Annotated in this window: 56 protein-coding genes (1 of these 56 only partly in view); 18 read left to right on the top strand and 38 right to left on the bottom strand. The window is 70.6% G+C overall.

Translation table 11 applies throughout. The annotated features are described in order from the left end of the window. Positions 1–345, bottom strand: partial view of a hypothetical protein gene (locus ACIBI9_RS57575; RefSeq protein WP_397235905.1) — the 5' portion only. The gene continues 264 nt to the left of window position 1, outside the view; only the first 345 of its 609 coding nucleotides appear in the window; its start codon is at positions 343–345; its stop codon lies off the left edge, out of view. A 205-nt stretch (positions 346–550) separates the two neighbouring features. Here ACIBI9_RS57575 and ACIBI9_RS57570 point away from each other — a divergent pair, with 205 nt between their 5' ends. After that, positions 551–2,884 carry an ATP-binding protein gene (locus ACIBI9_RS57570; protein WP_397235904.1) on the top strand — a complete coding sequence of 778 codons (2,334 nt, stop codon included), beginning with the start codon at positions 551–553 and terminating at the stop codon, positions 2,882–2,884. A gap of 231 nt (positions 2,885–3,115) precedes the next feature. On the opposite strand, the gene ACIBI9_RS57565 is transcribed toward ACIBI9_RS57570, so the two are convergent. Continuing rightward, complete coding sequence (locus tag ACIBI9_RS57565; RefSeq protein ID WP_397235903.1) at positions 3,116–3,625, bottom strand: hypothetical protein; 510 nt, start codon at positions 3,623–3,625, stop codon at positions 3,116–3,118. Between the two features lie 216 nt (positions 3,626–3,841). Here ACIBI9_RS57565 and ACIBI9_RS57560 point away from each other — a divergent pair, with 216 nt between their 5' ends. The 3 genes from ACIBI9_RS57560 (at position 3,842) to ACIBI9_RS57550 (ending at position 6,905) form a co-directional block, all read left to right on the top strand. Further along, complete coding sequence (locus ACIBI9_RS57560; RefSeq protein ID WP_397235902.1) at positions 3,842–4,462, top strand: TetR/AcrR family transcriptional regulator; 621 nt, start codon at positions 3,842–3,844, stop codon at positions 4,460–4,462. A gap of 304 nt (positions 4,463–4,766) precedes the next feature. Next, on the top strand, positions 4,767–5,531 hold the full coding sequence (locus ACIBI9_RS57555; RefSeq protein ID WP_397235901.1) for a PIG-L family deacetylase: 765 nt from the start codon (positions 4,767–4,769) through the stop codon (positions 5,529–5,531). Between the two features lie 285 nt (positions 5,532–5,816). After that, a complete protein-coding gene (locus tag ACIBI9_RS57550; RefSeq protein WP_397235900.1) occupies positions 5,817–6,905 on the top strand; it encodes an alpha/beta fold hydrolase in 1,089 nt (362 codons plus the stop codon). Positions 6,906–7,265: 360 nt separating this feature from the next. On the opposite strand, the gene ACIBI9_RS57545 is transcribed toward ACIBI9_RS57550, so the two are convergent. Both ACIBI9_RS57545 and ACIBI9_RS57540 read right to left on the bottom strand, forming a co-directional pair. Then, the gene (locus ACIBI9_RS57545) at positions 7,266–7,703 is read right to left on the bottom strand and encodes a hypothetical protein (RefSeq protein ID WP_397235899.1); all 438 of its coding nucleotides are present in this window, start codon (positions 7,701–7,703) and stop codon (positions 7,266–7,268) included. Positions 7,704–7,780: 77 nt separating this feature from the next. Beyond that, the gene (locus ACIBI9_RS57540; RefSeq protein WP_397235898.1) at positions 7,781–7,924 is read right to left on the bottom strand and encodes a hypothetical protein; all 144 of its coding nucleotides are present in this window, start codon (positions 7,922–7,924) and stop codon (positions 7,781–7,783) included. Between the two features lie 257 nt (positions 7,925–8,181). On the opposite strand from ACIBI9_RS57540, the gene ACIBI9_RS57535 reads away from it, so the two are divergent. Next, complete coding sequence (locus tag ACIBI9_RS57535) at positions 8,182–8,550, top strand: hypothetical protein (protein ID WP_397235897.1); 369 nt, start codon at positions 8,182–8,184, stop codon at positions 8,548–8,550. Between the two features lie 242 nt (positions 8,551–8,792). Here the strand turns inward: ACIBI9_RS57535 and ACIBI9_RS57530 are convergent, their stop codons facing one another. Continuing rightward, positions 8,793–9,518: an alpha/beta fold hydrolase gene (locus tag ACIBI9_RS57530; RefSeq protein WP_397235896.1), complete on the bottom strand. Its 726-nt coding sequence runs from the start codon at positions 9,516–9,518 to the stop codon at positions 8,793–8,795. A 236-nt stretch (positions 9,519–9,754) separates the two neighbouring features. Continuing rightward, positions 9,755–10,804, bottom strand: coding sequence for a P1 family peptidase (locus ACIBI9_RS57525; protein ID WP_397235895.1), 1,050 nt, complete (start codon positions 10,802–10,804; stop codon positions 9,755–9,757). A 25-nt stretch (positions 10,805–10,829) separates the two neighbouring features. Between ACIBI9_RS57525 and ACIBI9_RS57520 the strand changes: the two genes are divergently transcribed. The 4 genes from ACIBI9_RS57520 (at position 10,830) to ACIBI9_RS57505 (ending at position 15,344) form a co-directional block, all read left to right on the top strand. Next, entirely contained in the window at positions 10,830–11,555 is a 726-nt protein-coding gene (locus ACIBI9_RS57520) for an MBL fold metallo-hydrolase (RefSeq protein WP_397235894.1), read from the top strand. A gap of 181 nt (positions 11,556–11,736) precedes the next feature. Further along, positions 11,737–12,906, top strand: coding sequence for an MFS transporter (locus ACIBI9_RS57515; RefSeq protein ID WP_397235893.1), 1,170 nt, complete (start codon positions 11,737–11,739; stop codon positions 12,904–12,906). A 208-nt stretch (positions 12,907–13,114) separates the two neighbouring features. Continuing rightward, a complete protein-coding gene (locus tag ACIBI9_RS57510; RefSeq protein WP_397235892.1) occupies positions 13,115–13,477 on the top strand; it encodes a hypothetical protein in 363 nt (120 codons plus the stop codon). A gap of 154 nt (positions 13,478–13,631) precedes the next feature. Continuing rightward, complete coding sequence (locus tag ACIBI9_RS57505) at positions 13,632–15,344, top strand: SpoIIE family protein phosphatase (RefSeq protein ID WP_397235891.1); 1,713 nt, start codon at positions 13,632–13,634, stop codon at positions 15,342–15,344. 236 nt (positions 15,345–15,580) lie between these two features. Here the strand turns inward: ACIBI9_RS57505 and ACIBI9_RS57500 are convergent, their stop codons facing one another. Further along, positions 15,581–15,952: a VOC family protein gene (locus ACIBI9_RS57500; protein ID WP_397235985.1), complete on the bottom strand. Its 372-nt coding sequence runs from the start codon at positions 15,950–15,952 to the stop codon at positions 15,581–15,583. Positions 15,953–16,287: 335 nt separating this feature from the next. Here ACIBI9_RS57500 and ACIBI9_RS57495 point away from each other — a divergent pair, with 335 nt between their 5' ends. Next, complete coding sequence (locus ACIBI9_RS57495; protein WP_397235890.1) at positions 16,288–16,995, top strand: SDR family NAD(P)-dependent oxidoreductase; 708 nt, start codon at positions 16,288–16,290, stop codon at positions 16,993–16,995. A 444-nt stretch (positions 16,996–17,439) separates the two neighbouring features. Here ACIBI9_RS57495 and ACIBI9_RS57490 read toward each other — a convergent pair whose 3' ends face one another. After that, positions 17,440–17,772, bottom strand: a complete 333-nt coding sequence (locus ACIBI9_RS57490) for a YnfA family protein (protein ID WP_397235889.1) — start codon at positions 17,770–17,772, stop codon at positions 17,440–17,442. A gap of 252 nt (positions 17,773–18,024) precedes the next feature. Between ACIBI9_RS57490 and ACIBI9_RS57485 the strand changes: the two genes are divergently transcribed. Next, positions 18,025–18,681, top strand: coding sequence for a DUF402 domain-containing protein (locus ACIBI9_RS57485; protein WP_397235888.1), 657 nt, complete (start codon positions 18,025–18,027; stop codon positions 18,679–18,681). Between the two features lie 519 nt (positions 18,682–19,200). Here the strand turns inward: ACIBI9_RS57485 and ACIBI9_RS57480 are convergent. Then, positions 19,201–21,924: a DUF6493 family protein gene (locus tag ACIBI9_RS57480; protein ID WP_397235887.1), complete on the bottom strand. Its 2,724-nt coding sequence runs from the start codon at positions 21,922–21,924 to the stop codon at positions 19,201–19,203. A 631-nt stretch (positions 21,925–22,555) separates the two neighbouring features. After that, on the bottom strand, positions 22,556–23,215 hold the full coding sequence (locus ACIBI9_RS57475) for a helix-turn-helix domain-containing protein (RefSeq protein ID WP_397235886.1): 660 nt from the start codon (positions 23,213–23,215) through the stop codon (positions 22,556–22,558). A gap of 198 nt (positions 23,216–23,413) precedes the next feature. On the opposite strand from ACIBI9_RS57475, the gene ACIBI9_RS57470 reads away from it, so the two are divergent. Next, on the top strand, positions 23,414–24,598 hold the full coding sequence (locus ACIBI9_RS57470) for a serine hydrolase domain-containing protein (protein WP_397235885.1): 1,185 nt from the start codon (positions 23,414–23,416) through the stop codon (positions 24,596–24,598). 177 nt (positions 24,599–24,775) lie between these two features. On the opposite strand, the gene ACIBI9_RS57465 is transcribed toward ACIBI9_RS57470, so the two are convergent. The 12 genes from ACIBI9_RS57465 to ACIBI9_RS57410 all read right to left on the bottom strand — a co-directional run bounded on the left by ACIBI9_RS57465 (position 24,776) and on the right by ACIBI9_RS57410 (position 34,591). Then, positions 24,776–25,585, bottom strand: coding sequence for a MerR family transcriptional regulator (locus ACIBI9_RS57465; RefSeq protein WP_397235983.1), 810 nt, complete (start codon positions 25,583–25,585; stop codon positions 24,776–24,778). Positions 25,586–25,597: 12 nt separating this feature from the next. Beyond that, a complete protein-coding gene (locus ACIBI9_RS57460; RefSeq protein ID WP_397235884.1) occupies positions 25,598–25,843 on the bottom strand; it encodes a hypothetical protein in 246 nt (81 codons plus the stop codon). Between the two features lie 364 nt (positions 25,844–26,207). Beyond that, positions 26,208–26,459 carry a helix-turn-helix domain-containing protein gene (locus tag ACIBI9_RS57455; protein WP_397235883.1) on the bottom strand — a complete coding sequence of 84 codons (252 nt, stop codon included), beginning with the start codon at positions 26,457–26,459 and terminating at the stop codon, positions 26,208–26,210. 66 nt (positions 26,460–26,525) lie between these two features. Then, positions 26,526–27,530, bottom strand: a complete 1,005-nt coding sequence (locus tag ACIBI9_RS57450) for a tyrosine-type recombinase/integrase (RefSeq protein WP_397235882.1) — start codon at positions 27,528–27,530, stop codon at positions 26,526–26,528. Positions 27,531–27,655: 125 nt separating this feature from the next. Continuing rightward, positions 27,656–29,185, bottom strand: coding sequence for a UDP-N-acetylglucosamine 1-carboxyvinyltransferase (locus ACIBI9_RS57445; protein WP_185075398.1), 1,530 nt, complete (start codon positions 29,183–29,185; stop codon positions 27,656–27,658). Between the two features lie 16 nt (positions 29,186–29,201). Continuing rightward, positions 29,202–30,905, bottom strand: a complete 1,704-nt coding sequence (locus ACIBI9_RS57440; RefSeq protein ID WP_397235881.1) for an enoyl-CoA hydratase-related protein — start codon at positions 30,903–30,905, stop codon at positions 29,202–29,204. A gap of 497 nt (positions 30,906–31,402) precedes the next feature. Further along, on the bottom strand, positions 31,403–31,657 hold the full coding sequence (locus ACIBI9_RS57435) for a hypothetical protein (RefSeq protein ID WP_397235880.1): 255 nt from the start codon (positions 31,655–31,657) through the stop codon (positions 31,403–31,405). Positions 31,658–32,324: 667 nt separating this feature from the next. After that, positions 32,325–32,699, bottom strand: a complete 375-nt coding sequence (locus tag ACIBI9_RS57430; protein ID WP_397235879.1) for a nuclear transport factor 2 family protein — start codon at positions 32,697–32,699, stop codon at positions 32,325–32,327. Between the two features lie 104 nt (positions 32,700–32,803). Next, entirely contained in the window at positions 32,804–33,100 is a 297-nt protein-coding gene (locus ACIBI9_RS57425; RefSeq protein WP_397235878.1) for a DUF952 domain-containing protein, read from the bottom strand. Further along, positions 33,088–33,642: a GNAT family N-acetyltransferase gene (locus tag ACIBI9_RS57420; protein ID WP_397235877.1), complete on the bottom strand. Its 555-nt coding sequence runs from the start codon at positions 33,640–33,642 to the stop codon at positions 33,088–33,090. The genes ACIBI9_RS57425 and ACIBI9_RS57420 overlap by 13 nt, the downstream gene beginning before the upstream one ends. A gap of 20 nt (positions 33,643–33,662) precedes the next feature. Continuing rightward, on the bottom strand, positions 33,663–34,271 hold the full coding sequence (locus tag ACIBI9_RS57415; RefSeq protein ID WP_397235876.1) for a TetR/AcrR family transcriptional regulator: 609 nt from the start codon (positions 34,269–34,271) through the stop codon (positions 33,663–33,665). Next, positions 34,268–34,591, bottom strand: a complete 324-nt coding sequence (locus ACIBI9_RS57410; RefSeq protein WP_397235875.1) for a DMT family transporter — start codon at positions 34,589–34,591, stop codon at positions 34,268–34,270. Before ACIBI9_RS57410 ends, ACIBI9_RS57415 begins: the two co-directional genes overlap by 4 nt. Before the next feature lie 106 nt (positions 34,592–34,697). On the opposite strand from ACIBI9_RS57410, the gene ACIBI9_RS57405 reads away from it, so the two are divergent. Both ACIBI9_RS57405 and ACIBI9_RS57400 read left to right on the top strand, forming a co-directional pair. After that, positions 34,698–35,675: a radical SAM protein gene (locus ACIBI9_RS57405; RefSeq protein WP_397235874.1), complete on the top strand. Its 978-nt coding sequence runs from the start codon at positions 34,698–34,700 to the stop codon at positions 35,673–35,675. A gap of 29 nt (positions 35,676–35,704) precedes the next feature. After that, the gene (locus tag ACIBI9_RS57400; RefSeq protein WP_397235873.1) at positions 35,705–36,082 is read left to right on the top strand and encodes a hypothetical protein; all 378 of its coding nucleotides are present in this window, start codon (positions 35,705–35,707) and stop codon (positions 36,080–36,082) included. Between the two features lie 7 nt (positions 36,083–36,089). Here ACIBI9_RS57400 and ACIBI9_RS57395 read toward each other — a convergent pair whose 3' ends face one another. The 3 genes from ACIBI9_RS57395 to ACIBI9_RS57385 form a co-directional block, all read right to left on the bottom strand. Beyond that, entirely contained in the window at positions 36,090–36,611 is a 522-nt protein-coding gene (locus ACIBI9_RS57395; protein ID WP_397235872.1) for a GNAT family N-acetyltransferase, read from the bottom strand. A gap of 1 nt (position 36,612) precedes the next feature. Then, a complete protein-coding gene (locus ACIBI9_RS57390; protein ID WP_397235871.1) occupies positions 36,613–37,821 on the bottom strand; it encodes an Ig-like domain-containing protein in 1,209 nt (402 codons plus the stop codon). A gap of 121 nt (positions 37,822–37,942) precedes the next feature. Next, on the bottom strand, positions 37,943–40,147 hold the full coding sequence (locus ACIBI9_RS57385) for an ATP-dependent RecD-like DNA helicase (protein ID WP_397235869.1): 2,205 nt from the start codon (positions 40,145–40,147) through the stop codon (positions 37,943–37,945). Positions 40,148–40,667: 520 nt separating this feature from the next. Between ACIBI9_RS57385 and ACIBI9_RS57380 the strand changes: the two genes are divergently transcribed. Beyond that, entirely contained in the window at positions 40,668–42,110 is a 1,443-nt protein-coding gene (locus tag ACIBI9_RS57380) for an MFS transporter (protein ID WP_397235868.1), read from the top strand. Continuing rightward, complete coding sequence (locus ACIBI9_RS57375; protein ID WP_397235867.1) at positions 42,079–42,537, top strand: cupin; 459 nt, start codon at positions 42,079–42,081, stop codon at positions 42,535–42,537. The genes ACIBI9_RS57380 and ACIBI9_RS57375 overlap by 32 nt, the downstream gene beginning before the upstream one ends. Here the strand turns inward: ACIBI9_RS57375 and ACIBI9_RS57370 are convergent. The 3 genes from ACIBI9_RS57370 to ACIBI9_RS57360 all read right to left on the bottom strand — a co-directional run bounded on the left by ACIBI9_RS57370 (position 42,534) and on the right by ACIBI9_RS57360 (position 44,640). Further along, the gene (locus ACIBI9_RS57370; RefSeq protein WP_397235866.1) at positions 42,534–43,304 is read right to left on the bottom strand and encodes a hypothetical protein; all 771 of its coding nucleotides are present in this window, start codon (positions 43,302–43,304) and stop codon (positions 42,534–42,536) included. The genes ACIBI9_RS57375 and ACIBI9_RS57370 overlap by 4 nt on opposite strands. 17 nt (positions 43,305–43,321) lie before the next feature. Continuing rightward, positions 43,322–43,870, bottom strand: coding sequence for a YciI family protein (locus ACIBI9_RS57365; RefSeq protein WP_397235865.1), 549 nt, complete (start codon positions 43,868–43,870; stop codon positions 43,322–43,324). Between the two features lie 161 nt (positions 43,871–44,031). Next, entirely contained in the window at positions 44,032–44,640 is a 609-nt protein-coding gene (locus tag ACIBI9_RS57360) for a TetR/AcrR family transcriptional regulator (protein WP_397235864.1), read from the bottom strand. 119 nt (positions 44,641–44,759) lie between these two features. Between ACIBI9_RS57360 and ACIBI9_RS57355 the strand changes: the two genes are divergently transcribed. Both ACIBI9_RS57355 and ACIBI9_RS57350 read left to right on the top strand, forming a co-directional pair. Further along, positions 44,760–45,662 (top strand): NmrA/HSCARG family protein, encoded by a 903-nt coding sequence (locus ACIBI9_RS57355; protein ID WP_397235863.1) that lies wholly within the window; start codon positions 44,760–44,762, stop codon positions 45,660–45,662. Then, the gene (locus ACIBI9_RS57350) at positions 45,659–46,525 is read left to right on the top strand and encodes a TIGR03620 family F420-dependent LLM class oxidoreductase (protein WP_397235862.1); all 867 of its coding nucleotides are present in this window, start codon (positions 45,659–45,661) and stop codon (positions 46,523–46,525) included. Before ACIBI9_RS57355 ends, ACIBI9_RS57350 begins: the two co-directional genes overlap by 4 nt. Here the strand turns inward: ACIBI9_RS57350 and ACIBI9_RS57345 are convergent. From ACIBI9_RS57345 to ACIBI9_RS57300, 10 genes are all read right to left on the bottom strand, one after another. Next, positions 46,514–47,983, bottom strand: coding sequence for an MFS transporter (locus ACIBI9_RS57345; RefSeq protein WP_397235861.1), 1,470 nt, complete (start codon positions 47,981–47,983; stop codon positions 46,514–46,516). The two genes, ACIBI9_RS57350 and ACIBI9_RS57345, sit on opposite strands and share 12 nt — an antisense overlap. A 119-nt stretch (positions 47,984–48,102) precedes the next feature. Continuing rightward, positions 48,103–49,089, bottom strand: a complete 987-nt coding sequence (locus ACIBI9_RS57340) for an NAD-dependent epimerase/dehydratase family protein (RefSeq protein ID WP_397235860.1) — start codon at positions 49,087–49,089, stop codon at positions 48,103–48,105. Between the two features lie 122 nt (positions 49,090–49,211). Beyond that, positions 49,212–49,748 carry a GNAT family N-acetyltransferase gene (locus tag ACIBI9_RS57335; protein WP_397235859.1) on the bottom strand — a complete coding sequence of 179 codons (537 nt, stop codon included), beginning with the start codon at positions 49,746–49,748 and terminating at the stop codon, positions 49,212–49,214. A 116-nt stretch (positions 49,749–49,864) separates the two neighbouring features. Then, complete coding sequence (rsgA, locus tag ACIBI9_RS57330) at positions 49,865–50,947, bottom strand: ribosome small subunit-dependent GTPase A (protein ID WP_397235858.1); 1,083 nt, start codon at positions 50,945–50,947, stop codon at positions 49,865–49,867. Positions 50,948–51,340: 393 nt separating this feature from the next. Continuing rightward, positions 51,341–51,853 (bottom strand): LysR substrate-binding domain-containing protein, encoded by a 513-nt coding sequence (locus tag ACIBI9_RS57325; RefSeq protein ID WP_397235981.1) that lies wholly within the window; start codon positions 51,851–51,853, stop codon positions 51,341–51,343. A 51-nt stretch (positions 51,854–51,904) separates the two neighbouring features. Further along, positions 51,905–52,390 (bottom strand): Ohr family peroxiredoxin, encoded by a 486-nt coding sequence (locus ACIBI9_RS57320; protein ID WP_397235857.1) that lies wholly within the window; start codon positions 52,388–52,390, stop codon positions 51,905–51,907. A gap of 50 nt (positions 52,391–52,440) precedes the next feature. After that, positions 52,441–53,193 (bottom strand): nuclear transport factor 2 family protein, encoded by a 753-nt coding sequence (locus tag ACIBI9_RS57315; protein WP_397235856.1) that lies wholly within the window; start codon positions 53,191–53,193, stop codon positions 52,441–52,443. Positions 53,194–53,363: 170 nt separating this feature from the next. Next, on the bottom strand, positions 53,364–54,260 hold the full coding sequence (locus ACIBI9_RS57310; protein WP_397235855.1) for an RNA polymerase sigma-70 factor: 897 nt from the start codon (positions 54,258–54,260) through the stop codon (positions 53,364–53,366). 61 nt (positions 54,261–54,321) lie between these two features. After that, positions 54,322–55,041 (bottom strand): alpha/beta fold hydrolase, encoded by a 720-nt coding sequence (locus ACIBI9_RS57305; RefSeq protein WP_397235854.1) that lies wholly within the window; start codon positions 55,039–55,041, stop codon positions 54,322–54,324. Then, the coding region (locus ACIBI9_RS57300; protein WP_397235853.1) for a CDGSH iron-sulfur domain-containing protein at positions 55,038–56,241 on the bottom strand (1,204 nt) is incomplete at its 5' end. The genes ACIBI9_RS57300 and ACIBI9_RS57305, both read right to left, overlap by 4 nt.

The raw sequence follows: 56,241 nt of genomic DNA, 5'->3' as shown, positions 1-56,241 counted from the left end.
GGGGTCGCGCACGCGCCCCTGCAGCACCTGGACGAACCTCGCCTCGTCCGACCCGCCGCCCAGGTATTCGACCACCTGCTCGCAGTCGAGGAAGGTCACCTCGCCGGCGAACAGCTTGGCGGTCTCCACCCACCACTGCCCCTGCTCGGGCCGGTCGCTGTTTCGGCGGGCCGCCAGACGGGTGGCGAAGCGGGCGACGTTGACGAACAGGCCGTCGTCGGTGACTCCGGCCGTGGTGCCCAGCCAGCCCTCCGCGCCGGGCGACAGCTCGCCCACCCACCGCTCCAGCGCCTCGTGCAGATCGCCGGCGTCGATCGCCCGGCCCTCGATGACCTGGATGAACATGGTTTGCCCCTCTCCTTCCCTCCACGCTAGGAGCGGCCGGCCGTCAAGGTCGAGACGCCGTTACACCATGCGATGGCCAAAACTTGTTGTGGGTTCTTGACCGTGCTCGTCTGGGATAACGGCCGGGACATAACCTGGGGGCGACGACGTGGGATGCGAGCCGACGGCAGCGCCGGCCGCGTCGCGGAAGGCGCCAATGACAGCGGTGACTGCCAGCACCTACGGAGGGCGGCCCAACGGCGGGCTGCCGGCCGAGGTGACGAGTTTCGTGGGGCGTCGGCACGAGGTGGCCGAGGTCAAACAGCTGCTGTCCGCCTCCAGGGCTGTCACGCTGACCGGCGTGGGCGGCGTCGGCAAGACGCGCCTGGCGGTGCGGGTGGGCCAGGACGTGCGGCGGGCCTTCCGGGACGGGGTGTGGCTGGTGGAGCTGGCCGAGCTGGACGGCCCGGCGATGCTCGCCCAGGCCGTGGCCGAGGCGCTGGAGATCCGCGACCACACCGCCGACACCCCGATGCGGGTGCTGACCTGCCACCTGCGCGACAAGCAGGCCCTGCTGATCCTCGACAACTGCGAGCACATGATCGCCGAGTGCGCGTCGCTGAGCGAGACGCTGCTGCGGGCGGCGCCGGATCTGCGGGTGCTGGCCACCAGCCGGCAGGCGATGGGCATCGCCGGCGAGCAGGCGGTGCCCGTGGCGCCGCTGCCGCTGCCGGATGTTCAGGTGCCGCTGGAGAAGCTGATACGGCAGGACGCGGTGCGGCTGTTCGCCGAACGCGCCCGCGCGGTCCTGCCGTCTTTCACCGTCGCGGAGGACAACCGGGAGGTCGTCACCCGCATCGTGCGCCTGCTGGACGGGCTGCCGCTGGCGATCGAGCTGGCGGCGGTGCGCATGCGGGCCCTGTCGGCCGAGCAGCTGCTCGACCGGCTCGACGACCGCTTCCGCCTGCTGACCGGCGGGTCGAGGGCGGTGCTGCCCCGGCACCAGACGCTGCGGGCGCTGATCGATTGGAGTTACGCGCTGTGTTCGCAAGAAGAGCGCCTGATGTGGGAACGGGCCTCGGTGTTCGCGGGGGGCCTGGACCTGGAGGCGGCAGAGGCGGTGTGCGGCGGGGACGGGATCGACCCGCAGGACGTCGTCGACCTGGTGATCGGCCTGGTGGACAAGTCCGTGCTGATACGAGAGGACCATCCGGGCGGCGTACGCTACCGGATGCTGGAGACGCTGCGGCAGTACGGTCGCGAACGGCTCACGGGCTCCGGCTGCGAGCCCGCCCTGCAACGACAGCACCGCACTTATTACCGCGACCTGGCGGCGCGGGCCAGGGCGGAGCTGTTCGGGCCCGGCCAGGTGGCCTGGTTCGCCCGGCTGCGGCGCGAGCATGCCAACCTGCGGGCCGCCCTGGACAGCTGGCTGAACACCCCGCAGGAGGCCCGCGCGGGGCTGAGCATGTCCGGCGACCTGCTGTATCACTGGATCACCAGTTATTACCTGGCTGAGGGCCGCGGCTGGCTGGAGCAGGGGCTGGCCGCGGACACCGAGCCCAGCCGGGTACGGGCCGGCGCCCTGTGGGCCGGCAGCTGGCTGGCGATCATCCAGGCCGACATCCCGGCCGCCACCGCCATGCTCGCCGAGAGCCGCCGGCTCGGCGAGGAACTGGACGATGAGCCGGTCCTGGCCTACGTGGCCCTGTTCTCCGGAATGGTGGCCATGTGCGAGGGGCGAACGGAAGCCGCGATCGAGCTATACAGGGACGCCCTTGCCCGCCACCGCCGTACCGGCGACCCGGTCGGGATCGCGCTGTCGCTCATCCGGCTGACGCTCGCCCACTCGTTCCTGGGTGACTCCTCGGCCGCCATCGCGGCGGGCGAGGAGTGCCTGGCCGAATGCGACGCCCACGGGGAGGGCTGGCACAAGGCGTACACGACGATGGCGCTGGGCGTGCAGGTGTGGCGCCAGGGGGACCTGGGGCGGGCGACGGAGCTGGAGAAGCAGAGCCTGACCTTCAACCGCGCGGTCGGCGATCCGCTCGGCGCCGGCGTCAACATCGAGGTGCTGGCCTGGATCGCCGCCAGCCAGGGCCGTCACCAGCGGGCCGCGCGCCTGCTGGGCGTGCTGCAGACCATGTGGAGCTGCGCGGGGGCGCCGCTGTCGGGCTACGGGCATCTGGCCCGTTACCACGACGAGTGCGAGCGGGCCATGCGTGAGGCGCTGGGGGAGCCGGCGTTCGAGACGGCCGTGCGGCGCGGGGCCCGTATGCCGCTGGAGGAGGCCCTGGCCTACGCGCTGGAGGAGGACAAGCCGGAGCGGCCCGTCAAGGAGGAAGGGGAGACGCCGCTGACGCGGCGGGAGAAGGAGATCGCCGAGCTGGTCGCCCAGGGGATGACGAACAAGGAGATCGCGGCGTCCCTGGTGATCGCGCAGCGCACGGCGGAGGGGCACATCGAGCACATCTTGACCAAGCTGGGGTTCAGCTCGCGGGCGCAGATCGCGGTGTGGGTGGGGGAGCGGGCCCGGGCCAACGGCCACGACGAGCAGTGAAGGGCCGGCGCTGGGGGAGGCTGGAACCGGCTCCAGGGTGAGGGTCGGTTCCGGCCAGTCGGCGGTGTCAGAACGGCAGTGGCCGTCCTGACGGGGTCCGCAGGTCCACACCCTGGGCGGGGCGGCGCGTCGGCCGCTTGGAGACGCGGATCCTTGTCTGGCGCACGATGCGTCATTCCTTTCCCTCGGTGCCGCTCGGGCGGCAGGTACGGGTCTGGGTGCTGGGCGGGGTCAGGCGTGCTCGCAGGCGCGTTCGCCGGTGACGAGCTCGAACCAGACGACCTTGCCGGCGACCCCCCAGCAGCAGGCCAGCCGGGCCAGCAGCGGGTTGTGCCCGCGTTCGGCGGCCTTGCGGCAGGGTGCGACGAAGGCGAGCGCGGGACGGTCGTCCTCGATCTCGCAGCGCAGCAGGTCGTCCTCGGCCCACAGCGAGAGCCTGATCCTTGCGGTGGCCTGCCGCAGGGCGTCGGCGACCAGCGCGCCGACCAGCAGGTCGGCGTTCTCGGCCTGTTCGCGTAGCCCCCAGGCGGCCAGGCGGACCGCGGTCATGCGTCGCGCGCCCGGCACCGCCGAAGGCCGTGCCGACAGCAGCCACGACACCGAGCGGTCCTGCCCCGCCCAGCCGGCGCGAACGGCCAGGCCATCCCCCATGGCCAGGAGCCCGTTCCGGGACAGCAGCCGCAGCGCGGGCTGCTGCCCGGCGGTGCTGTCCTCGACGTGCGGCTGCAACATGGCTGGCACGTGTATCGTCTCCTCCCCGGGTTGGCGGATGTGTTGAAAGACACGTTTAGCTTCGCTCCGACCCGCCCCCGAGGTAGACGGGATAAATCCCCATATGGGTACCTATTCACCCGTATGTCCGTACGGGTAGTGGCTGCATCCCCGTTGTGGCGGCCACCGGAAGACCGCGGACGACGGGCCCCGCGGCTCATAGTCGACCGGTCGTAAACTGGCCTCATGGGCCGGACCAGTGATGCTCGCGAGCGGATTCTGAGCGCCGCGCGCTCGCTCATCGAGACGCACGGCTACTCAGCCCTGGGGGTGGCCGAGATCTGCCGGACCGCCGGCGTGCCCAAGGGCAGCTTCTACTACTTCTTCGAGTCGAAGGAGACCCTCGCGCTGGCCGTCATCGACGAGCACTGGGCCGGCCAGGAACGCGCCTGGGCGACCGCTCTCGGCGGGCAGGCTCAACCGCTGCTGCGCCTGCGCCGGCTGTTCGAGGTCACGGAGGCCGGCCTCCGTGACGCCCAGCAGAGCTGCGGCACCGTCTCGGGGTGTCTGTTCGGCAACCTCACCCTGGAGATGAGCAACCAGACCGAGGCCGTCCGCACCCGGCTGCAGGAGATCTTCGACGCCCAGGTCGAGATGGTCGAATCGATCATCGCCGAGGCTCGTGAGCGGCAGGAGGTCGAGGTGACCGACACGCGGGAAGCCGCGCGGGCGGTGGTCGCCCAGCTCGAGGGTCAGGTGCTGTTCGCCAAGCTCTACAACAGCACCCACCGGCTCGGCCCCTTGTGGGCTAACTACCTTGCCCTGCTCGGCGCCCGTACGCCGCGGGAGACCACGGCCGGCGTCTGACGCCCGCCCACTGCAGTGAACAGAGACTCGAAGGAGCTCCCGGGTCGAGGTACGCCTGCCGCGCTGACCAGGTGGCAAGGCGACTCCACGCCCGCATCGCCCAGCGAGGCCGTCGGCCAGGACCCTCTCCGGCTGCGCCGGTTCCCCTGCCGGGCCGGGCGGCCGATGTGGATGTGGCCCCGCGGCGCGCCTCGACGATAGGCCACGATGGCCAGGCCCCGGCCCGCTTCCATGATGTGGGCCCGCACGCCATGATCTGGGATGCGCCCGCCACCGGCGGGAATTGATCACTTAGGAGGCATTTGTGGACTTTGGGGTGCTGTGCGTGCACGCGCATCCGGACGACGAGGCGATCTGGACCGGCGGAACCCTGGCCAAATACGCCGACGAAGGCGCCAGGACCGCCGTCGTCACGTGCACGTGGGCCCAGGGAACCCAACGGGCCGGGGAACTGGAGCGCTCCCTGGACATCCTCGGCGCGGGCAAACCGAGGCTGCTCGGCTACGCCGACGCCCGCAAACCCGAATCCGGGCCCGGCAGCCCCCGTTTCCTGGACGTGCCGCTCGACGAGGCGGTAGGACGGGTCGTGGAGCACATCAGGGACTTCCGGCCCGATGTCGTGCTCACCTATGACGGGTACGGCTCGTACGGACATCCGGATCACGTGCACGTACACCGGGTGACCATGGCCGCGGTCGAAGCGGCCGGATACGACCAGCTCTACCCGGACATGGGCGATCCCTGGCGGCCGCGCGCCCTCTACCTGGCGACCATCCCGCGATCCGTCGTGGTGTCACACTGGCAAGCGGTGTTCGGAACGCCTCCTGAGCCGGACCAGAAGCTGCCAGGCGTCCCCGACGAGCAGGTCAGCACCCACCTCGACGTCGGGAAGTGGGCCGGTCGCAAGTGGGCCGCCATGCAGGCGCACGAGTCCGAGGTCGGGCGTGGCGCGTCGATGACCTTGCTCACCTCACTGCCGGAACAGGCGCGCGCGCAGATGCTGGCGAACGAGTGGTACCGGCGCGTCCTCTACACGGGGACCCCGGAGACCACCCTTTCAAGATCTTGATCTTGAACGTTCGAAGCGTCCGAACCAGCCGCCTGCGCCGGCCCACATCCCCATGCCCCGGGTCCGTCATCAACCGGCACCCGTGATAGCCGCAGGTCACACTCGTTCTCGCCTGCGGATCGCCCGGACCTTCTTCGACGGCGGAGAGAGACGACACGATCACACGTTGACGTGGCATGAGCGATTCGGGCGGCGGGCAGGGCCGCCGGATAGCCGACAACGAGCGCACGGGCGTACGAGCAAAGGCAGCGGCCGGGCTGCTCATCATCTTCGCGGTCCTGGCCCGTGGCCGGGCTTGGCGCGCTGTGGGCCACCGCCGCGGCCGGCGGCAACCGGTACGTGGCGCTGGCCGTGGCCGCGCCGGCGCCGGCGGGCGTCGCCTGGTGGTTGTGCCGGTTGGCGCTGCGGCGGGTGGCGCGCTTGCAGGTACGGCGCCGGATGCCGATCGCAGTCACCGGGGTGCAGCCGGCGGCCGCGGCCGCGCCTCTCGCGGGCCTGTCCAGCCGCCTGTCCGACGTAGGCGGCTACACGGTCGCCCGGCACGTCGCCGACCTGGACGCCGTCAGGGCCACGATCGGCGCCGACCGCGTCGTCCTGGCCGGCGTCTCCTGGGGTGGCCAGCTCGTCGCCGCCTACCTGGCCGCGCACCCGGACCGGGTGGCCCGCGCGGTCGTGGCCTCGCCGGGAACCATGTGGTCTCCCGCCTTCCCGGACAACCGGCACCTGACGGAGAGCGGGCTGCGCGACCAGAACCGGGCGCTGTGGGACCACTATCCGCGCTTGCTGCTGGCCGCCGCGCTCGTCGAGGTCGCGGGGCCACGCGCCGCCCACGCGCTGCTGCCGGACGAGGCGATGGACGGCGAGTTCGAGTCCTTCGTCGGCGAGCTCGACCTGCGGGCGGGATGCCCCGGCCGGCCGCTGCGGGTGCCGCCGTCGGGGTCGGGGTTCTGGGCCAACGTCATGACCGCACGCGAGCCGGCCGGGCCGCCGACCTCCGGCCCGCGCTGCGCCGGATCGCCGTGCCCGTGCTGGTGCTGCGCGGCACGTGCGACTACCTGGCGCCCGAGGTCGCCCGCGAGTACGCCGACGTGCTGCCGAACGCCGTCTTCCGCGCGATCGACGGCTCCGGCCACGACATCGCCCATGACCGGCCCGACGAGTACGGGGAACTGGTCACCGCGTTCCTGCTCGGCCAGACCACTCCGTGAGCCGACGAGCACGGCTCTCCCCAATCAACCATCCGCGAATTGGTCTGGGAAATGCCGCCCGCCATCGCGGCCCAAGCCCTCGGCCACACCGCCGGCCCTGGCCGGGGCGTCCAAGGCACGCAATGCCTCCCACCAGCGCCAACGCCGGGAACTCACGGCACCTTGATGGCCGAGCGGGGGCGTTGGGGGATCGTGAAGGTGGATGCCGACACCGGTGCCGACCAGCAGCACGGTGGCGGTTTGTGCCCGGTCGCCCAGGTTCTTCGTCTTCCGTCGACCCCGACGACCGCCAGGTCCTGCGCGAGTCGACCGCCCGCTCACGCGCCGTCGTCCTCGGTCGCCGGCACTTCGACTGTTCACCGGCCGAGCGCCGCGCATGCTGGTGCAGCAGAGCGTGATCTCGACATCGACCACGACGCACCTGACCTGCGTCATCTGACGATGTCGTAGGTGGCGTTACCGAACGCCAAGCAATCAACCCGCAGCCTCCCCGGGCCCGCGCTCGGCCTTGCCGGAGACGACGCGCTCAGGTCACGGGCAGTGCGGTGGCCAGCAGCACCACGCCGAGCGACCCCACCAGCCCGCTCACCGCCAAGGTACGCGCCAGTCGTGGACGGCCCGCACCCGCGGCCCAGCCGTGTGCCCCGGCGGCGATCATCACAGCGCAGAACAGTGCCAGTTTGGCGGCCAGGACGCGACCGTAGCCAGGCTCGGCGAGCGAGGCCCAGGTGATGCCCTTGTGCCAGGCGATGGCCACGCCGGTGGCGATCTGCACGGGCACGAACCCGGCCACCGTCACCAAGCCGAAGCGCCGGCCGACGGCGGTCAGGACCTCGGCGCGCCGCTGCTCGTCGAGCAGGCGCCGGGCCAGGGGCAGGACCACCAGCGACAGTGCGAGCTGCCCGCCGACCCACAGCGCCGCACCAAGCACGTGCAGGAACCGCACCACCGACCACCATGTCATCGCGAACTCACCTTGCGTCGACCCCTATGCGCGGTACCCGGATTCGCCGCGACGGCCGGATACCCGTGGCCCATCTTCTACGACACCGGTACCGGCCCTCGACGTGAGGTCGTCAGCTCGACCACGATGAGCGTCAGCGTGGTGACCGCCGCCAGCAGCGCCAGGCCCAGGCCGTTGGAACCGCGCCGACCGTAGACGAAACCCATCACCAGTGGCGGCACGCACCCGCTCACCCCACCGGCAGGTGCCACCTTGTCGGGCGGCACAACCTGGGCGACGCGCTTAAGGCGAAGGGGCGTCGCTACCATCGTGCGAAAGGCGATCGCCCCCACTGGCATCAGATCGGCGGGTGTGAAGCCTTGCACCGCCGAGCGGCGGGTGCGGGCCCGGCCAAAAGTCCGTTGAATGCCCTGCCACTGCCCTGGTCTGCCCTGTTTCCCGTACTGAGAATCAGTGCTGGAAACCTGAGGAGGCAGACATGGCACACACGGGATCGCGTTTGAAGAAGCCAGGCATCGTCCTGAGCACGGCCGCCATGCTGGGCACAGCCGTCGCGCTGCTGACGGGCGGCACCGCGAGCGCCGACCAAGCGTCATCGAGCGTGGCGCTCGCGGTTACCTGCGGAGACAGCGCGCTGTCAGCCGACTGGTACTTCAACTCCTCGCACTACAACCCCAACGCGTGCGCCAAGTGTCAGGAGGCGGGCGCCAGACTCGAGGCAACAGGCAGCTGGCGCGCCTACTGCAAGCGGCGGTACAACCCGGCCGGCACGCTCACCCGAGTGGACCTCTATCGCTTCTGCGTGGCTTGCCGAAGCACCGAGGCGGCCCGCGTCGAGCGCCCCTAGGGATGTGCCGCCGGCGTCGGTAAAAGGAAGACCTCGACATTGACCACGAATTGACCAGGCTCATAGCGTTGGCCAGGATGGCGTAGCCCATGCTGGGCTGGGGGAGTTGCCCTCCCCGTTTCGGAGTCCGAGGCCTCCAGAGTTGCCAGATCGACGATCTCCTGTATCCGGGGAAACTGAGCAAGGCGTCAGCCTTCTGGCATGGCTGCAGGGAACCACACGGAGGGCTTGGGCGGGGGAGTTCACTGACGGAGGAATGCCAGCAGCGACTCCGCCAGGGCGTCCGGCGCCTCCTCGGCCATGTGATGTCCGCTGTCGATCGCGTGGCCGGTCACGTTATCGGCCCAGGTGCGCCAGATCGCCAACGGGTCGCCGTACAACTCCTCCATGTCGTCCTTGGCCGACCACAGGAACAGGGTCGGGCAGGTGAGGCGGCGGCCTGCGGCACGGTCGGCGTCGTCGGCGGCGCGGTCCACGGTCAGACCGGCTCGGTAGTCCTCACACATCGCGTGCACGGTGTCCGGGTCGTGGATGGCGCGGTGGTAGTCCTCGTACGCCTCCTGGCCCATCTGCTCGGCGGTCGCCGTGTACCAGGCGTCGGGGTCGGCGTTGATGACGCGCTCGGCGGGTTTGGCGGTCTGCCCCAGGAAGAACCAGTGCCACCAGGCCGCGGCGAACCTCGCATCGGCGCGGGCCAGCGCCTCGCCGATGGGGATGCCGTCCATCACGATCAAGCGCGTGACGGCGCCGGGGTGGTCGGCGGCCAAGCGGTGGGCGACGTACGCGCCGCGATCGTGCCCCGCCACGGCGAAGCGGTGGTGACCCAGCACCCGCATGAGGGCGACCATGTCGCCGGCCATGGCCCGCTTGGAGTAGGGCGCGTGGTCGGCGGTGGTGGGCGGCTTGCCGGAGACGAACAGCTCCGTCTCGCCCACGTCGATCATGCTGGTTGCGAAGTCCTCGAACATCCGCTGCTTCTACCCCGAACCGGCGCGGCAGGTGCTCCATCGGGCACGAAATGTTGACCCGCGGTCCGGTCCGACGCCGACGGCTTCCGTGATCACGAAGGGTGAGGTCCTTGGGCGGCGGTGGCCGGTGCTGGCGCGCCACGGTGATGTGGTGGTCGACCTCTTCGGCACAATGCCGGGGTGGCGGGGGAGACCATGGCAAGAGCGAGGCCCGGCTCGGGCGCGGCGAACGCCGTTCACGGGTGCGGGCTGGCGCTGTTTCCCAGAAGCCGATCGTAGGGCAGCGCATGACTGGTGCGGCCGCGCACGCCCGTGGTGGTCGTCGCGGTGAACAGGGAGTTGAGCAGCGCCTCCTCGACTGAGTCCATGACCGCGGCGAACACGGGGTTCAGCCTGCCGTCAGGCATGGGCGGGAGTTGCGGTGGCGCCGTGGTGAAGGCGATGGCATAGTCGCCGCTCCCGTTGGAGTACGACGCTCCCACGCGGCCCATCGCGAAGATCGCCCGGCGGGCGAGGCGGCCGAGCTGACGTGCGTCGAGTGGCGCGTCGGTGGCCACCACGATCATGCAGGAGTTGCCGGCGGGTTCGTCCCGGTTCCCTCCCGGGACGAGTTCGCCGACCGGCATCGGGACGCCCCGGACGGTCAGCACGCCGCCGAAGTTCGCCTGGACCAGCGCTCCGACCGTGACCGGAGCACCGGCCGCCACCGGCCGCCGGGAGGAGGTGCCGATGCCGGCCTTGAATCCCAGGGCCGTCGTCCCCGTGCCCGCCCCCACGCATCCCTCCGCAGGCAGTGCGCCGGATGCTCCTTCCAGCGCGTCGAGCACGTGCCGTTCGGTGATCGGGCGGCGCCGGATGTCGGACAGGAAGCCGTCGTTGGTCTCTCCTACGACGGGGTTGAACGAAAGCCCGTCCGGGCAGCGGTCCATCAGATAGGTGAGCAGCGCGTCAGCCGCCCGGAACGCCGACAAGGTGGCGGTCAGGACGACGGGGGACTCCAGCACGCCGAGTTCGTCGATCTGGGTGGAGCCGACCAGCTTGCCGTATCCGTTACCGGCGTACACGGCCGCCGGCAGCCCTCGCCGTTCGGCGCTCAGGTGCTCGGGAACGACGGCGGTGACCCCGGTGTGCAGATCGGCGCCGTCGTCGACGGTGGTGTGACCCACCAAGACGCCCTCGACATCGGTGATCGCGTTCAACGGCCCGGTCGGCAGGTCGCCGACGACGACGCCCAGCTCGCGCGCCCGCGCGCGTCCCGTCGTGGATGCGGTGAAGTCATGGCTCATGAGTCGTCGATGTTACGCTCTGCCGGTGCGAGAGGCGTTACGGCATCTGGCGGGCCGCGTCTGGTGGTATCCCCATGACGAGGACCATGACAATGTGCAGGCAGGCGCCGCGGTCATCGCCGACCATGCGGGCACCGTGGTCGTCGACGCCGGCAACAGCCCATCGGCCGCGCTCCGGATACAGGCGGCGATCGAAGCCGCCGGGCTGCCCGCCGCACGGCAGCTGATCTATACGCACCACCACTGGGACCATGTCTGGGGAGCGTGCGCGTGGCCGGAGGTGGAGATCATCGGTCACCGGGCCGGCGCCCGCATACTGGAGGCGGAGGCCCGGCGCCCGTGGAGTCACCGATACCTGCGTGACGAGGTCGAGGCGAATCCTCGGCTCGGCCCCAGTTTCCGGGCACGCGCATGGGCGATGCCCTCCTGGGAGGGATTCGCGGTGATTCCACCGCACACCGAGTTCGACGACGTGCTCACCCTGCCGAGCGGAGTCGAGGTGAGGCACGTCGGAGGACGGCATGCCGAGGACTCGACGGTGGTGGCCGTACCGGACTCCGGTGTGCTCCTGCTGGGAGACTGCTTCTACCCGCCGCCGTACCACGTGCGTGAGCCGGGCGACGGATACGCCGTCGGCCTGGTCGAGCTCCTGCTGGACGAGTACGCCGGCTACGACTGGTCCGTCGACAGCCACCACCGTCCCCGATCGGCGCAGGACGTGCGCGACGTACTCGGCACCGCGTCACGTTGAGGGCTCCCACTTACGCGGCTCACTGCCCCCAAGCGGCTGACCAGCCAGATCGCTCAACAGCTGCAGAGCAGAGCGCGAAAACACGTTGCCGTAGAACCCCGCAAAAACGTATGGTTTTGCGCTCGTGATCACAGTGGTGGAGCGAGTCCTGCCTGCCCGGCTAGGGACAGGATTCCGATGGTTGCTGGCCTCGAGCTGGCTGACGAATCTCGGTGACGGCGTCGCGGCCGCCGCGGGCCCGCTGCTGATCGCGACGTTGACCCGCGACCCGCTGATGATTTCGCTGTCGGCTCTGGTGAGCTGGGCGCCGCCGCTGCTGTTCGGCCTGTATGCGGGCGTACTGTCCGATCGGCACGACCGGCGCAGGATCGTGCTCGTCGCGAACGCGGTACGGGCCGCGGTACTGGCAGCACTCGCCGCGCTCATGGTGACCGGCACCGTCACCGTGGCGACGGCGCTGGCGGCGCTCACGCTCCGGTCCATCGCCGAAGTGTTCGCCGACAACGCGACGGCCACGCTGACACCCATGATGGTCAGCAAGGACGATCTCACCATCGCCAACGCCCGCCTGGGCACGGGATTCATCACGCTCAACCAGCTCGCCGGGCCGCCGATCGGCGCGGCACTGTTCGGCCTCGGCTTGACCTGGCCGTTCGCGAGCCAGCTGCTCCTGGTGGTGGCGGGGATCATCCTGGTCTCGCGGATCACGTTGCCGCCGCACGGCCGCCAGGCCGACGATCCCAGGCCTAATACCGTACGGGAACTCATCGCGGGGTTCAGCTGGACCATCAAGCACGCGGCGGTCCGCACGCTGGCGCTCACGATCCTGATCTTCAACTTCACGTTCGGCGCGGCCTGGTCGGTCCTCGTCCTCTACACCCAGGAGCAGCTCGGCCTCGGCGCCATGGGCTTCGGCCTGATGACCACCATCGGCGGGATCGGCGGCTTGATCGGCACCGGCCTGTACGGGGCCATCACCCGCAGGGTGAGCCTCGGCGCCCTGATGCGGATCGGGCTCATCATCGAAACGTTCACCCACCTGGGCCTGGCCTTGACCCATTCGCCGTGGGTCGCCGGGGGAATCTTCCTGGCCTTCGGCGCACACGCCTTCATATGGGGCACGACCTCGGTCACCGTCCGCCAGCGCGCGGTCCCGCGCGAACTCCAGGGCCGGGTGGGCAGCGTCAACACCATCTGCGTCTACGCCGGTCTGGTGGTCGGCTCGCTGATCGGCGGTGTCCTGGCCACCCGCTTCGGTGTCGCGGCGCCCTTCTGGTTCGCCTTCGCCGGCTCCGCGGTGTTCGTGGTGCTGCTGTGGCGGCAGCTCATGCTCATCGCCCACGACGACTGAGATGTCCGCCAGATGCGCATACGGCGTCAACCAGCAAAGGTGTCCTCGAACACAGATACGCATGGACACGATACGTGATAGCACGGATACTCATCGTGTCAGTTCCTTTACCCCCCGCGATCAGACCACCACTCTCGGTGCGCATTCGCTCGCGTGCCGCGCGCTGCCCGGAGTCGTGGCCGTCAGGGGACAGGACAGAAGGAGAACGATGCAGTCGAAGTGGTTCCTGGCCATCCCTCTCACCGCCCTCGCGGCGGGGGCATGCCTGACGACGACCGCCGCCGCCAGCCAGGCGTCCGTACCGGTCCCGGCGGCCGCCCGCCCATCGGCTCTGCCACCCGGCTACCAGCTCGTCACCCTGCCCAACGCCAACGTCCCCAACTTCCAGCGCCGCACGCTCTACTGCCCGGGCAGCAAGAGGGTCCTCGGCGGCGGCGCCGAGGCCCGCGGCAACAGGGCGATCCTGGTCGGGTCGTTCCCCACCGATGACGGCCGCGGCTGGATCGGCATCGGCCGCCAGGACGGCTACAGCGACGTCGGCATCAGCGTCTTCGCCATCTGCGCCGACTGACCTCCGGCTCACCCGGCCCCGGTCGCCCGCCGGCCGGGGCCGGCCCATGCCCGCGGTCGGATCCCGAGTGGCGACGCTTGCCGGGCATCTGCCGCGTTCCTCTAGGCTGCCTGTGGCGAGACGGGTCACCGGCACCAGGGAAGGAGCGCCGTCCATGAACGTGCCAGCCGGCGATGCCAGGGCGTCGCGGCCGGTGGACGGCACGCGGCTGCGCCGGCTGCCCGACCTCTCCGACGCGGGGGCGTACGTGGTCGACGACCGCGGTCGGATCGTGGAGGTCAGCGCCCAGGCCGAACGGCTGCTGGGGCGTACCGCCGAGGAACTGCAGGGCCGAGACGCCCACGACCTGCTGCACCGGGGCAAGTACGGCGAGCCCCTGCCGCGCAGCCGCTGCGCGATGCGGCAGCCCCTCATCGTCGGCGGCAGCGCACAGGGCGAAGGGGAATGGTTCGAGCGCGGCGACGGCCTGCTGATATGCGTCGCCTGGATGGTCACCCCCTGCCGGCTCGACGAGGGCGGCACGGGAGCGCTGGTGCTCTTCCACGAGACCCCCTCATCCGCGCCGGCCCCGCACGAGACGGCCGGCGCCGCGGCCTCGATGTCGCAACTCGACCGGCTGGCCCTGCTCGCGGAGACGACCACGACGCTCACCGCCAGCCTGGACGTGGACGAGACGCTGCGCCAGCTCGTACGCCTGGTCCTGCCGCTGCTGGCCGACTGGGTGGTGGTCGACCTGCTCACCGAGGAGGGCGGAGTGTCGCGCGCCGCCGTCGCCCACTTCGAGGGCGGTCTCCTGAGGTATCGGGACGACCTGGAGGGGCCGATGCCGCCCGTTCCCCAGGAGTCGCCGATGCCCCTGTCGCGGGCGCTGCGCGGAGTCACCGCCACGCTCGTGAGCCCGGAAACCTACCAAGGGCTTCCCGACTCGGGCATCGCGGTCGCCCAGCAGGAGCTGTTCCGGGTGACGGGCATGCACTCGGCGTGCATCGCGCCGATCCGCGGCGTACGGGACGTGGTCGGGGCCCTGACGCTGGGACGTTCCGGGCAGCCGGCGGCGTTCACGACCGCCGACCTGCTGCTGGTGGAGGACATCGCCCGCCGGGCGGGCCTGGCGCTGGACAACGCCCGCCTGTACGAGCGGCAACGGCGGGTCGCCGAGACCATGCAGCGCCACCTGCTGCCCCAGCTGCCGTCGGTGCCCGGGCTGGAGATGAGCGCCTCCTACCGGCCCGCGCCGCACGCCTCACAGGTCGGCGGCGACTGGTACGACTCCTTCGTCCTGCCCGACGGCGCCACGGCCCTGGTGATCGGCGACGTGGTCGGCCACGACCTGGACGCCGCCGCCGGCATGGCGCAGGTCTGCAACATGCTGCGCGCTTACGCCGGCGCGGGCCAGGATCCGCCCAGCGTCATCGTGGACCGGCTCGACCAGGCGGTGGCCCGCATGGCCCAGACCACGATGGCCACCGCCGTCCTCGCCCGGCTGGAGCACCGCGACGACGGCGGATGGCGGCTGCGCTGGACCAACGCGGGCCACCCGCCGCCGCTGCTGGTGGAGCGGGACGGGCGGACCCGCTTCCTGGAGGAGGGACACGAACTGCTCCTGGGCACCGGCATCCCCACCGTACGCGTCGACGCCACCGCCGACCTGCCGCCTCTCTCCACGCTGGTGCTCTACACCGACGGCCTGATCGAGTCCCCGACCCGGTCGCTGGACGAAGGAATGTCCCGGTTGAGCCGGTACGCCGCGTCGCTGGCCCACCGGCCCGTCGCCTCGCTGGGCGACGTGCTCATCGACGGCGTCCGCCCGGCGGACAACGACGACGACGTCGCCCTGCTCACGGTGCGCATCCCGGACCACCCCTGAGACGCAGACGGCTCGTCTGAATCTCCGGGACGGCCGCAGGTTCATGGGAGCACGCTCCGCACACCGGGCGCTCCCTGGCCCTGGATCTCACCCTCGCCCTGTCGGAGGATCGGCGTCGTAACATCGTCCGCACGATCAACAACGACCTGGACGCCGCCGGGTGGGCGGTCGGCGCCGCATGGTCGACAACGACAAACGCGCCGCGATCCTGGCCCGCCGCCGGTGCGGGCCGACGCTCAGCTCAGGCGGCGTCGCAGGAGGCAGAATTCGTTGCCTTCGGGGTCGGTCAGGACGTGCCAGGACTCCTCGCCGGTCTGGCCGATGTCGGCTGGGCGCGCCCCGAGCTTCAGGAGGCGTTCGAGTTCGGCGTCCTGATCGCGGTCGGTGGCGTTGACGTCGAAGTGCAGCCGCGGCTTGCTCGCCGCTGGCTCGGTAGTGTGGATGAAGATCAGAGTCGGCTGCAATCCGCCGAACCCTTCCGGCGGTCCGATCTCCACCACGCCGTCTTCGGTGTCGAGCACACTGAAGCCCAGCACCTCGCACCAGAACGCCGCCAGCCGTTGCGGATCCCGGCACTTGATCACCAGCTCGGAAATGCGACAAGCCATGATCGGCACCCTACGGGCATCAACCGCACGCCGCCAATCCTTAACGGCCCGGCTCGGCGCCTTTGCGGCGGCGCAGCACCGGCCGCCCGCCCTCCAGCAGCAGATCGGTGTATCCAGGACGCCCTGAACCGCGTTCAGCCTGCGGCGCCTTGCTGCCGCATTCCGGCCGCCCTCTGGAGCCTGGGCCTATCAGGTGCGAGACAACAGGTCCTGGCCAAAGCCCCCTTGACCTTTGACTTCTCTCCGCCCAGACGCCTAGGTCGCAATAGTCGACCGGTCGGCTATCTAGGCGACCGGTCGCGACATTCCACCCCATCCCGGAGAGAAGGGTCATCATGAGCACTCAGAAGGTCGCAGTCATCACTGGCGGCTCGCAAGGCATCGGCGCCGGTCTCGTCGACGCCTACCGCAAGCTCGGTTACGCCGTCGTCGCCACCTCCCGGTCCATCGCCACCTCCCACGACGCGGGCATCCTGACCGTCCAGGGCGACATCGCCGACCGTGCCACCGCCGAACGTGTCATCACCGCCGGCGTGGAGCGGTTCGGCCGCATCGACACCCTGGTCAACAACGCCGGAATCTTCGTCGCCAAGCCCTTCACCGATTACACCCAGGGCGACTACGCCGCCGTGACCGGTGTGAACCTCGCCGGTTTCTTCCGCATCACCCAACTGGCCGTCGAGCGGATGCTCACCCAGGGCGGCGGTCACATCGTCAACGTCACCACGAGCCTGGTCGACAACGCCGACGCCAGAGTCCCCTCCGTCCTGGCCTCGCTGACCAAGGGCGGACTGCAGTCCGCCACCAAGTCCCTCGCCATCAAGTACGCCACTCGCGGCATCCGCGTCAACGCCGTCTCGCCCGGCACCATCAAGACGCCCATGCACTCCGAGGAGACCCACGAGGTTCTCGCCGGCCTGCACCCGGTCGGCCGGATGGGTGAGCCGAGCGACATCGTCGACGCGGTGATCTACCTGGAGAACGCCCCGTTCGTCACCGGCAAGATTCTCCACGTCGACGGCGGCATGAGCGCGGGCCACTGAGGGACAACGGCGACATGACCGACATCTCACGGGCTGTGACCCGGCAACCCTGCGATCCGATACGAAGGCAGAACACAGCATGCGTAACACCACCCTGGGCGCCCACGGACCGCAGGTCGGCGTCATCGGCCTGGGCGCCATGGGGATGAGCTTCATGTACGACATCGCGGCCCCCGCGACGAGACCACGTCCGTCTTCGTCATACACCAGGCCCTCGACCTGGGCTTGACCTTGATCGACACCCCCGACGTCTACGCCCCTGCACCAACGAGGAACTCCTCGGACGGGCCCTGACCGGCCGCCGCGACCGCGCCGTGCTCGCCGCCAAGGTCGGCCGGAACGCGGGCGCCGCACACGTCCAGCTGTCTCCAGCCGATCTCGCCGCCCTCGACACCGTCCCGGCCCCGTCGGCGCCCGGTACTGACCGTCCCGCGCCTGGGCCCGTCAGCCACGGGGCGCATACATGATCACCAAGACGCCCGCCAGGCACACCAGCGCCCCGACGACATCCCACCGATCCGGCCGGAACCCATCGGCCACCACACCCCACAGCAGCGACCCCACCACGAACACCCCGCCGTACGCGGCCAGAATCCGCCCAAAATGCGCATCCGGCTGCAGCGTGGCCACGAACCCGTACAGGCCCAGCGCGATCACCCCAGCGCCCGCCCACACCAGCCCACGCTGCTCCCGCACCCCCTGCCACACCAGCCACGCCCCGCCGATCTCGAACAGGGCCGCCAACGCGAACAACACCAGCGAACGCACCACACTCATGCCCGCCATTGCACCAGCCCCCACCCGCACCACGCACACAGGCTCAGGCGAACCACGCATCAACCCTCCGCCCGCCCGCCGTCTCCGCGATGGCCGACGGCTCGACGAAGAACCGCGAGAAGGAACTCGCACGAACCGCCGCACCGCGGGATCCTGCGACACCTCGTACGCCCAAGGGACGCATCTCCGCGCTCACCCGCTCCACAACCAAGATCGTGACAGACCTTCCCCGGACCCGACATGATCGAGCGCATGACAGCCGACGGGAACAACCGCTTCCACGAGGGCGCCACGGCGGTGCGCCGCCACGTCTGGAACGGCAAGGTCTGGACGGCCGCGCCGTACCGGGTCCTCCAGGACACCGACGACTACCTCGTGGTGGCCGGCTGGCCAGGGCTGAAGAGCCTCGCCTCGACCACCTGGATCACGTCCTTCCTGAACGGCGGCAGCCGCCGCGACAAGACCATCGACGAACTGGCCTCAGGCCGGTGGGAACTCGGCTGGTGGACCTGGCAGGGCACCATCGTGCGCAGCTGGTACGGCATCGACAAACACTTCACCGTCCGCCAGTTCTTCGACCCCGACCACCGGCCACTGACCTGGTACATCGACTTCGACCTGCCCAAACAGCGCACCCGCCTGGGCATCGACACCTTCGTCCTCCTGCTCGACCTCATCGTCGAACCCGACCTGTCCCGACACCAATGGAAGGACGAAGACGAATACCGGCACGGCAGACGGCTCGGGCTCATCGACGACGAAGTGCACCGGCACGTCACCGCGGCCCGCGACGAGGTCGTCGGTCTCATCGAGACCCGCCAGGGCCCCTTCGCCTGCGACTGGTCGCCTCCCGCCCACGAGCTGTGGCAGACGCCGACGCTTCCCGACGACGCCCTCGAAACCCTCTAGCCCCCCGAAAGGCCCCGGCGGGAGGACCACGCTGCGGCTGAGGCCTTCCCCAATCGGTAGGCAGCTGGTCGAGGGACAGGACGTAGGCGGAGCCACCGAGCAGCGGAGGCCGCCCGGCCTCGACGGCGGTGATGACGGCGGCGTCCGCCCCGCGCACGGGGACGCCTGGGCGCCGTAGGCCCAGCACACCACCGCCCGCACCCGACGCCGGGGGAGAACTTTCTGGTCAGCGGCTTCCTAGGACGCACCGACCCAGCCTCGGACCCTGACAGGCATCAACCCACGGGCAGCATGGAGGCATGGCACGCAACGCGGATCTCAGCGAACTCCGGCGCCGCTGCCGTGCCCGGCTCACCATCGAGGTCGCATGACAGGGCTTCAACGCTCTCATGGCCGCGAGAACCACGTCGTCGGTGGCGACCGCGCCACCAGACGCACCGCCCTGATCAACCGGGTACTGCCAGAACCCGACAAGGCCGCCAGCCAGGCACGCCTCACCCGACCCCACGGCTGAGCCAATCAGCCGGAGATAGCCCCGTACAGGTGTCTCGCCTCGTGCAGCACCAGGCTCGACCCCTTGCGCGCCGCCATCTCCGCCAGCCCGAAGATCTCGCCTTTCGCACCCGCAAGCACAGCCGCCCGCGCGGCGACCCCCAGCAACTCGCCCAGCCCGGCGCGCGGCCGCTCACCGGGGCCGGGCAGCAGCAGCGGCAGCGCCACCGCGAGCGCCCGCCACACCTCGGCATGCGCGCCCGCCGCCGCCAGGTCGCCCAGCGCCACGGTGATCCGCTTGAGCGTGACGAACTCGTGCCGGATCAGCTCCGCGACCGTCCACCCGAGCTCGGCTGCAGGGAACTGCCCGCGTGCGGCCAGCGTCAGCGCCGCCTCGGCCGCCGCCGCCCGCTGCGCGTCCCGCCGGTGCGCCAGACCGCCCGCGATCGCCACCGCGGTGGCGGCGCCCACGGGCCCTTCGCCATGGGCCAGGGCCGCCAGCGCCGCCATCCTGAAATCGTTCGAGGCAGACAGCCAGGGCATGCAGCGCACCAGCCAGCCGGCGACGATCTCGCGGTGCGAGGGCATGATCAGCGGCCACCACACGGCGTCGCGCCGGTAGGAGAGATAGGTGTGCCGCGGGCTGATGACCCACAGCTCCTCCAGCCAGGCGGGCAGCCCCGCAGGCGGCACGACCTTCACCCGAAACCGGGAGGACCCGGCGCGCAGGCCGTAGCCCGTGCGCTCCTCCTGGTGCAGCTCGCAGTCCACGGAAGGGTCGGGCCACCCGCCGTCTCGCAACCAGGCCGCCAGCGCCCGGCCCGCCTGCGACGGCAGCTTGTCCGCCCGTACGAGCAACTCGGGGTCGATGTGCCGGGGCAGCCGCAGCAGCGCCTGCTCGAAGTCGGCCGCAAGCGGCTCGGTGTCCTGCAGCAGCTCCATCCGCCCCACCAGGGTCGCGGCGTCGACGTGGCCGGTGGACGCGGTCGGCGTCGCCAGCAGCCCGGGAAGCGTCCGCCCGCCTTCCAAGAGCGCGATCACCTCCTCCAGGCGGCGCCGGAGCAGACGCTGGGGCGGCCAGTCGCTGGAGGCGTGGTACGCGTTCGTCTCGGCCAGCGACGTGCTCAGCCGACGGCTCTCCTTCGGCGCCACCACAGCCAGCGCGCAACGCGCCAGCAGAGTGTGGACGCCGCGTTCGTGGGCGTTGCGGTCGAACACGTACACGTCCGGGTCGTCCGCCTGCGGCCGGCTCTCCTGCCACCACGGCCGCAGCGCCGCCACCATGCCGGCACGGTCGCGGTGGGTCAGCTCGACGATCCCGGCCAGCACGCGCTCGCACCGCTGCGGCTCCTCCGACCAGCCCAGCGCCCGCAGCTGCGCGACCAGCTCGGCCGGCGAGGCGAACGGCGGCGCGAGGGCGGGCAGCTCCGGCGCGCGCAGGACGGCGGCGACCGGCTGCTGCGGCTCCGCCGAGGTGATCGCGCCGTAGGCGGCGGCCACGCGCTCACGCAGGTCGGCGGGCAGCCGCGCCGCAGCCTCGCAGACCGCCTCCCGGCCGGCGTCGTCCGCGTGCGGGACCAGCTTGACCGCCAGCCGCACCGCGCGTTCCCGCAACGCAGGAGTGTCGACGTCGAACAGAGTGGCCAGCGCGGGCACCCCGCTGCCGCTCCTCGGCGCGGGCGTCCGCGCCAGCCACTGTACGGCTGACTGCAGGAGCTTCTTCTCCGGCCGGTACACCAGCGACCCCACGGCCTCGGCGAACAGCTCCTCCTCCAGCAGCCCCGCGCTCTCGGCCCGCTGCAGCTCCTCCAGCGCGAGCTGCGCCAGCCCAGGGGCGGCCGCCGGCAGCAGGCGGACGAACTCCAGGACCGGGATCTCCTCCGGCTCCGGCCGCAACAGCCGCCAAAGCCGTACGAACGGGGCGATCTCCTCGGCCGGGCCGCCGGCCAGGAACCGGCCGGCACAACCGTCGATCAACGTCCCGCGAGGCACCCTGCCCTCACCGGCCAGCACGGCCAGCTCGCCGAGAACGCTCCGGCCCACGTCCCGGCTCTCGTCCCGGCTCTCGTCCCGGCTCTCGTCCCGGCTCTCGTCCCGGCTCTCGTCCCGGCTCTCGTCCCGGCTCTCGTCCCGGCTCTCGTCCACGGCCAGCGGGCCGGCCACGCCCTGCGCCTGGAACAGGCGCGGCAGCAGGGGAGCGAGCAGCGGATCGCCGTCGAGGCGACGACCGTCCCTGTGCCGCCGCAGGACCAGCCGCCAGACCCACCCGACGACGAAGGCGTCGTCGTCCGGCGGCTCGATGCCCGTCTCCGACATCAGCGCGGCGGCCAGGTCCCAGCCGGGCATGCCCTGGCCGCGCCGCCACCTGCTGCCGGTGGGCGGCCGCAGCCGCTTCACCAACCGGACGGCCAGGTCACGCCGCCACTCCACGGGGCGGCGCCGCAGCAGGAACATCAGGCGCTCGGCGTCCCGCTCGGGGTCGCGCACCCGGCGCAGCTCCCTACGGTTCAGCCAGGCCGCCACCTGCTCAGCCCCGGCGAAGCAGGCCGCCCCCGCCAGCCGGAATCCGGGCGCCAGACCCTCGATCTCCCACCGGGTCTGGAACCCGCCGCGCAGCTCCTCTGCCAGGTGACCTGGCAGCTGCATGGCGACCGCCCGCCGGCCCAGGTCGCTCAGCCCGTCCAGGAACCTCGCCAGGTCCTCTTCGTCACCCTCCTCGATACGGTCGAGGACCTCCTGCCAGGGATTCATGCGGGCACCTCGTGCCACCGGGCGCCGCAGGCCGTCGCGATCCGGCGGGCCCGCCACAAACAAGCGATCATGACGCGGACCCTAACCGCCGACTCCGACAATCCGGCCGCGTAACCGGATGAGCTTGCGCTGACCGGTCGTGTGGTCCAGGCCGTCGATGGTGAGACAGTCCAGCGTCGAGTGCTTCGCGGATTTGGCACGGTCGGCGTTCCGCATCGTTGGCGGCCGAGCCAGCCGTCCGGGCGCTGGGGGATGGGTGCGGCCGGGTGTGGTTGCCTCCGAAGGCTGCGAGGGCTGTGGGCCGTTTCCATGAACTCGTGGGCATTGACGATGTCAGTGTCGGCAACGCGGTGGAGCAAGGTGCTTGGGCCGGGTTGGACGTGGCGCATGGCGGTGCGGGGGTTCTTGTGGAAGGTCTTGCCCATGATGAGCTGCGGTGGTGCTTCGGCCTCGCCGAGGTGGGTGGCGCAGCTGGTGCAGGCCAAGTCCGGCGTGGTACCGGATAACGTGCTGGAGTGCGCATCGACATGCGAGCGGACGCCCCGTTCGTGTCGCACCTCGCCGATCGCCCATGTACGTGTGTGGAGCCCGTGATTAAGGTCGGCTTCTCAGGTGGTTGGGCTGAGTCCCATCACGTCAGGAGAGGGCGCCAGCGGTCGGCCGACTCGATCATGTCCAGGCTGACGCGTTCCAGGAACGCCGCCGTCTTGGCCAGCCGTTCTCCCACGGGGCTGTCGAGCCCGAAGGTCTCGGCCGCCGCCATCGTGGCCCGCACTGTCTCGAGGGTCTGCCGCCTGCTGATCACGATGGAGCGGTACCAGGCGTCGTTGTCGATCACGTAGATGTCGCGACGGCGCTGCGGATCGCGCTCGCGCCGGGCATACCCCTGCTCGACCAGGTAGTTCACGGCCACGGAGACGGAGGCTGGGCTGACGTTCAGCCTGCGGGTCAGCTCGGCGGCGGTGCGCCTGCCGTCCTTGGACAGCATCAGATCGTGGTGCACGCGCGCGGCCGTCCTCGGCATCCCCGCTCTGACCGCCATCTCGATGATCTCCTGTTCCATCGTGGCGCCCGGCGGTGTGGCCGCGTGTGACGGTGCCGGTGTGCCGCGCCGTGCCCGCCGGGTCGTCGCTTCGTGCGCCTGCTGTGGCCGGTAGCCGGCGAAGCCGCCGTTGCGTGCGATCTCCCGGGTGATCGTCGAGGTCGGCCGGTCGAGCCGCCGGGCGATCTCGCGGTAGGAGAGTCCGGCGGAGAGCCCGGCCGCGATGCGCTGGCGGTCCTGCTGGGTCAATCGTCTCCCTGGCATGCCGACAGTGTTGCCTTAGCCGCCATTCATTGCAACATGGTGTTGCTTTCGGCCGCAGCGTCATTGCGCCAATTTACTGCCGTTTACCAGGGAAAACGTCCATCTGCAGATTGACGAGCATCTGAATGCAACGTAGCTTTCGAGCTGCACGAAACACGTACTATCGCGAAGCGAGGAATGGTCATGGGTGAACTTCTCAACACCATCAAGAGCACCAGGAGTGAGGCCGCTGCCGGGCAGGATCGCCCGGAACTGCAGAAGGCCATCCAGGAGTTCGTCGAAGCCGGTTTCGCCGGGATGCAGATGCGCGTGCACGATGAGCGGGGCGAGTGGGTCGGCAGCGCCGGAGTACGCAAGCTGGAGGAGGATGCGAAGCCGCCCACGAACGGGCGGTTCCGGATGGGCAGCACCACCAAGACCTTCACCGCGACCCTGGTGCTGCAACTGGTGGCCGACGGCGAGATCGGGCTGGACAGCCCGGCGGACGACTACCTGCCCCAGTTCGGCTTGGACCGGCGGATCACGGTGCGGATGCTGCTGCAGCACACCAGCGGGGTGTTCAACCACACCGGCGAGCTCGACCCCGACGGGACGTTCGTGCCGGGAATCCCCTCGGTGGGCCAGGAGTGGGTGGACAACCGGTTCCACACCTACCGGCCGGAGGAACTGGTGCGGTTCGCGTTGTCCAAGCCGGCGCGCTTCGAGCCGGGCACGGACCAGAGCTACTCCAACACCAACTACACGCTGGCCCTACTGCTGATCGAAAAGGTCGCCGGCCGCTCCTACGCCGAGGAGATGCAGCGGCGCATCCTGGGGCCGCTCGGGCTGCGCGACACTGTGGTCCCGGGCGCCCAGACGGAGATCCCCGCGCCGCACGCCCACGGCTACTACCGGTACGAGCACGCCGGCCAGTGGAAGGTCGTCGACGTCACCCGCCAGAACCCCTCCCTCCTGCCCGGCACCGGAGACATGATCTCGACCACCCGGGATCTCCACACGTTCATCTCCGCACTGATGGGCGGCAAGCTCCTGCCGGCCCCGCTGCTGGCCGAGATGCGCAAGCCGCACGGAAAGCTCGGCTACGGCCTCGGGCTGTTCGTACAGGACCTGAGCCCCGACTGCGGCGGCACCGTCTTCCACCACAACGGCAGCACCCTGGGTTACGGGGCGCTGATGTACAGCACGCCCGACGGCAGCAAGACCCTGACCGCCTCACTGACCAGCGGGGACGCCGCAATCGACCTGATGCAGATGTTCCCGAAGGCGTTGGAGAAGCTCGTGAAGGAGGTGTTCTGCGGCGGGGACGCCGGAGTGGCTGACAAGGCCACCCAGCCTGGTCAGGCGGCCGTCGACGGTCACCACTCTTGACCAGGTCATAGGCGCGGACCTGGCTGGTGGACAGCGACCCGGTCACCCGGGGCCATGTCGTCCCAGTGGCCGACGGCGGCGGGGATGGAGCCGCGGGGCAGCCGCAGGCTGTTGAAGACCTCCCGGCGCGCGTCCCGGGGGTCAGGCCGACCTCGGCTCGCGGGGCCTCGCCCACCGTCACCGAGACACCGCGGTGTCTCCCCGCCCTGCTCCGGGCGGCGGGTCCACGCGCTCGAGCCGGGTCCAGCCCGTCCAGCCGCGCTCCTTCAGCAGCTCGATCAGCCGGCGGGCCGGCGGTGCGGTGTCGAACGCCAGATCGTCCATCAACTGGACGAACGGCGGCTCGACGCCGGCCACGTCGACGTAGTCCTCGCCCTGCTCGTCGGCCATCCGCGTGATGTAGGCGGCCAGCTTGTCGGCCAGCTCGACCAGCCTCGGATCGCCGGCGCTCCAGTCGAGAGCCCGGCCGAGGGTGAGATAGAAGTCGACGAGCCGCGGGTCGGCGATCTGCTCCCGCTTGCGCGCCACCCACTCCGCGACCCGGTCGGGGGAGTGCGCGACCAGCGGGATCCAGCCGTCACGCTCGACCTCCACGATCCGCTCGTCCACCCCGAGCGCCCGCAACCGCTCCAGAAACTCGACCACCTCCGGCGGCAGCACCAGATGGTCCCCGGCGGCCAGCCGGGCGATCCGCTCCCGCAGCCGCTGCCGCTCCCGGATCTCCGCCCGCAGCCGCCGGTCGATGTCCGCCACCGCCGCGGCGAACTCCTCCTCATCGGCCCGCAGCAGCTCCCGCACCCGCGCCAGCGGAACCCCGGCCCCGGCGAGGGTCCGGATCTTGATCAGTTCGACCACGGCGCCGGCGTCGTACCTGCGATAGCCGGAGCGGTCCCGCTCCGGCTCCGGCAGCAGCCCCTTGGCGTGATAGTGCCGCACCGCGCGCACCGTCACCCCGGCATACGACGCCAGCTCCCCGATGGTCAGCATCACACCAGTCTCCTAGCTCGCGGCGCGGACCCGGTAGAGGCGCCGCGACCACAGACAGTCGGTCAACCCGACCGCCGCTCGATACCCGCCCGCGCGCCGGTCAGCGGCACCCACCAGGTCGAACCGCTCCGGCAGCCGCCCGACCACGCCCTCGGCACGGCGCCGGTCAAGGCGCCCGAGATCGACCATCGGCCGTGGATTCTCCCGCCCGGTCGGCGACCCGTCGACAGCCGAGATCATCCCGACGGACGCACGCACCCGCTCAGCCTCGCGGCGCACGCCGTACCCGGCGACCCGGGCCTGCCCGGTGTACGTGGACAGGGATCCAGGCCACAGTGATCTCGTTGGGCCCGCGCAGGGTGTGGACGGTGTCCGCGGGGACGGGTCAGCTCGACTCCGGCGACCACCGCGAGGTCGCCGTACGCCTCCACCTCGATCGCACGGGTTTTCGTGGTCATGCCGACCATGCTGAGCGATTGACCCTGCGTCAGGGTCAATCGCCGCGGCCGCAGGACTTCCGTCCAAGGAGACGGCTGGTCGGCCCGATGCGCCGTAGCCCTCACCGCCGGGCATGCGGAAGCGGCGGGGGAGAGCACCGCCACCTTCCCCGCAGGCCCGCGGGTCAGGTGGGGGCGGGAGTGGAGCGCGTGGCCAGGTGGTCGAGCGAGATGTCGAGCACGTCGGCCAGGGCGGCGATCGTGAAGAACGCCGGCGTCGCGATCCGGCCGGTCTCGATCTTGCGAAGGGTCTCGGCCGACATCCCCGCCGCAGCGGCGACCTCGACGATGCTGCGCTCGCCACGGGCCCGGCGCAGCACCAAGCCGAGCTGCTCGCCACGGAGCCGCTCCTCGGGGGTCAGCGGAGGTCGTACCATGACACCCACTCTATACCCAGGGATACAAATACCGGTATAGTTATCCCGGCAGGGCGCCCCCGGACCTCAGCGGCCGCGCAACAGCGGATGAGCACGCATCGCCACCTCCAGCTCACCCGGCAGCTCATCCCGATACCGCCCCAACGTCGACAGATCACTGTGCCCCAGCACCCGCCGCACCGCATCCATGTCCACCGCATCGGCCAGCAAATGCGTCGCCGTCGTATGCCGCAACCCATGCGGCGTCACCGAACGCTGCTGATCAGGATCCACCCGCCGCTGCACCCGATCGATCACCGCCTGCACGTCCCCCCGCGCCAGCCGCCGCCCCCGCCACGACAACAGCAACGCCTTCTCCGCCACCGCCGGCCGCCCCCGCGCCAGATACTCCTGCAACACCCCCGCCACATCATCCGGCAACGGCACATCCCGCGTACGCCCGCCCTTGCCGAAGATCCGCCAATACCGCACCCCGTCGTTGGTGAAGAAATCCTCCACATTCGCCCGCACCAACTCCGACACCCGCGGCCCCACCGTCGCCAGCAACAACACGATCACCGCATCACGCAACTCCGTACGCTGATCACGCCGCTTGCCCTCCGGCGGGGGAGCGTCCCCCAACGTCTGCGCCGCCCCGATCAACCCCTGCGCCTGCTCCCGCGTCAACGCCCGCCGCTGCGGCCGCAACCCCCCACGCTCCTTCGACGTCACCGTCGAAGCCGTCATCGGATTGATCTGCACCCACCCCGCCAGCGTCGCATGCTTGAACAACGCCGAGATCGAGCGCCGAAAACGCGCCTGCGACGACGGCGACTGCCCCCCACTCGGAGAACGCAGCCGCCCATCCGGCCGACGGGCGAACGCCAGCAGCAGCGCATCCACATCCGCGCCCGTCAGATCGTCCAGCACCACATCCGCGCCGGCCAACTCCACCAGCGTCGCCACATCCCGCGCATACACCTCCGCCGTCGACGGCGACAACGCCCCCGTCACCGTCCGCGCCCGCACCAGCTCCACATAGCGGTCACCCGCCTCCGCCACCGTCAACCGGTCGAGCTCCGCAGGCCGCACCGGCCACCCCTTCCCTCGCGCCACGAAGAACCAAGCACGACGGTAGCGGCCGGCACCGACAGAAACACAAGCCCCAGAGCGGGCGCCTCCCCACCGGCAGAAACGCCCGCCCCAGGACCGGAGCCCTAGATGTCGCGGAACGTCTCGATCCGCGCCCCCAAAGCGTTCAGCCGCTCCGCCAGATCCTCATACCCGCGATTGATCACGTACACGTTCCGCAACACCGACGTGCCCTCCGCCGCCATCATCGCCAGCAGCACCACCACCGCCGGCCGCAACGCCGGCGGGCACATCATCTCCGCGCTGCGCCACCGCGTCGGCCCCTCCACCAGCACCCGATGCGGATCCAGCAGCTTCACCGACGCCCCCAGCCGCGTCAGCTCCGTCAGATAGATCGCCCGATTGTCGTAGACCCAGTCATGGATCAACGTCGACCCCTGCGCCGAGGCCGCGATCGCCGCGAAGAACGGCACATTGTCGATGTTCAGCCCCGGGAACGGCATCGGATGGATCTTGTCGATGGGGGAGACCAGCTTCGACGGCCGCACCGTCAGATCCACCAGCCGCGTACGACCGTTGGCCGCCGCGTACTCCCGCCCCCGATCACAATCGAGGCCCATCTCCTCGAGCACCGCCAGCTCGATCTCCAGGAACTCCACCGGCACCCGGCAGATCGTCAGCTCCGACGACGTCACCACCGCCGCCGCCAGCAGACTCATCGCCTCCACCGGATCCTCAGAGGGGGAGTAGTCGACATCCCGCTCGATGTCCGGCAGCCCGTGCACCGTCAACGTCGTCGTCCCCACCCCCTCCACCCGCACCCCGAGCTGCTCCAGGAAGAAGCACAGATCCTGCACCATGTAGTTGGAGGAGGCGTTACGGATCACCGTCACCCCGTCGTGCCGCGCCGCCGCCAGCAGCGCGTTCTCCGTCACCGTGTCACCCCGCTCGGTCAACACGATCGGCCGCGACGGCGCCGCCCCCCGATCCACCCGCGCGTGATAGAAGCCGCCCGTCGCCGTGATGTCCAGCCCGAAATGCTTCAGCGCCGACATGTGCGGCTGCACCGTACGCGTCCCCAGATCACAGCCCCCCGCATAAGGGATCTGGAACTGCTCCGTACGGTGCATCAACGGCCCCAGGAACATGATCACGCTCCTGGTACGGCGCGCCGCCTCCGTGTCCATCGCCTCCAGCTCCAGCCGAGCCGGAGGAACGATCTCCAGATCGCTGCCCTCGTTGATCCACCGGGCCCGCACCCCGATCGAGGCCAGCACCTCCAGGATCCGGTAGACCTCCTCGATCCGCGCCACCTTGCGCAGGATCGTCCGCCCCGAGTTCAGCAACGACGCGCACAACAACGCCACGCACGCGTTCTTCGACGTCTTGACATCGATGCTGCCCGACAGCCGCCGGCCACCCACCACCCGCAGATGCATCGGCCCCGCATACCCCAGCGAGACGATCTCACTGTCGAGCGCCTCACCGATCCGGGCGATCATCTCAAGACTGATGTTCTGGTTGCCGCGCTCGATCCTGTTGACCGCACTCTGCGACGTCGCCAGAGCATCCGCCAGCTGCAGCTGCGTCCAACCACGGTGCTGGCGCGCATCCCGGATCAACCGGCCGATCCGTACAAGGTAATCATCTGACACAACACGAGACCATATCTCACATATGAGATGCCCCAGCCCCAGCAGGCGCCGACGCGCCGGACAACTCACTCTGACGCACCAAATGCTCAGGAGTCGCCTGAGCCCTCACCTTATGCACGAACCCCCGCCGCGCCGCCCGGAACTCATGCCGATCATCGAACATGTCCCGGCTCATCTCCGCCAGCTCCTCAGCCCGGTACGCGTCCAACGGCCTACGCCGCTCATCCACCTCCCGAGCCTGCCGCCGACCGGCAAGCAGCCGATCATAACCCGGATCCACCGCCAACCGCTCCGCGTACTCCAGCACCCGCCGCTCGAACTCCAACCGCGAACCACCCAACATCCGATCCGCCAACCCCAACTCCACCGCCTCCGCAGCACCCACCGGCAACGCCTGCCGCGTCAACCGCCGCGCCGTCTCCGCCCCCACCCGCCGCGGCAACACATACGTCCAGAACTCACTCCCGAACAACCCCATCGTCCGATAATGCGGATTCAGCACCACCGAATCCCGGATGATCACCCGATCCGCACCCAGACCCATCATCACCCCACCCGCACCCGCATTCCCCCCGATCGACGTCACCACCAGCTGACTCGTACACCCCACAATCTCCCGGCACACCCCGTTGATCGCATTGATGTTCATCCACGCCTCCAACTCCGGATGACGCGCCGCCTCGATCACATTCAGATGAATACCGTTGGAGAACGTCTCCCCACCCCGCACCACCAACACCTTCGTGTCCTGCGCCACCGCATACCGCAACGCCGACGCCAACCGCCGACACTGATCCGACGACATCGCCCCGTTGTAGAAGTCGAAACTCACCACCCCCACACCATCACTACGGTCATACGTGATCTCGCTGTACCCCGACCGCTCCGGCGCCGAAGCCACCCGCTCACCCAACGCCAACGCAGCCGGAAGCTTGATCGCCCCCTCCTGCTCCAACCGCACATGCCCCACCCACACCGAACCATCACCGGTGTTCACCAGCACAGCACCCTCACGCCGCGCCGCCACCTCACCCGGCCGCCCCCCAAGCTCCGGACCCCGATACACGTCGAACACCCGCACCGGCACATCACACAACACCGACCGCCCACCAGGCGCACCATCAGCCGCCCGCACCCGCCGAACGATCTCCTCCGTCGACTCCTCCCACGAAAACTCCCGATCAGAGTGCCGCATCGCCCGCCGCAACCGCCCCCGCACCTCCGGCGACCGGTAATCCAACGGCGCCGGCGCAAACGACGGATCCGCCGCCCTGGCCGCCACCTCCACCACCAACTCCACCGCCGCATCCGCCACCGGCCCGTTGTACAACGCCGACTTACGCGGCGCCTCCGACGGCATCGCAAAAGTCCGATAACCCCAGATCGGACCCGCGTCCATCTCCTCAACCGCCTGCAACGCCGTCACCCCCCACTCGGGCTCGGCCTCCAAAATCGCCCAATCCAGCGACGACGGCCCCCGGTCCCCAGGAGGACCCGGATGAATGATCACCGTACGATGCGCCTGCCACAGCTGCTCAGGCACCCGCTCCTTCAAGAACGGGCAGATCACCAGATCCGGCTTGGCCAGCTCGGCCGCATCCACCATCGCCTGCTCCGACACGGCCAGCTCGACGCCGACGTCATGACCGGCCCGGCGCAACTCCAGCCAGCAACGCTGGGTCAGGCCGTTGAACGAGGAGCACAGCAGCAAGATACGCAACGGGGGACTTCTTTCCAGGCAAGGGGAACGACACGGAGTTCAAGGGCGGGGGACTGCTCAGCGGGAGGGGCGTTCCCTTCGGCCCCATGCATTTAAGACAGTCCCATATGGCCCATACATGCCTTTGATGCTGACACGGATCGTCCACTGCTGGTGACAGTTCTCCGCAAAAACCCGCTCTGACCAGCCCTAATTGACCCACTTTGCCCGAAAGATCCACCTGTGGCGGGAGCGCGACCGTACGTGACACCCGAACCGAAACCCCTATCCCGGAGCTCCAGCTTGGGGGAGCGGTCGCCAAAACGCGGCGCAGCAATCTCGCGGGCCGCCCCGCCTCGAGGTCATCCCCGCGACCGTCGGCAGGAGCGGACGCGGGGATGACGCGACCTGGCGCTAACGCCCTTTAAGTGCCGTTTGCTGCTTTATCTCCCATACCAAACAGAATTCAGCTTCTGTTCGGTATGGGATGAAAAGTCGAGTTCAGGGCCGGGAGGGGGTCAGAGGCGCTTGACGAAGCGCGCGGCGGCCCGCTGGCTCATGCCGGTCTCGCCGCGTACGAAGAACACGGCTTCCTGCATCTGACCGAGGGCCTTGAGCTCGCGAGCTTGATCAACCATGTCCATGCTGACGCCGGGCCGGTTGCGCGGGTTCCTGGTGAGCCGGGCGGCCAGGATGATCAGCCAGATGGCCAGGGCGGTGATCACGCCTGTGAGTGCGACGAGACCGGGGGTTGTGATCTCCAGGGCGGACATGTTAAGGCGTCTGCCCGTGCTCGGACGGTTCATGCCAGTTGCTTGATAATGAACATTATGTCAAGTAACCGCTTTCGGGAGGGGTCCTCCGCTCCCCTCGGCGGGTGGGGCCGGTGGGCCTGATGGGATTTTTTTCCCGGCTGTGCGGCGGGGTGCCGGGCGGTGTGGCGGGGGCTGGTTTCGGGGGTTGAGCGGGGGTTTCGTGTTCTCGCGCGGTGGTGTGGCGGGCTCCCCTGGGCGCTTACGGAGAGTTTGACGTTCTGTTGATTCGCTGTCCTTGGCGCGAGGTGTGGTTTTAAGGTGGAAGTCCTGCTATTCGCGCCGCGAGAGGAGCAGCACGTGGGGAGCCAGTCGGTGTTATGCCCGGTGTGTCAGGGGGTCGTGCCCGCGACGGGTAAGGAGGCATACACGCCGCTGCGGGGGCGCCTCATTCTGACGAACGGTTACTGCGCGGGTGGGTGCGCGGAGCGGCGTGCTGAGGAGCAGGTCCAGCAGCAGACGCAGCAGATGGTGCGTCCGGAGCCGGTTGTGGCGCCGGTGGGGCCTGTGCAGGTGGCGCCTGCGATGCCGGTGCGGACGCCGCTGCGGGTGGTGCGCTGATCTTTTCGGCGGGTTTGTCCCGTACGGGGGTGCGGGTGGCCGGTTGGCGGGCCGGGTGTGGTCGGGGTTATTGGTGGCCGTCGGTGGTGTGCCAGTAGTCGCGGGTCTCGGTGGCGAGGCCGTCGGGGTCGAAGCGGGCGAAGACGCAGCCTGCGAGGGTGATGGGGCGGCCGTTGTCGTGGGCGTGGACCCGGAATTCGATGGCGGCCGTGTCGCCGTCGACGATGGGGTCGGCGAAGGTGACGCGGGGGTCGGTTTCGCCGGTGAAGGACCATTGGATGTAGTCGGCGATGGCTTGTTTGCCCTGGTGTGGGGGTCGGAAGGGCATGCTGGTGTGGACGGCGTCGTCGCGGTAGAGGGTGATGATGGCGGCGCTGTCGTGGTGGGTCCAGCCGTGTTGCCAGGTGTCGGCGAATCGTTGGGCGGCGGTTCGGGTGTCCATGGTGCCCATTGTGGGGGCGGCCGGGGTGCGCGGGTGGGGGTTTGGGTTTGTGCGGGGTTGAGGTGGGTGGCCGCTCCCCCGTGGTGCTCGGCTCCCCTGTGGTGTCACCAGGGGCGTACGGCGGTTACGGCGGTGATGGGCAGGGGCCCGTACAGGTGGGGGAAGCCGTTTTCGAGGCGGACGTCGAGGCCGGTGGGGTCGATGTCGAGGATGAGCAGGGGTTGGGTGACGTGGGCGTAGAAGGTGGTGTGGACGCCGCGTAGCTGGGCCAGGTCTCGGCTGCAGTGAATAAAGCCGATTTCGTCGAGGGTGTGGCCGAGGGTGGAGATGCGGTACTCCCCCGCTTTCTGTGCGGTTTCCCAGTCGGTGCGCAGGGCGAGGTGGTGGATCATGGGGTCCATTCGGCGTGGAGGATGGCGTAGATGGTTTCGCTGGTCCATTCGCCTTTGACGTATTCGTTGTCGATGAGGGTGGCTTCGCGGCGCATGTGGAGTTTTTCCAGGACGCGGGCGGAGGCGGTGTTGCGGGCGTCGAGGCGGCCGGTGATGCGGTGCAGGCCGAGGTCGTCGAAGCCGAGGCGGAGCATTTCGCGGGCGGCTTCGGGGGCGTAGCCGTGGCCGTGGTGGTCGGGGTGGAGGATGTAGCCGATTTCGCCTTGGCGGTGTTGTCTGCTGGTCCAGATGAGCAGGGTTTGGCCGATGAGTTGGCCGGTGTGGCGCAGGGTGATGGCCAGGTCGATGGCGTCGCCTTCGTCGTGGAGGGCGGTGCGGGTGGCCCTTTTGTCGAGGAAGGTTTTGGCGGTGTCGCGGTCGCGGGGTTCCCAGTAGAGGTAGCGGGCGACGTCGGGGCGGGATTCGTAGGCGTGGACGGCGTCGAGGTCGTCGGGGGTGAAGGGGCGCAGCAGGAGGCGGTCGGTGGTGATCGGGTAGTGGGGTTTGAGCACGGAGGAAGTGTAGGGAGGGGTCAGGGGGGCGGCAATGCGTTTTCGGCGGTTTTGACGGCGAGGGTGAGGAGGGTGCGGGCTTCGTCGAGGGGGCGTTGCTCGACGACCTGTTCGAGCCAGAGGGCGCTGAGGGTGGTGTAGAGGAGGCGGACGCGGGTGTCTGTGGCGGGGAGGTGGAGGGTGTCGGCGATGATGCGGATGCAGCCGTCGGACCAGCGGCGGGCGATCTGCTGGAGGGCGGGGTCGCGGCCGGCGTGGACGTAGAGCTCCCAGAGGCCGAGTTGGCGGGCGCGGTCGGCGGTGGCGATCTGGTCGGTGAGGGCGGTGAGGCCGTGGTCGGTGATCCAGGTGCGGGTGGTGGTGAGTTCGGTTTCGACGAGTTGGGCGAAGGCTTCGGCGAGGAGTTGGTCGCGGGAGGCGAAGTAGTAGGTGGTGGCGGCGAGGGGGAGGTTGGCGTGGTGGGCGACGGCGCGGTGGGTGACGGCGGCGAAGCCGCCTTGGGTGAGGAGGTCGACGGCGGCGGTCAGGAGGGTGGCGCGGCGGCGGCGTCCGCGGGCTTGGGTGGGTGTGGCGGGTGGGTGGGGGTGGTGCCGCTCCCCTGTCGTGTGGTCGTCTGGGTGCGGGTTCAATGGCCACCTGCGAGGTTGAGGACTACGACGCCGCCGATGATGAGCAGGATACCGCCGATCTTGAGTGGGGTGAGGGTCTCCCCCATGAAGGCGGCGCCGATGAGGGCGATGGCGGCGGTGCCGGCGCCGGACCAGACGGCGTAGGCGGTGCCCATGTCGAGGTGGTGTTTGAGGGCTTGGGACAGGAGGGTGAAGGAGGTGATGTAGCCGGCGGCGACGGTGATGGTCCAGCCGAGGTGGGTGAGGCCGTTGCTGAGTTTGAGTGCGGTGGTGGCGAGGACTTCGGTGGTGATGGCGAGGGCGAGCAGGAGCCAGGGCATGGGGGTCCCCAGACTGAAGTGGTACGTGCGTGCCAGTTTAGTCTGGGTGCCGGATCCGGTCAGGTGGCGGGTGTGGTTGTGCGGAACTGCTTGAAAAGGCTGTCGAATGCGTGTTCCATTGGTGGATGTGGGTTGGGACGCGCTTGCGCTTGTCGACGAGGCCGCTGATGAGCGTCCGCTGATCGAGCGGCGTGCGGTGGTGCGTGACGGTTTTTACGAGTTGCAGGCCCGCACGATGATCGAGCGGGTGCCGCAGACCGCGGGCATCGCGCAGGGGTGGGCTGTCTCCCCCTACCGTGGCTGCGCGCATGCCTGCCGCGGTTGCGGTGCCCGTGCGGGTCATGGGCGGCTGGGGCTGGATGCGGGGCGTGATTTCGACACGCGGATCGTGGTGAAGCCGAACGCGGTGGCGAGGTTGCGGGCGGAGCTGGTGCGCTGGGACGGCCAGGAGCTGGCGGTGGGGGTCAGCGGCGACTGTTATCAGGCTGCTGAGGAGACGTATCGGCTGATGCCGGGGGTGATCGGGGCGCTGTCGCAGGCGGCGGTGCCGTTCACCGTTTACACCAAGAGCGCGCTGGTACTGCGTGATGCCGCTTTGCTGGCGCAGGCGGGGGCGCGGGTGGCGGTGTCGATCGCGTTCGTGGACGAGCGGATCCGGCGGGCGGTGGAGCCGGGGGCGCCGACCGCGCAGGCGCGGCTGGAGCTGGTGTCGGCGCTGGTGGAGGCCGGGGTGGAGTGCCGGGTGCTGATGGCGCCGGTGCTGCCGTTGCTCAGTGACGCGGCCGATCAGCTGGGTGCCACGGTGCGGCGGATCGCGGCGGCGGGGGCGCGGGCGGTGGAGCCGGTGGTGTTGCGGCTGCCGCCGGGGACGCGGTCGTGGTACGTGGAGTGGCTGGCGGAGGCGCATCCGCAGCTGGTGGAGCGTTATGAGGAGTTGTACGACCGGGCGGGGTTGCCTTCGCCGGATTATGAGCGGCGCATCACGGGGCAGATCGCGCAGTTGTGTCAGGTGTACGGGATGGGGTGCGGGGCGCCGGAGGCGGGGCCGAGGCGGCCGCAGGCGGCGCAGCTGGCGCTGGTTTAAGGCTCTGGTGGCGCCGGTAGGGTGCCGCTATGGACGAGCGGGTTGAGCGGTTGCTGGCGGGGTGCGCTCCTGCGGTGCGGGAGCTGGCGGTGGCGGCCGGGGCTCTGATCGAGGAGGTCGCGCCGGATGCGGTGGTGGAGGTGGACCCGTCGGCGCGGCTGATCGCGTACACGTTTCAGCCTGGCACGTACCGGGGTGTGGTGGCGGCGATCGCGTTGCACGGGGCGTACGTGAACATCATGTTCGGCCGGGGTGTGGAGCTGCTGGAGCATGACGGCGAGGGGTTGCTGGAGGGGACGGGCAAGACGGCGCGGCACATCAAGGTGCGGCGGGTGGCGGATGTGGCGCGTCCTGGGGTGCGGCGTCTGATCGCGGCGTCGGCGGCGCTGACGCCGCGATCAGGTTAGCGGCGGGTCAGATGCGGCGGTGCAGGAGCATGCCGGGCCACTCCCCCACGGTGAAGGGGGCGGTGCGGGTGAAGCCGCAGCTTTCGTAGTAGGCGACCAGGCGGCCGTCGTCGCCGGCGTAGCAGTCGACGCGCAGCAGGCCGACGCCGCGTTCGGCGGCTTCGGTGACGGCCCAGTCGAGCAGGGCGCGGCCGACGCCGTGGCCGTGGTAGCGGCGGTCGGTGACCAGGGCCTGGACGTAGAGTTCGGGTTCGGTGGCGGGGGCGACGTAGTCGTGGGCGCCGCCGACGACGATGCAGCCGGCGGGGTGGTCATCGAGTTCGGCGATGCGCATGCCGCCGAGTTCGAGCCAGCCGGTGATCTGGCGGGTGCGGCGTTCGTTGCCGGTGAAGGGGCTGCTGCCCCATTGGCCGGTGCGTCCTCGGGCGGTGAGCCAGGCGACGGCGCTGTCGAACATGCCCAAGACGATGGGGACGTCGCCGTCGCGGCCGTCGCGGATGCGCAGCAGGGTGTTGTTGGCGTGGGGCATGTCAGGCCTTGGTGTTCTTCAGGGCGCTGCCCTTCTTCCACTCTTTGAACGGCAGTTGCCAAAAGCCCCAGCCGTTGTTCCATTCGAGTTCGCGGGTGGTGCCGGTGATGTCGACGACGTCGCCGCGCTGGAAGTTGTCGTAGAACCATTTGGCCTGGTCGGGTCGGGCGTTGAGGCAGCCGTGGCTGACGTTGCGTACGCCTTGGGCCCAGACGTTGTCCTTGGCGTGGACGTATTCGCCGGAGTTGGAAATGCGGACGGCGTGGTCGATCATCACGTCGTAGTAGCCGGGGTCGCCCTTTTTGCGGCCTGGGGAGATCATGCGGACGGGGTTGCCGCGTTCCATGGTGAGGTGGATGCCGGAGGTGGTGGTGTATTCGCGGGTGGTGGCCATGCCGGCGCTGATTCGCATGGTTTGAACGCGTTTGCCGTCTTTGTAGACGTACATCATGTGCTTTTTGGTGTCGACCTTGCTGATCTGCTTGGCGCCGATCTTGAGGGTGGCGGTGTAGTCCTTGACCCCGTACAGGCCGTCGCCGCCCTTGATGCCGGTGATGCGGGCATTCAGGGTGACCTTCTGGTGGGCGGGCCAGTATTTGGCGGTGCGGTAGATGGCGACGGTGTCGTTGATCCAGCGCCAGGCGCCGGTGACGGGCTTTTCGGCCTCGACTTCCAGGGCGCGCTCGATGGCGGCCTTGCTGGTGACGGGCTGGTTGAAGGTGACGATGATGGGGGCGCCGACGCCGATGGTCTCGCCCTTGGCGTGGGGGGTCACGTCGGCGATCTGCAGGGCGCGTTCGGGTTTGGCGGTGGTGAACGTGCTGGTGGCGGTGGTGGCGCCGGCGGTGGCGTTGACGGTGTAGTCGGTGGAGGGCTTGAGTGCGGTCTTGGAGACCCACTTGGTCTTGTCGGTGTTGTACTTGCCCTCGATCTGTTCGCCCGAGGCCTCGACGGTGACGTTGTCGAGGGCGCCGCCGTCGGCGGTCACCACGATCTTCTTTTCGGGGTTGACCTTGCCGCTGCCTTCGGCGGGGCTGATCTTGACGGTGGGGGCTTGGGGGGTGGCGGTCGTGGTGGCCTCGGGCGCGCCCGCTCCCCCGCTGCCGCCGCCGGGGTTGGTGCCCGATGAGCATGAGGCCGTCAGTGCGGCTGCGGTGAGCAGCGCGACTGCGGTGGCGGGCTTCCTCCAAGCGGGCGTAACGTTCAACACTGTCCTTTCCCCCATGACACCAAACGCACCTCAAAAACCTTAATGCTGATGCATGTAAGACGACGAATCATTTGGGAGAGTTCGGTCACATTTCAATCACTTGTGACTGGGAAAGGGCCCTTCAGAGGCGGTGGGTGAGACCGGTGTGCCGCCGTCCGGCTCCCTTGGTGCGGACGGCCTGGGCCAGGGCGCGGCGGGAGCCGACGATGACGACGAGTTTCTTGGCCCGGGTGATGGCGGTGTAGAGGAGGTTGCGCTGCAGCATCATCCAGGCGCTGGTGGCCAGCGGGACCACCACGGCCGGGTATTCGCTGCCCTGGGAGCGGTGGATGGAGACGGCGTAGGCGTGGGCGAGCTCGTCGAGTTCGTCGAAGGCGTAGTCGACGGCCTCCTCCTCGTCGGTGACGACGGTGAGCTTGTGCTCGTCGGGCCGGATGTCGGTGACGATGCCGACGGTGCCGTTGAACACCCCGGCGGCGCCCTTGTCGTAGTTGTTGCGCAGCTGGGTGACCTTGTCGCCGACGCGGAAGACGCGGCCGCCGTAGCGGCGCTCGGGCATGCCCTCGCGGGCGGGGGTGAGGGCTTCCTGCAGGGCGGTGTTGAGGGCGCCGGCTCCGGCGGCGCCTCGGTGCATGGGGGCCAGGACCTGGACGTCGCGGCGCGGGTCGAGGCCGAAGCGGCGGGGAATGCGGCGGGCGACGACGTCGACGGTCAGGGCGGCGATGTCCTCCGCCTCCTCGCACGGGAACAGGAAGAAGTCGTTCATGCCCTGCAGGATGGGGTGGTGGCCGGTGTTGACGCGGTGGGCGTTGACGACGACGCCGGACTCCTGGGCCTGGCGGAAGATCTGGGTCAGCCGTACGCGGGGAATGTCGTCGGCGGCGAGCAGGTCTTTGAGGACCTCGCCGGCCCCGACCGAGGGCAGCTGGTCGACGTCGCCGACGAACAGCAGGTGGGCGCCCGGCGCGACGGCCTTGACGAGTTTGTTGGCCAGCAGCAGGTCGAGCATGGAGGCCTCGTCGACGACGACGAGGTCGGCGTCCAGGGGGTTGTCGCGGTCGAAGGTGGCCTCGCCGCCGGGGCGCAGCTGCAGCAGCCGGTGGACGGTGGTGGCCTCGTGGCCGGTCAGCTCGGCCAGGCGTTTGGCGGCGCGGCCGGTGGGGGCGGCCAGGATGACCTTGGCGCGTTTGGCGCGGGCCAGCAGGACGATGGAGCGTACGGTGAAGCTCTTGCCGCAGCCGGGACCGCCGGTCAGGACGGCGACCTTCTCCGTCAGGGCCAGGCGGACGGCCTGGCGCTGCTCGGGGGCGAGTTCGGCGCCGGTCTGGCCGTGCAGCCAGGTCTCGGCGCGTTCCCAGTCGACGTCGGCGAAGGCCTTGAGCCGGTCGGCGCCGGAGCGCAGGAGCGAGAGCAGGCCGGAGGCCAGGGAGTTCTCCGCGCGGTGGAAGGGCGGCAGGTAGACGGCCGGTACGACGTTGTCGCCGGCCGGGACGGGTTCGCGTACGGCGCCTTCGGCTTCGATGAGGTCTTCGAGGCAGGTGGTGACGAGGTCGGCCGGGACGTCGAGGATCTTGACGGCGTCGGCGACGAGGTTGGGGGCGGGCAGGTAGCAGTGGCCGTCGTCGGCGGCCTGGGACAGGGTGTAGCGCAGGCCGGCTTTGACGCGTTCGGGGCTGTCGTGAGGGATGCCGACGGCTTGGGCGATGGTGTCGGCGGTCTTGAAGCCGATCCCCCACACGTCGTCGGCCAGCTGGTACGGGCGGGTCTTGACGACGGAGATCGACGATTCGCCGTACTGCTTGAAGATGCGCACCGCGATCGAGGTGGACACGCCGACGCCCTGCAGGAAGATCATCACCTCTTTGATGATCTTCTGTTCCTCCCAGGCGGCGGCGATCATCTTGGTGCGTTTGGGGCCCAGTCCCGGCACCTCGACCAGGCGCTGCGGCTGCTGTTCGATGACCTCGAGGGTGTCGGTGCCGAAGTGGTCGACGATGCGCTCGGCCATCTTGGGGCCGATGCCCTTGATCAGGCCGGAGCCGAGGTAGCGGCGGATGCCCTGGATGGTGGCGGGCAGGACGGTGGTGTAGGAGCGCACCTCGAACTGGCGGCCGTAGCGGGGGTGGGAGCTCCAGCGGCCGAGCAGCCGCAGCGATTCGCCGACCTGTGCGCCGAGCAGGGGGCCGACGACGGTGAGCAGTTCGGAGCCGGAGCGGTCGGTGGCGACGCGGGCGATGGTGTAGCCGGTCTCCTCGTTGGCGTAGGTGATGCGTTCGAGGACGGCATCCAAGGATGAAACGGGTGGACCATCCGCGCCAGGCTTCACACAAACCCCTCTCCTGCCTGCTTTGTCGCAAGAGTAAACCAGCACGGGCGAGCCGCCGCGCGGGGCGTTTGCCATCGATCGTCGCCGGGCTCAGGTACCAGAGTGCGTCTACATCGTCATGTCCGGTGTGCTGGCCGCCTGGCTCATTTCGACAAGGTGGGCAGTCGGGATGGTGGTCATCATGGTCGGGCCAGGAGCGGCAATCGCCCTGTCTCTTCTGCTGATCAGGCTGCTGAGCTCCAGACGCGATCAGCCTGCAGGGGGCTCGTAGGGACCTGAGCCTTCACCGGTCGGGCCCGCCGTGAGTCGGGGGCTCGGGGTGGGTTCCGGTCTCGGCGGCGCCGTATCCGCGACTACTCCCGGCGTCGTAGTCCGGTCGGTCGTCGGTCCCGGGGTGGTAGCGGCAGATGACTTCGCCTGCAGGACGCCCCCGAGCAGCAGCGGGACGACGATTGCGGTCATGACAACCCCAGCCCGTACATCCAGGAGACCATCGGCAGGCGCAGGCGCAGGCGCAGGCGTGGTCGTCGAGTCGGGCGCCCGGCCGGGGCTCACCCTCGCCGCGGTGGCCGTCGTGCAGTTCATGGTGTCGCTGGATCTGTCGGTCGTGAACGTGGGGCTTCCGCAGATCGCCGCGGGCCTCGGATTCAGCGCGGTGGGATTGACGTGGGTGATCCACGCCTATGCGCTCACCTTTGGCGGGCTGCTCCTGCTGGGAGGCAAGGCCGCCGACCGCTACGGTCGCAAGCCGGTGCTGATGCTCGGGCTCGCCCTGTTCGCTCTGGCCTCGCTCGCCGGCGGCTTCGCTCAGGAACCCGGCCATCTGATTGCGGCCCGGGCCGCGCAGGGTATCGGGGCCGCCGCGCTGGCTCCGGCCGCGTTGGCGCTGCTGACCACGACGTTCCCTGCGGGCAAGGCGCGGGTCCGCGCCTTCGGGACATGGAGCGCGACGAACGCCGCCGGGGGCGCGCTCGGCGTCCTGATCGGCGGCCTGCTCACCGAGTACGCCGGCTGGCGCTGGGTGATGTTCGTGAGCGTGCCCATGGCCGCCGGCGCGCTGGCGTTGACCTGGCGGGCTGTGGCCGCCGGGCCGCCTCCGGCGCGTGGCGGCCGTCCGGATGTGCTCGGTGCGGTCCTGGCCACGGCGGGCATGACCTTGCTGGTGTTCGGCGTCGTCCGCACCGACCAGTACGCGTGGACCTCGCCGGTCACCGTGACGACGCTGGCGGTCGCCGTCGTGCTGCTGGCCGCGTTCGTCCATGTCGAGCGGACCACCGCCCGCGAGCCGCTGATCCGGCTCGGCCTGTTCGCCAACCGCTGGGTCGCCGGCGCGAACGCCTTCAACCTCCTGGTCGGGGCGGCCATGGCCGCGGCCTTCTATTTCGCGTCCCTCTACCTGCAACGCGTGCTCGGGACGGGGCCGGCCCTGACCGGGGTCGAGTTCCTGCCGTTCGCGCTCGGCGTGGTCGCCGGCTCGGTGCTGGCCGTCAAACTCGGCTACCGTCTCGCGCCGCGCACCCTTCTGGTCATCGGCGGGCTGCTGACGGCGGCCGGGTTGGCCTGGTTCGGCCTGATCAGCTCGGACGGCGCCTTCGTCACGGACGTTCTGGGGCCGTCGATCGTCGCCAGTGTCGGCTTCGGGCTCTGTCTCGGGCCGGTCGTCTCCACGGCGACCGCCGGCGTCGCGCCTCACGAGACCGGCACGGCCTCAGGCCTGCTCAACAGCTCGCGCCAGATCGGCGCCTCCCTCGGGCTGGCCGCCCTCGGCACCGTCGCGCACAACCGCACCGGCCAGAGCGTCACGCCCGAGACTCTCAACGACGGTTACGCGCTCGGCCTGAGCCTGGGTGCCGTGCTCCTGCTCGGCGCCATCCTCATCGCCCTCACGGTCCTGCGCCGGGTCAATCCGTCCGCGCGGGCCGAGCAGGCCGATGACCGCGTTTCGCTCTCCGCCCGGGATTGACCGGCGATCCGACAACCGTAGAAAGGGGCGTCTCGGCATGACTGTCAACCCGATCGATCTCTTCGCATCCTCTGTTCACCTGCACCAAGGCGGCAAGATCCACGCCGGGAAAGCCGAAGCGGACACCGAGCAGGACGGCTGGCAGCTGACGGCCTTCCACGCCAAGACCGGCGCCGACGTCCATGCCGACCACTGGGAGGTACATCCCGAGGCCGAGGAGGTCGTGTCCTGCCTCGTCGGGAAGATCCGCCTCTACCTGCGTCCGGAGCGGCCGGGGCAAGAGGAGGAGGAGATCAGGTTGATCGCCGGAACCGCCGCCATCGTCCCGCGGGGGCGATGGCACCGTATCGAGCTGGACATTCCCAGCAACATCATGGCTGTCACCCTGCCGCGTGGCAGCCGGCTGGAGAAGCGCGCCGAAGCCTAGGCCAGAGCCCTCACCCCGCGGCGCAGGTGGTGCCGGTGAAGACGCTGTCCCCTCGCTCGGGCGCTGTACTTCACATCGCCCGATGCGAGGACCTTCGTCGGGCTCATCCAGCCCTGTGAGGGCTTGTGAAGCGCCCAGCCGTCGCCGAGGGTGACCGCGGCGTGCTGCGCGGCTCCATCGGCGCTCCGCCACACCAGGACGGTCCCCGGCTCGTCGTCGTGGCCTCCCTTCGCGGTGTGCTCGGCGAGCCAGTCTTCGAACGGCTCGCGGAGCATCCACGCCTCCTGCGCGCCCTCGACACCGCAGGCCGCCATCACCGTGCCGAAGCAGTTGGGGCCGCTGCGGGTGGGGAAGGTCCCGGCAAGGTGACGCGCTCCCGGCAGCGTGGAGGCGATGGCGTCCCAGGTGGCAGGGGCGACGTCGCCGTGCCGGCTGGGGCGGCGCCCCTTCTCGACGTAGGTGATGACCGTCTCGACCTCACGCCCGGCGATCGAGCCGGGCCAACGGTGCGGCGTGGGTTGGCTTCGCCTGACCGCGACCGGTAGCCGGCGCGCGTCGGCCTGCGACAGCCACACGATCGCTGCCGAACCCAGGCCGTAGAGGCAGAAGGTGTCCCTGACTTCGGGCGTGAGCCGGTCCCGGTCATCGTCCAGTTTGAGGGAACCGGCGAGGTCCGGCGGGATCGCGAAGGGCTGCACCGGCGGCGCGAACCATGCGAGCCACCGTTCGATCAGGTCGTCCGGCACCTTGATACCCAGCACGAGCATGACGTCCCCTGTGGTCGTTACCGGCGCCCGCCGAACTCCCAGTCGTGCACCTCGATGTCGGCATACCGGTCCTGGGTCAGGACGGCGCGGGCCGCATCGGGGTCCGGCGCACGGACCAGCAGCGCCGTACCCAGCCGGGTGGTGCCGTCGTCGGACAGCAGCGGCCCGTACGCGATCAGCTCGTCCCGGTCGGGCGGCGGGACGAGGTCGGCGGCCTGCCCGGAGCCGAGGCCCAGCACCAGATACCGGTTGCCGCCCTCGCGGCCGCCGGGGAAATCCCACATGGTGCGCCCCAGCACGTTACGCCATCGCCGCAGCATCACATCCCGGTACACACCGGCCTGGTAGTTGGGCTCATCGAAGACGAACGCACGCGCGGTGGCGAGGTCCGGCAGGTCGACGATGTGCACGCTGCCGGTGGCCGTCTCGCTGCCGCGGCCGAAGGTCGGGCCTCGGGCGATCATTTGTGCCGCGTACCGGTCCATGTAGGACCAGTGCTCTTCCAGCAGCTTGTCGCGCAACGCGGCGGTGTCGGACCGGTCACGGTGGTAACAGAAGAATTCCACGTCGACAGTACCTACCATGGACCGCGGCGGCGGCTCCATTCCATTAAGACGCGCGACCCGCCGGGAGCCAGGGCGGCGTGCGGGACGTGCGACGGCGCCGCCACGTTGAGAGAGATCAGGTGTGCAGCGCTCTCCCCCCTGCGGACGACGGCGATCATCTCTCAGCCCGGACGCGCCGTTGTCTCCCGTGCGGGGCCCACTCCGGTGAGGGCGAGGTTGAGCAGCCGGTCGGCCTGGGCCGCGCCGTCGGGCTCGTGTTCGACGGCCAGGCAGATGGCGTTGACGAGGGTGAGCAGGTCGACGATGGCGACGTCGGCTCGTACGGCGTTCGCGCGGCGGGCGCGCGCCAGCAGGTCGTCGCCGGCGTTCACGATCATCGTGTGGCAGGTGGCGCCCAGGTCGGCGTCGTGGGCGCCCCGCATCAGCGAGGCAGCCAGGCCGCGGTTGGAGACGACGTGGGTGGCGACGGCGCCCAGCCAGGTCACCAGCGCGTGCCCCGCGTCCGGGTCGCCGGCCAGGTCGGCGGCGGTGGCGCACAGAGCCTCGACCTTGTCTCGGAAGACGGCCTCCAGCAGCTGCTGCCGGGAGGGGAAGTGCCGATGCAGCGTGGCCGAGCCGACGCCGGCGCGCCGGGCGATCTCCTCCAGGGACGCCTCGGCTCCCTGCTCGGCGATGGCTTCGGCGGCGGCGGCCAGGATGCGGTCGTAGTTGCGGCGCGCGTCCGCGCGCATCGGCCGCGCGGGCGACGTCGTACGGCTGTCGTGCGGCATGCGGGTCTCCAGCGGGCTTGCAAAACGGGGTGGCCCTCCATATCGTACTCACCCAGAACCGGAGGGCCACCCCGTTTAGGTGGGTGGTCCCCGCATGCCTACCCTCTGGAGACACAAACGTGAAGACCATCGTCGTGATGGGGGCCACCGGCCTGCAGGGCCGCGCCGTGACGGCCCGGCTGCTCGCCGACGGCTGGCGGGTCCGCGCGGTGACACGCGACCCGGACGCCGCCGGGGCCCGGGCGCTGGCACAGGCGGGCGCCCACCTCGTACGCGCCGAGATGGACGACCCCGCCTCTCTCACCGCCGCGGCCGAGGGCGCCTACGGCCTGTTCAGCGTGCAGCCCACCGTCGGCTCCCCCGGCACCCCGCCCGGCTTCACCGCCGATGACGAGGTCGCCTGGGGCCGCAACGTCGCCGACGCCGCCCACGCCGCCGGCGTGCGGCACCTCGTCTACGCCTCGGTCGCCGGCGCGGGCCGCCACAACACCGAGAAACTGCCGCGGAACGTGGTGAGCAAGTGGCGGATCGAGCAGCACATCACCCGGTTGGGCCTGCCCGCGACCTTCCTGCGCCCGGTCTCGTTCATGGAGAACTACACCGGCGCCTACCACCTGCACGACGGCGCCGTGACCACCGCGTTCGAGCCCGCCGTGCCGCAGCAGATCATGGCCGTCGACGACGTCGGCGCCTTCGCGGCCCTGGCCTTCGCCCGGCCGGAGGAGTGGATCGGCCGCGCCGTCGATCTGGCCGGGGACGAGCTGACCCCGCTGCAGATCGCCGCGGCCGTCTCCGAGGCCATCGGCCGGCCGCTGCCCTACGTCCAGCTCCCGATCGAGGTGATCGCCCGGGCCGGCGAGGAGTTCGCCTTCGCCTACACCTGGCTCAACGAACGCGGCTGGCGCGCCGACGTCTCCTTCGCCCGCGCGCTGCACCCCGACCTGATGGACCTGCGCACCTGGCTGGCCCGCACCGGCGCGGCCCAGATCGACGGCTTCCTGAGCGCGCAGAGCACCCGATGAGCGCACCCGAGCTCGGACGGGTCGGCATCTGGGCGGGCGAGCTGGACCGCTACCCCGGCCCCGTCCTGCGCGAAGCCGCCGCGGCCGTCGAGGACCTCGGCTACCCGGCGCTGTGGTTCCCCGAGACGACCGGCCGCGAGGCCATGGCACAGGCGTCCCTGCTGCTGTCGCACACCCGGCGGACCGTCGTGGCCACCGGCACCGCCGCCATCTACGCCCGCGACGCCGTCACCACCGCGGCCGCCCAGCGCACCCTGGCCGAGGCGTTCCCCGGACGGTTCCTGCTCGGCCTCGGAGTCGGCCACCCCGCCCTGGTCACCGACGTACGCGGCCACCGCTTCGGCCCGCCGGTCGCCACCATGCGCGCCTACCTGGACGCGATGGACGCCGCCCCGTTCGGCCCCGCGGTCCCCGCGGCGCCTCGGGTCCTGGCCGCGCTGGGCCCGAAGATGCTCCGGCTCGCCGCCGAACGGGCCACGGGCGCCCACCCCCTGGGCATGCCGGTCGCGCACACCCGCCACGCCCGCGGCCTGCTCGGGCCGCGGGCGCTGCTCGCGGTCACCCAGCTCGCCGTCCTGGACCCCTCTCGCCGCCGCGCGGCCGAGCTGGCCCGCGCCCACGCGGCCGCCGCCCTGCCCAACCGGCTCACGCTGCTGCGCCAGCTCGGCTTCGACGACGCCGAGTCGCTGGACGAACGGCTGGTCGACGCGCTGGTGGCGACCGGCGGCCCCGAGGACGTCGCCCGCCGAGTCGGCGAGCACCTCCAGGCCGGCGCGGACCACGTCAGCCTGCACGTGCTGACGGCCGCACCGGATCGGCCGCCCCTGCGTCAATGGGAGGATCTCGCCGCACTACTGCTGTGAACGGCCGCCACCATCAGCACGTGTGGCCGGGCGGGTCAAAGGCGGGCGTGTGGTGGGCGAGGGGTCCGTACGGTTGGCCGCGTGCGCGGTCAGGGCGCCGATCGCGCACAGGAGCGCGAGCCCGAACAGGACGTACCGCGCCGAGTCGAGCATTGACCCGCCGCCCAGGTTGACCAGGACCCCCGCCACCGCCGTACCGAACGCGATCGACAGGCTCGTCACCGTGGCGATCCCCGCGGCCGCCCGCCTGCCCTCCTCCGGATCCCGCGTACTGGACATCGCGGCCACCGACAGATGCGGATAGGCCAGCCCGATCCCCGCCCCGGCCACGAACAGCACCGGCACCCACACCGCCACCAGCCAGATCGGCGCCTCCTCCCGCTGCAGCAGCCCCTGCACGAGCAGGCCGGCGGCCAGCAGCAACGGGCCGAGCACGCGCAACCGGCGCACCGCGCGCCCGCCCGTCACCAACGAGCTGCCGATCTGGGTGAGCGACCAGCCCAACGAGATGGCCGCGGCGAAGAACCCCGCCACGAGCGGCGCCAGCCCGGCCAGCCGCTGACCGAACAGCGGCAGGAACGACTCGGCCGCCACCCCGAAGGCCAGCAGCCCGAGCGTCAGGTAGACCCACTTCAACGACGAACCGCCCTGGTACGTCGTACGCGGGAAGACCCGCAGCTCACTGCCCCGCTCATGAACGACGAACCCGGCCACCAGCAGCAACGCCACCCCGACGCCGGCCGCCTTCGCGAACGTGCCCTCCAGCACCCCCGCCACGCTCACGGCCCCGGCCGCCGCCGTGACCAGCAGCAGGGACACGACCGGGACCGGCGGGCGCGGGTCGCCGCGTTCACCACTCGGCAGCACGCTCGGCAGCACGCGGGGCACGAGCGCGCCGCACACCGCCGAGACCACCGCCATCACCGCGAACGCCGGCCGCCACGAGCCCAGCTGGGCGAACAGGCCGCCGAGCGCCGGACCGGCGAAGTTGCCGACACCGTACATAGCCGACATCAGCGCGGTGCCGCGCGTCCAGAGCCGGGGCGGCAGCGCCGATCGGATGACGGCGAACCCCAGCCCGGACAGCAGCCCCGCGCCGAGCCCCTGGAGGCCGCGCGAGGCCAGCAGCACCGCCATCGCCGGGCTCAGCGCGCAGGCCAGCGAGCCCGCCGTGAAGGTGGCGAAGCCGATCAGGTACGCGCCGACGTTCCCCCACCGCGACAGGGAACGGCCGGCGAGCATCGTCGCGACCACCATGGCGACGAGGTAGATCGTCATGTTCCAGGCGTAGAAGCTCGCGCCGCCGAGGTCGGCGACCGCGGTCGGCAGCAGGCTCGCCGCGAGGTAGATGTTGATCGCGCCGACGAGCACCCCGCCCGCCAGCACGATCATCGGACCCGGCAGTCCCGTCCCGGGGTGAGACTCACCGGCCATCGTTTCGTCGTCGTCAGCACTCATGGCTTCAAGGCTGTCGTTGAACCGATTCCGGAAAGTTCGCGCCGCCTGCCGGGCGACGGTGCTGGGCCGGTGGGCGGGAGAGCTTCAACCCGCGGTGGAACCCCGCCCGGCGCGGGCCGTCAGCCGAGGGCGTCGAGCAGCTCGCGTTCCCGCTGGGCGCTGAGGCCGGCGCGCCGTGTGCGGTCCAGTCCCTGCTCACGCTCCCAGTCCAGCGTGTCGGCCAGCATCTGGGCCCTGGGCCGATGGCGCAGGCCCGCGGCGCTCGCCGCGGCCCCGGTCCGGGACGAGAATCCTTCCCAGCCCGGCTCGACCAGCCACATCGGCAGCGACTCGGGCCCCATCCACGCGGTCACGCCGTTCGCGAGCAGCCAGGCCGGCTCGGCGGTGACCACGGGGCCGGTGTGCCCGCCGGCGGCGCGGGACAGCTCGAGCCACTCCCCGAACGAGACGACCGGCCCGACGGCGTCGTAGGTGCCGGTGATGCCCTTCTCCCCGGCGTCCAGCAGCCAGGCGGCCAGGTCACGTACGTCGATCGCCTGGGTCGGCAGGTCCGGCGTGTCGGGCACCAGCATCGGCCCCTGCCGGTCGCGGGCGGCACGGGTCACCCAGTAGCCGGTGCGTCCGCTGCGATCGCCCGGCCCGCCGATGAGGCCGGCGCGGGCGATGAGCAGGCGCTCGCCCACGGCCGCCGCGGAGGCCAGCTCGCAGGCGGCCTTGGCCTCGCCGTACAGGTCGAGGTCGACCTCGTCTTGATCGGCCGCGGGCAGCAGGGCCGTGGACTCGTCCGCGTCCGGGGCGGCATGGAAGGCGTAGGCGCTGACGGAGGAGACGTAGGCCCAGTGCCGGGCCTGGCCGCCCAGCGCGTGCAGGGCCTGACGCACGAAGCCCGGCTGCCATGACACCTCGATGACGGCGTCCCATTCGCGGTCGAGCAGTGGCTCGTACGCCGAAGGGTCACGCCGGTCGGCGGCCACCAGCCTCGCTCCGTCCGCGACCTGCCCGCTTTCGCCGCGCGCCAGGCACGTCACCTGATGGCCGCGCTCGATCGCCTGCCGCGACAGCTCCCGGCCCAGCCACGCCGTTCCCCCCAGAACCAAGATTTCCATCCCGACAGCCAATCACCGCCAACGCCGGGCACCCAGCCGGGTTCACTGACAGCGGACCCGATTCGCCCAGAGCGGAGGGGCGGCCTGCCCGGGACGGGGGTCCCGGGCAGGCCCGGTGAGCGTCAGACGCCGAAGGGCGCCGGGTAGACGATGGTGCCGCTGGGCACCGGGACGGTGTCGTCGAAGACGAGCGCCATCATCGCCTCGTCGGGCACCTCGAAGGAGGGGCGGATCCCGTACGCCGAGGCCGGGGTGAAGCCGAAGCGCGGGTAGTACTCGGGGTGGCCGAGCACGAGGACGAGGTTCTCGCCCTTGTCGCGCGCGGCCTGCAGGCCGGCGCGGATGGCGGCCGAGCCGGCGCCGGTCCGCTGGTACTGCGGCAGGACCGCGCACGGGCCCAGCGCCAGGGCCGGAGCGGTGCCGACGTGGCAGCGGGTGAGCAGCGCGTACCCGGCCACGGTGCCGTCGGGGGCCTGGGCGACGATGGACAGCTCGGGCGACCAGGCCTCATCGACGCGCAGCGCCTCGATGAGGTCGGCCTCCAGCGGCGTGGGGAAGGCGCCGAGGGCGACCGCGCGGATGGCGGGGATGTCCTGCGGGGTCTCGGGGCGGGTGATCCAGGTGTGCGACATGGTGTGCTCGTCTTTCGTCGTGGTCATGGGGGTGGTGGTGGGGTACGCAGGACGTGGCCGGTGTATGCGTAGCCGGCGGACTTCGCCGCGGCGAGGTTCCGCACGGTGCTGCGCAGAAGGCCGCGGGCATGCTCGCGCCCGGGTCACGACCGGCGCTGCCGGTCCCGGAAGGCGTAGGTCTCACGCAGCGAGCGGGTGATCGCCTTCTTGCGATCGTCGTGCTGGGCGCGCAGGCGCGCGTCGCTGCGGGAGCTGGCCCAGGCGTTCTCACGCTGGAGCTTGCGGTAGCTGTCGAGACGGCGCTCGCTCAGATCACCTGAGGCGATGGCCGCCTGGACCGCGCAGCCGGGCTCGGAGTCGTGGCCGCAGTCGCTGAAGCGGCACTGCTCGGCGAACTCCTCGATGTCGGCGAAGACCTGCTGCAGGCCCTCGTCGGCGTCCAGCAGGCCGACGCCACGCAGACCGGGGGTGTCGATCAGCACGCCGCCGCCGGGAAGCGGGACCAGCCGGCGGCGGACCGTGGTGTGGCGGCCCTTGCCGTCCTGCGCGCGTACGGCGCCGGTCTCCAGGACCTCGGTGCCCAGCAGCGCGTTGCCCAGCGTGGACTTGCCCGCCCCGGACGGGCCGAGCAGGACCACGGTGCCGGTGAGCACGGCGCCGAGCACGTCCATGCCCTGGCCGGTGGCGGCGCTGGTGGCGATGATCTCCACACCAGGGGCGAGCTCCGCGACGGAGCGCACCGCCTCGCCGGGATCGGCCGACTGGTCGGCCTTGGTCAGGACGATCACGGGCTGCGCGCCGCTCTCCCACGCCAGCGCCAGCAGCCGCTCGATCCGGCTCGGATTCGGCGGGCCGCCGAGCGAGACGGCCACGACCGCCGTGTCGACGTTGGCGGCCAGGGCCTGGCCGTGGGAGGAACGCGAGGCCGACGACCGGATGATGACGCTGCGCCGCGCCAGCAGCGCGACCAGCTCGGGCGTGTGGCCGGGGCGCAGCGCCGCCCAGTCGCCCGTGCACGGGGACTCGACCGGATCGGCCACCACAGGGAGCGAAAGGCCGGCTCGGAGCGGGCCGGTCTCGGTGATGACGTCGCAGGCGCCGCGGTCGACGCCGACCACGCGGGCGGGGACGAGCCCCGCGGAGCGGTAGGAGGCGAAGGACTGTTCGAGCCCTGCGTCCCAGCCGTACGCGGACAGGCCATCGTCAAAGGAATGCTCGAATGACAACGGAATGGAACCCTTTGCAGAAAAGGGGCCTTGGCGGATGGGTCATGCCGCATCCGCGCCAGGGAAGGCGCCTGGAAAGGTCAGCCAAGGCCCGGGGACGTGAGGATGGACCGAGTGCCGCAGATGGCAGCCATCACCACGACGGTCATTTAACCTCACCTCCCTCGAAGAGTCCCTGTTGCCACGAACGTGTCTTGCGCTGGACAAGATAGCAGCATGAGCGGCTGCCCGCAAAGATCACGTGGCCCCTGACGGCCCGGCCGGGTGTCATAGTCGTGCCGGGCCTGCTCGACGTGGCCCACCGCGCGCCCCGCACCTTCGCCGGCTGGGCCCGGCGCCACATCGCCGCCTTCCGCTGACGGGTGGCCTCGCCGACCTGATCGGCGCGGGGCTTCACGCCATCGAGGGCTCTTCGTGCGGCAGGCTGTTGCAGGCGGCGCGGCGGAGCAGCCGTTCGAGGGTGGTGAGGGCGCCGTCGGTGTCGGTGCCGGCGCGCCGGGCGATGGCGATGTCCACCAGCGGGGCGGGCGGCAGCGGCCCGGAGGGGCGCACCGCCGTCGGCGGAAGGTTGTCCACGAGCAGCGAACCCAGTCCGACGCCGGCGGAGATCGCCGACTGGATGACCGGCAGGCTGGTGCTCTGGAAGACGATGTGCCAGCGCAGGCCATGGCGGCTGAGCGCGTCCAGCACCGGCTGCCGCCACCGGCACGGTGGCGAGAACATCACCAGCGGCAGCGGATCGGCGCCCACGTCGAAGCCCGGCGCGCAGGTCCACAGGAGCGGCACCTGCCGTTGCCGGCGCACCGTGGACTCCGGCATCACGGTGGGGTCGCCGAAGACCAGGTCCAGGAGGCCCTTGTCGGCCATCCGGCGCAGCGTGGCCGCCGGGCCGACGGTCACCTCCAGCTCGATGCTGAGGGGCTGGTGGCGTTCACGCAGCCCCGTGGCGGGGTGGTCTCAGGGGGCGAGGTTGATGGTGGCGGGGATGCCCTGGCGGGTCATCTTGGCGTACGGGCACAGCGCGGTGGCCTGGGAGAGCAGCGGGGTGACCCGGTCGCGGTCGACTCCGGGCCAGGTCACGACGAGGTCGGCGCTCAGTTGGTAGCCGCCGTCGGCCGGATCGCGGCCGAAGGCGACGCTCGCCTCCACGGTGATCGACGCGGGGTCGAGGAGGTGCCGGCGGGCCAGCAGGCTGAGGGCGCCGTGGAAGCAGGCGGCGTATCCGGCGGCGAAGAGCTGCTCGGGGTTCGGGCCGAGGTTGTCGCCGCCCAGCTCCTCGGGCATCCGCAGCTGCAGGTCGAGGGTGCCGTCGGCGGAGCGGGCCCGGCCGGTGGCGCGGCCGTGGGCGGAGCTGCCGCCGCTGACGGCGACGCGGGTGAGGTAGAGGGGTTTGAACGTGGAGCCGCTGTAGTCGTGCTCCGTGGACAGCATCGGGTCGTTCACCGGTCCGCCTTTCAGCGGCGCACGAGGCGCCTGTGGTGGGGGCACGCTGGTCATGGGCGGTGCCAGCGCCGCAGCTTGTCGGGGTTCAGTACGATCCACACCGCGGTGATCTCGGCTCCGGCGACGCTCACGCCGACCACCGCCACGGCCCGGCCCGACTGGCGCAGCACCAGGCCCGTACGGCCGTTCACGGACTCGACGGCCACCTCGATGCCGGGCTGGCCGGCCAGCAAAGACGTGACGAACCGGGCGACCGCGTCCGCGCCGTGGATCGGGCGTACAGGGGCGCGCAGTTTGCCGCCACCGTCGCTGACGACTATCGCGTCCGCGGCCAGGACCGCCCGCAGCGCCGCAGTGTCCCCCGGGTCGCATGCCGCGGCGAAGCGGCGCGCGACACGGTCGTGCCGGGTGAGCATCGCCCGCTCCGGCCTGGCCTGCTGGTGAGCCGGGAGCATGGCGGGCTCGGGGCGGGGTGCCGGGGCTGCGGCAGGCAACGGCGCCCCGGCCGCGCCGGGTACGGGCAGCGCTCCGGCCGTACCAGGTCCCCGCAAGGCGTCGGGGGCGAGGATCGGGGCGGCGGCGAGCAGCTCCAGGCAGATGCCTCCGGCGACCCGCGTCAGCCAGGCGCGCGGCACCGCGATGCCGGCGCGTTCCTCGTCGCCGAGGGCGTACCAGCGGCGATAGGTCTCCTGGACGATCCGGTCAGCCGTGCCCTCCGAGCCGAACATCCACAACGCGATCTCGAGCAGATGCTGCCGCTCGTCGAGCATCTCCGCCAGCGTCCCGGCGCTCACGTCGGTCATGTCCGGCCGCCCTCACAGCCAGAAGAGCAGGCCTGTCTCCATGCTCTGGAGGTGCCGGCGTGGCCGCCGGCCAACGGGGTCGTCCGCACGATGTCCTCTGTTCTTTCGGAGTCGGCAGTTAAGACAGGACAGCCGCTCTTGTTGTGACACCCCGGGCCGGCCGAACCCGTCTAACCCCCGCGTGAGCGTTCGAACGCGCCGAGTTTGGCCGGGTTGACGATCCACATGACGTGGTGGATGCCCTGCGGCGAGGCCTCGATGGTCAGCAGGGTGACCTCGCTGCGGTTGCGGGGGACGAGCACACCGGCGCGCCCGTTCACCTCGACCCAGGTGATGTCGGCGCCCGGCCAGAACCGTGGCGCGTACGCGGCCAGGAACTTCGCCACGCGCGCGCCGCCCAGCAGCGGGAATCGCGCCGCCCCTCGGATGCCGTTGCCGTCGGAGGAGCTGACGGCGTCGGCGGCGAAGAGATCTTCGAGGGCGGCGACGTTCCCCGTCTGGGCGGCGTCGAGGAAGACCGCCAGGAGGCGCCGATGCTCCGTCTTGTCGATGGGCTCGCGTCGCGCGGCGGTCAGACGTTTGCGGGCGCGGCTCACGAGCTGGCGCGCGTTGACCGTGCTGACCTGCAGGATCTCCGCGATCTGCGGATAGGGGTAGACGAAGGCCTCGCGCAGCACGTACGCGGCCCGCTCGGTGGGGGTGAGCCTCTCGAGCAACAGCAGGAAGGCCAGCTCGAGCGCTTCACCCCGTTCGGCGCCCAGCGTGGGATCCATGCTGGTGTCCACCGGTTCGGGGAGCCAGGGCCCGATGTAGGCCTCGCGCCGTGAACGGGCGGACTGGGCGACGTTGATGGCCAGGCGGGTGGTGATCAACGCCAGGAAGGCCGGGGGGTTCTCGACGGACGAGCGGTCGGTGTTCTGCCAGCGCAACCAGACTTCCTGAAGGATGTCCTCGGCCTCCACCGCGCTGCCGAGCATCCGATAGGCGATGCCGAACAGACGCGGGCGCAGCTCGACGAAGGCGGACGCAGCCTGTTCGAGTGCGCTTGCCTGTTCCAGTGATTCCACATGCATCTTTCCCCACGCCTTCGCTGTCCACATCGATTCACCACCGGCCGGCGAGCCCCGTTCAGCCCCGTACGTGGCCGGCGGCGTCGAGGATGGCGGCGGCCACGGCGTCGGGCTGGGACGCCGCGATCGCGTGCGAGGCGCCCGCGATCTCGCGGGTGCCCCGGGAACCGGCCCGCTCGGCCATGAAGCGCAGCGCCGCGGCCGGGATGTTGAGGTCGCGCTCGCCGTGGACGAACCAGGACGGCGTGGTACGCCAGCCCGCCTCGCTCGCCGCCAGCCCGCCGGTCAGCGCCCGTTCGGTCACCGGCCGCTGGGTCGCGGCCATCAGCGCGGCCTCCTCGGCGTCGACGTCGGCGCAGAACTGGTGGTGGAACTTGTCCGCGGCGATGCGGAACTCGTTGCCGCCGGAGGCGACCGGGTAGACCTCCAGCGCCCCACCGAGCGTGCTGCCCTCGAACTTGCCCGACAGCAGGAAGGCGCTCTCGCCGGGTTCGGGGGCGAAGGCGGCGACGTAGACCAGGGCCTGCACGGCCGGGTTGCCGGCCGCCGCCTCGGTGATCACCATGCCGCCGTAGGAGTGGCCGACCAGGACGACCGGGCGGCCGATCCCGTTGATCACGTCGCGCACGTACGCGGCGTCGCCCTCCACGCTGCGCAGCGGGTTCGCCGCGGCGACGGCGGTCAGCTGGTTGCCGTGCAGGCGCCGGATGACGCGGTTCCAGCCGGCCGATTCGGCGAAGGCGCCGTGGACCAGGACGACGACGGGCTGCTCGCTCATGAGGGGACCTTTCGGGTGTTCAGTTCGGCGGGTTCCTCGCGGAAGCCGATCTCTCGGTGGGTGCCGTCACACAACGGCTTGTTGCCGGAATGGCCGCAGCGGCACAGCGTCATCCGGTTGCGGGTCTCCAGCGGCCGGCCGTCCGACCGCAGGACCGGCACCTTGCCGGTCACCCACAGCGCGCCGGCCAGCCCGTCCTCTTCCTCCAGGACCGAGACGGCCTGCGGCAGGTCGGGCTCGATCGTCTCGCCGCCGCGCTCCAGGGCGTAGCTGTAGGAGCCGGAGGGGCAGTGGTCGATGCGGCCCATGATGGTGGAGCGCACGTCGCTGTCGCCGGTGTCGGCGAGCATCGCGGCGATCGGCCTGGTGCGCCCGATGCAGAAGGCGGCGTGGACGCACAGCTCCCCCACCCGCTGGGCCGAGATGCCCACCCCGTCGTGCACGTGCTGCAGCTCCTTGTACGGCCGCATGACCGCGCTCTCCGTGCCGTCGAACCCGATCACGGCGTGGGTCCCGTCGCAGAACGGCTTCGACGACGAGTGGCCGCAGCGGCACAGCGCGTAGGTGTCCTCGGTCTCCAGGGGCTCGCCGGTCTTCCAGGTCAGCGCGTCGTTGTTCTCGGCAGAGACGATCTTGCGTTTGCGCCTGAGCGGGACGCCGCCGTACACGACGTACGGGCCGTCGCGCAGGACGACGATCCGCTGCCGGTCGCCGACGCTCCACCGGCGCAGCTCGGGCGGCACGTATTCGAAGGTGGGGCCGGCCGTGGTGCCGTCCTCGTCGGGCATCCGCATCAGGGCCTGGGCCTGGCCCTTGAGCGCGTACATGGAGCCGGTGGCGACCCTGAGCAGCTTCGGGCTGCCGTTGAACGCCCGTTCAAGCAGGTGCAGGACCGCGCAGTAGGTGTGGTTGAACTCCTCCTGCGCGGTCCTGATCGCGCTGCCCGGCTCGTGGTCGGACAGCCGCGGATTGTGGCGCATCGGACGTACGCCGGTCAGGTCCACCGAGATCGTCTCCCCGGTGGGCCCGGACTGGGGGGTGTCGCCGCGCTGGTAGCGGCGGCCGAGTTTGAGCTCCTGGAAGCGGTAGTAATGGCCGACTTCTCCGCGTTCGGGGTGGAAGACGTCCTGGTCGCCGTCCCAGACGCCGCCGCGGGCGGTGCCCTCGCCCTGCTCGACGATCTCCTCCAGCGCCGCCAGC

It is taken from the genome of Nonomuraea sp. NPDC050451 (genome assembly GCF_044458585.1).
This window is presented reverse-complemented; position numbering and strand designations above follow the sequence as displayed.

Coding starts and splice junctions, on each gene's coding strand:
- ACIBI9_RS57560 (WP_397235902.1), top strand. CDS start 3,842: ATGGGCCGGACCAGTGATGCTCGCGAGCGGATTCTGAGCGCCGCGCGC.
- ACIBI9_RS57545 (WP_397235899.1), bottom strand. CDS start 7,703: ATGACATGGTGGTCGGTGGTGCGGTTCCTGCACGTGCTTGGTGCGGCG.
- ACIBI9_RS57535 (WP_397235897.1), top strand. CDS start 8,182: ATGGCACACACGGGATCGCGTTTGAAGAAGCCAGGCATCGTCCTGAGC.
- ACIBI9_RS57530 (WP_397235896.1), bottom strand. CDS start 9,518: ATGTTCGAGGACTTCGCAACCAGCATGATCGACGTGGGCGAGACGGAG.
- ACIBI9_RS57525 (WP_397235895.1), bottom strand. CDS start 10,804: ATGAGCCATGACTTCACCGCATCCACGACGGGACGCGCGCGGGCGCGC.
- ACIBI9_RS57510 (WP_397235892.1), top strand. CDS start 13,115: ATGCAGTCGAAGTGGTTCCTGGCCATCCCTCTCACCGCCCTCGCGGCG.
- ACIBI9_RS57505 (WP_397235891.1), top strand. CDS start 13,632: ATGAACGTGCCAGCCGGCGATGCCAGGGCGTCGCGGCCGGTGGACGGC.
- ACIBI9_RS57500 (WP_397235985.1), bottom strand. CDS start 15,952: ATGGCTTGTCGCATTTCCGAGCTGGTGATCAAGTGCCGGGATCCGCAA.
- ACIBI9_RS57495 (WP_397235890.1), top strand. CDS start 16,288: ATGAGCACTCAGAAGGTCGCAGTCATCACTGGCGGCTCGCAAGGCATC.
- ACIBI9_RS57490 (WP_397235889.1), bottom strand. CDS start 17,772: ATGAGTGTGGTGCGTTCGCTGGTGTTGTTCGCGTTGGCGGCCCTGTTC.
- ACIBI9_RS57485 (WP_397235888.1), top strand. CDS start 18,025: ATGACAGCCGACGGGAACAACCGCTTCCACGAGGGCGCCACGGCGGTG.
- ACIBI9_RS57480 (WP_397235887.1), bottom strand. CDS start 21,924: ATGAATCCCTGGCAGGAGGTCCTCGACCGTATCGAGGAGGGTGACGAA.
- ACIBI9_RS57470 (WP_397235885.1), top strand. CDS start 23,414: ATGGGTGAACTTCTCAACACCATCAAGAGCACCAGGAGTGAGGCCGCT.
- ACIBI9_RS57465 (WP_397235983.1), bottom strand. CDS start 25,585: ATGCTGACCATCGGGGAGCTGGCGTCGTATGCCGGGGTGACGGTGCGC.
- ACIBI9_RS57455 (WP_397235883.1), bottom strand. CDS start 26,459: ATGGTACGACCTCCGCTGACCCCCGAGGAGCGGCTCCGTGGCGAGCAG.
- ACIBI9_RS57435 (WP_397235880.1), bottom strand. CDS start 31,657: ATGTCCGCCCTGGAGATCACAACCCCCGGTCTCGTCGCACTCACAGGC.
- ACIBI9_RS57430 (WP_397235879.1), bottom strand. CDS start 32,699: ATGGACACCCGAACCGCCGCCCAACGATTCGCCGACACCTGGCAACAC.
- ACIBI9_RS57425 (WP_397235878.1), bottom strand. CDS start 33,100: ATGGACCCCATGATCCACCACCTCGCCCTGCGCACCGACTGGGAAACC.
- ACIBI9_RS57410 (WP_397235875.1), bottom strand. CDS start 34,591: ATGCCCTGGCTCCTGCTCGCCCTCGCCATCACCACCGAAGTCCTCGCC.
- ACIBI9_RS57405 (WP_397235874.1), top strand. CDS start 34,698: ATGCGTGTTCCATTGGTGGATGTGGGTTGGGACGCGCTTGCGCTTGTC.
- ACIBI9_RS57400 (WP_397235873.1), top strand. CDS start 35,705: ATGGACGAGCGGGTTGAGCGGTTGCTGGCGGGGTGCGCTCCTGCGGTG.
- ACIBI9_RS57395 (WP_397235872.1), bottom strand. CDS start 36,611: ATGCCCCACGCCAACAACACCCTGCTGCGCATCCGCGACGGCCGCGAC.
- ACIBI9_RS57375 (WP_397235867.1), top strand. CDS start 42,079: ATGACCGCGTTTCGCTCTCCGCCCGGGATTGACCGGCGATCCGACAAC.
- ACIBI9_RS57370 (WP_397235866.1), bottom strand. CDS start 43,304: ATGCTCGTGCTGGGTATCAAGGTGCCGGACGACCTGATCGAACGGTGG.
- ACIBI9_RS57360 (WP_397235864.1), bottom strand. CDS start 44,640: ATGCCGCACGACAGCCGTACGACGTCGCCCGCGCGGCCGATGCGCGCG.
- ACIBI9_RS57350 (WP_397235862.1), top strand. CDS start 45,659: ATGAGCGCACCCGAGCTCGGACGGGTCGGCATCTGGGCGGGCGAGCTG.
- ACIBI9_RS57345 (WP_397235861.1), bottom strand. CDS start 47,983: ATGAGTGCTGACGACGACGAAACGATGGCCGGTGAGTCTCACCCCGGG.
- ACIBI9_RS57340 (WP_397235860.1), bottom strand. CDS start 49,089: ATGGAAATCTTGGTTCTGGGGGGAACGGCGTGGCTGGGCCGGGAGCTG.
- ACIBI9_RS57335 (WP_397235859.1), bottom strand. CDS start 49,748: ATGACCACGACGAAAGACGAGCACACCATGTCGCACACCTGGATCACC.
- ACIBI9_RS57315 (WP_397235856.1), bottom strand. CDS start 53,193: ATGACCGACGTGAGCGCCGGGACGCTGGCGGAGATGCTCGACGAGCGG.
- ACIBI9_RS57305 (WP_397235854.1), bottom strand. CDS start 55,041: ATGAGCGAGCAGCCCGTCGTCGTCCTGGTCCACGGCGCCTTCGCCGAA.